The sequence below is a fragment of the Variovorax sp. dw_954 genome (assembly GCF_018449755.1).
Lineage (GTDB): Bacteria > Pseudomonadota > Gammaproteobacteria > Burkholderiales > Burkholderiaceae_C > Variovorax.
Window position 1 is genome coordinate 624,131 of sequence record NZ_JAAVVD010000001.1, and the last position, 55,703, is coordinate 679,833.

At 66.8% G+C, this 55,703-nt stretch carries 55 protein-coding genes (2 of these 55 running past the window's edge); 30 read left to right on the forward strand and 25 right to left on the reverse strand.

Translation table 11 applies throughout. The annotated features are described in order from the left end of the window. The 9 genes from aspS to HB681_RS02875 all read left to right on the forward strand — a co-directional run. A protein-coding gene (gene aspS, locus HB681_RS02835; RefSeq protein ID WP_213953223.1) for an aspartate--tRNA ligase crosses the window boundary here: on the forward strand, positions 1-1,516 show its 3' portion. 290 nt of this gene lie to the left of the window's left edge; the window shows 1,516 of its 1,806 coding nt (coding positions 291-1,806); the start codon falls outside the window, past its left edge; its stop codon occupies positions 1,514-1,516. 72 nt (positions 1,517-1,588) lie between these two features. Then, entirely contained in the window at positions 1,589-2,050 is a 462-nt protein-coding gene (gene nudB / locus HB681_RS02840; RefSeq protein WP_213953224.1) for a dihydroneopterin triphosphate diphosphatase, read from the forward strand. Then, positions 2,047-2,799, forward strand: a complete 753-nt coding sequence (locus HB681_RS02845) for an endonuclease/exonuclease/phosphatase family protein (RefSeq protein ID WP_213953225.1) — start codon at positions 2,047-2,049, stop codon at positions 2,797-2,799. The genes nudB and HB681_RS02845 overlap by 4 nt, the downstream gene beginning before the upstream one ends. Before the next feature lie 43 nt (positions 2,800-2,842). After that, complete coding sequence (folE, locus tag HB681_RS02850; protein ID WP_213953226.1) at positions 2,843-3,577, forward strand: GTP cyclohydrolase I; 735 nt, start codon at positions 2,843-2,845, stop codon at positions 3,575-3,577. Between the two features lie 58 nt (positions 3,578-3,635). Next, positions 3,636-4,058: a BLUF domain-containing protein gene (locus HB681_RS02855; protein ID WP_213953227.1), complete on the forward strand. Its 423-nt coding sequence runs from the start codon at positions 3,636-3,638 to the stop codon at positions 4,056-4,058. A gap of 7 nt (positions 4,059-4,065) precedes the next feature. Continuing rightward, positions 4,066-4,947: a DMT family transporter gene (locus HB681_RS02860; RefSeq protein ID WP_213953228.1), complete on the forward strand. Its 882-nt coding sequence runs from the start codon at positions 4,066-4,068 to the stop codon at positions 4,945-4,947. Between the two features lie 7 nt (positions 4,948-4,954). Continuing rightward, positions 4,955-5,773: a DUF429 domain-containing protein gene (locus HB681_RS02865; protein ID WP_213953229.1), complete on the forward strand. Its 819-nt coding sequence runs from the start codon at positions 4,955-4,957 to the stop codon at positions 5,771-5,773. Positions 5,774-5,888: 115 nt separating this feature from the next. Next, positions 5,889-6,086 (forward strand): CsbD family protein, encoded by a 198-nt coding sequence (locus HB681_RS02870; protein ID WP_213953230.1) that lies wholly within the window; start codon positions 5,889-5,891, stop codon positions 6,084-6,086. 81 nt (positions 6,087-6,167) lie between these two features. Next, positions 6,168-6,656 carry a BON domain-containing protein gene (locus tag HB681_RS02875; RefSeq protein ID WP_213953231.1) on the forward strand — a complete coding sequence of 163 codons (489 nt, stop codon included), beginning with the start codon at positions 6,168-6,170 and terminating at the stop codon, positions 6,654-6,656. Between the two features lie 63 nt (positions 6,657-6,719). Here HB681_RS02875 and HB681_RS02880 read toward each other — a convergent pair whose 3' ends face one another. The 6 genes from HB681_RS02880 to HB681_RS02905 form a co-directional block, all read right to left on the reverse strand. After that, entirely contained in the window at positions 6,720-7,265 is a 546-nt protein-coding gene (locus HB681_RS02880) for a ferritin-like domain-containing protein (RefSeq protein ID WP_213953232.1), read from the reverse strand. Continuing rightward, the gene (locus HB681_RS02885; RefSeq protein WP_213953233.1) at positions 7,262-7,717 is read right to left on the reverse strand and encodes a hypothetical protein; all 456 of its coding nucleotides are present in this window, start codon (positions 7,715-7,717) and stop codon (positions 7,262-7,264) included. Before HB681_RS02885 ends, HB681_RS02880 begins: the two co-directional genes overlap by 4 nt. Further along, entirely contained in the window at positions 7,707-8,090 is a 384-nt protein-coding gene (locus HB681_RS02890) for a phage holin family protein (RefSeq protein WP_213953234.1), read from the reverse strand. Before HB681_RS02890 ends, HB681_RS02885 begins: the two co-directional genes overlap by 11 nt. 67 nt (positions 8,091-8,157) lie before the next feature. Next, positions 8,158-8,529 (reverse strand): hypothetical protein, encoded by a 372-nt coding sequence (locus tag HB681_RS02895; RefSeq protein WP_213953235.1) that lies wholly within the window; start codon positions 8,527-8,529, stop codon positions 8,158-8,160. Positions 8,530-8,593: 64 nt separating this feature from the next. Next, a complete protein-coding gene (locus tag HB681_RS02900; RefSeq protein WP_213953236.1) occupies positions 8,594-8,758 on the reverse strand; it encodes a DUF1328 domain-containing protein in 165 nt (54 codons plus the stop codon). A gap of 156 nt (positions 8,759-8,914) precedes the next feature. Continuing rightward, on the reverse strand, positions 8,915-10,255 hold the full coding sequence (locus HB681_RS02905; protein ID WP_213953237.1) for a CHASE3 domain-containing protein: 1,341 nt from the start codon (positions 10,253-10,255) through the stop codon (positions 8,915-8,917). A gap of 113 nt (positions 10,256-10,368) precedes the next feature. Here HB681_RS02905 and HB681_RS02910 point away from each other — a divergent pair, with 113 nt between their 5' ends. After that, entirely contained in the window at positions 10,369-11,001 is a 633-nt protein-coding gene (locus tag HB681_RS02910; protein WP_019656595.1) for a response regulator transcription factor, read from the forward strand. 7 nt (positions 11,002-11,008) lie between these two features. On the opposite strand, the gene HB681_RS02915 is transcribed toward HB681_RS02910, so the two are convergent. Then, positions 11,009-11,407 carry a response regulator gene (locus tag HB681_RS02915; RefSeq protein ID WP_213953238.1) on the reverse strand — a complete coding sequence of 133 codons (399 nt, stop codon included), beginning with the start codon at positions 11,405-11,407 and terminating at the stop codon, positions 11,009-11,011. 163 nt (positions 11,408-11,570) lie between these two features. On the opposite strand from HB681_RS02915, the gene HB681_RS02920 reads away from it, so the two are divergent. Then, positions 11,571-13,610: an AsmA family protein gene (locus HB681_RS02920; RefSeq protein ID WP_213953239.1), complete on the forward strand. Its 2,040-nt coding sequence runs from the start codon at positions 11,571-11,573 to the stop codon at positions 13,608-13,610. Positions 13,611-13,617: 7 nt separating this feature from the next. Here HB681_RS02920 and moeB read toward each other — a convergent pair whose 3' ends face one another. The 3 genes from moeB to gpmA all read right to left on the reverse strand — a co-directional run bounded on the left by moeB (position 13,618) and on the right by gpmA (position 16,726). Next, on the reverse strand, positions 13,618-14,373 hold the full coding sequence (gene moeB, locus HB681_RS02925) for a molybdopterin-synthase adenylyltransferase MoeB (protein WP_213953240.1): 756 nt from the start codon (positions 14,371-14,373) through the stop codon (positions 13,618-13,620). 63 nt (positions 14,374-14,436) lie between these two features. Next, a complete protein-coding gene (locus HB681_RS02930; protein ID WP_213953241.1) occupies positions 14,437-15,879 on the reverse strand; it encodes a S41 family peptidase in 1,443 nt (480 codons plus the stop codon). Positions 15,880-15,982: 103 nt separating this feature from the next. After that, positions 15,983-16,726, reverse strand: a complete 744-nt coding sequence (gene gpmA, locus HB681_RS02935; RefSeq protein ID WP_213953242.1) for a 2,3-diphosphoglycerate-dependent phosphoglycerate mutase — start codon at positions 16,724-16,726, stop codon at positions 15,983-15,985. 93 nt (positions 16,727-16,819) lie between these two features. Between gpmA and HB681_RS02940 the strand changes: the two genes are divergently transcribed. The 5 genes from HB681_RS02940 (at position 16,820) to HB681_RS02960 (ending at position 19,929) form a co-directional block, all read left to right on the forward strand. After that, complete coding sequence (locus tag HB681_RS02940; protein ID WP_213953243.1) at positions 16,820-17,227, forward strand: rhodanese-like domain-containing protein; 408 nt, start codon at positions 16,820-16,822, stop codon at positions 17,225-17,227. Positions 17,228-17,235: 8 nt separating this feature from the next. Next, on the forward strand, positions 17,236-17,496 hold the full coding sequence (gene grxC / locus HB681_RS02945; protein ID WP_213953244.1) for a glutaredoxin 3: 261 nt from the start codon (positions 17,236-17,238) through the stop codon (positions 17,494-17,496). A gap of 113 nt (positions 17,497-17,609) precedes the next feature. Further along, positions 17,610-18,074, forward strand: coding sequence for a protein-export chaperone SecB (gene secB, locus HB681_RS02950; RefSeq protein WP_213953245.1), 465 nt, complete (start codon positions 17,610-17,612; stop codon positions 18,072-18,074). Positions 18,075-18,101: 27 nt separating this feature from the next. Then, entirely contained in the window at positions 18,102-19,103 is a 1,002-nt protein-coding gene (locus HB681_RS02955; RefSeq protein ID WP_213953246.1) for an NAD(P)H-dependent glycerol-3-phosphate dehydrogenase, read from the forward strand. A 160-nt stretch (positions 19,104-19,263) separates the two neighbouring features. Then, positions 19,264-19,929, forward strand: coding sequence for a hypothetical protein (locus HB681_RS02960; protein WP_213953247.1), 666 nt, complete (start codon positions 19,264-19,266; stop codon positions 19,927-19,929). Positions 19,930-19,985: 56 nt separating this feature from the next. Here the strand turns inward: HB681_RS02960 and HB681_RS02965 are convergent, their stop codons facing one another. After that, positions 19,986-20,831, reverse strand: coding sequence for a ScpA family protein (locus HB681_RS02965; protein ID WP_213953248.1), 846 nt, complete (start codon positions 20,829-20,831; stop codon positions 19,986-19,988). Between the two features lie 66 nt (positions 20,832-20,897). Then, complete coding sequence (locus HB681_RS02970) at positions 20,898-21,104, reverse strand: DUF3460 family protein (RefSeq protein WP_213953249.1); 207 nt, start codon at positions 21,102-21,104, stop codon at positions 20,898-20,900. 92 nt (positions 21,105-21,196) lie between these two features. On the opposite strand from HB681_RS02970, the gene HB681_RS02975 reads away from it, so the two are divergent. Next, positions 21,197-21,664, forward strand: a complete 468-nt coding sequence (locus tag HB681_RS02975) for an outer membrane protein assembly factor BamE (RefSeq protein WP_213953313.1) — start codon at positions 21,197-21,199, stop codon at positions 21,662-21,664. A 257-nt stretch (positions 21,665-21,921) separates the two neighbouring features. Here HB681_RS02975 and HB681_RS02980 read toward each other — a convergent pair whose 3' ends face one another. From HB681_RS02980 to metG, 3 genes are read right to left on the reverse strand one after another with little or no spacing between them, the layout of a single operon-like run. Then, positions 21,922-23,619 (reverse strand): SulP family inorganic anion transporter, encoded by a 1,698-nt coding sequence (locus HB681_RS02980; RefSeq protein ID WP_213953250.1) that lies wholly within the window; start codon positions 23,617-23,619, stop codon positions 21,922-21,924. A 36-nt stretch (positions 23,620-23,655) separates the two neighbouring features. Then, positions 23,656-23,871: a hypothetical protein gene (locus HB681_RS02985; RefSeq protein ID WP_213953251.1), complete on the reverse strand. Its 216-nt coding sequence runs from the start codon at positions 23,869-23,871 to the stop codon at positions 23,656-23,658. A 16-nt stretch (positions 23,872-23,887) separates the two neighbouring features. Further along, complete coding sequence (gene metG, locus HB681_RS02990; protein ID WP_213953252.1) at positions 23,888-26,026, reverse strand: methionine--tRNA ligase; 2,139 nt, start codon at positions 26,024-26,026, stop codon at positions 23,888-23,890. A 110-nt stretch (positions 26,027-26,136) separates the two neighbouring features. On the opposite strand from metG, the gene HB681_RS02995 reads away from it, so the two are divergent. From HB681_RS02995 to HB681_RS03010, 4 genes are all read left to right on the forward strand, one after another. Further along, the gene (locus HB681_RS02995; protein WP_213953253.1) at positions 26,137-26,673 is read left to right on the forward strand and encodes a DUF1697 domain-containing protein; all 537 of its coding nucleotides are present in this window, start codon (positions 26,137-26,139) and stop codon (positions 26,671-26,673) included. A gap of 86 nt (positions 26,674-26,759) precedes the next feature. Further along, positions 26,760-27,791: an isocitrate/isopropylmalate family dehydrogenase gene (locus HB681_RS03000; RefSeq protein WP_213953254.1), complete on the forward strand. Its 1,032-nt coding sequence runs from the start codon at positions 26,760-26,762 to the stop codon at positions 27,789-27,791. Positions 27,792-27,798: 7 nt separating this feature from the next. Next, positions 27,799-28,473 carry a YceH family protein gene (locus HB681_RS03005; protein WP_213953255.1) on the forward strand — a complete coding sequence of 225 codons (675 nt, stop codon included), beginning with the start codon at positions 27,799-27,801 and terminating at the stop codon, positions 28,471-28,473. Continuing rightward, positions 28,470-28,886, forward strand: coding sequence for a nuclear transport factor 2 family protein (locus HB681_RS03010; protein ID WP_218628093.1), 417 nt, complete (start codon positions 28,470-28,472; stop codon positions 28,884-28,886). The genes HB681_RS03005 and HB681_RS03010 overlap by 4 nt, the downstream gene beginning before the upstream one ends. 3 nt (positions 28,887-28,889) lie before the next feature. Here the strand turns inward: HB681_RS03010 and HB681_RS03015 are convergent, their stop codons facing one another. From HB681_RS03015 to HB681_RS03025, 3 genes are all read right to left on the reverse strand, one after another. After that, a complete protein-coding gene (locus HB681_RS03015; RefSeq protein ID WP_213953256.1) occupies positions 28,890-30,398 on the reverse strand; it encodes a PHB depolymerase family esterase in 1,509 nt (502 codons plus the stop codon). Positions 30,399-30,514: 116 nt separating this feature from the next. Further along, entirely contained in the window at positions 30,515-30,937 is a 423-nt protein-coding gene (locus HB681_RS03020; protein WP_213953257.1) for a VOC family protein, read from the reverse strand. A 23-nt stretch (positions 30,938-30,960) separates the two neighbouring features. Then, positions 30,961-31,371: a VOC family protein gene (locus tag HB681_RS03025; protein ID WP_213953258.1), complete on the reverse strand. Its 411-nt coding sequence runs from the start codon at positions 31,369-31,371 to the stop codon at positions 30,961-30,963. A gap of 90 nt (positions 31,372-31,461) precedes the next feature. On the opposite strand from HB681_RS03025, the gene HB681_RS03030 reads away from it, so the two are divergent. Beyond that, a complete protein-coding gene (locus HB681_RS03030; RefSeq protein WP_213953259.1) occupies positions 31,462-32,112 on the forward strand; it encodes a TetR/AcrR family transcriptional regulator in 651 nt (216 codons plus the stop codon). Positions 32,113-32,240: 128 nt separating this feature from the next. Next, a complete protein-coding gene (locus tag HB681_RS03035) occupies positions 32,241-32,747 on the forward strand; it encodes a hypothetical protein (protein ID WP_213953260.1) in 507 nt (168 codons plus the stop codon). A 162-nt stretch (positions 32,748-32,909) separates the two neighbouring features. Here the strand turns inward: HB681_RS03035 and HB681_RS03040 are convergent, their stop codons facing one another. The 4 genes from HB681_RS03040 to ppc all read right to left on the reverse strand — a co-directional run bounded on the left by HB681_RS03040 (position 32,910) and on the right by ppc (position 44,819). Then, complete coding sequence (locus HB681_RS03040; RefSeq protein WP_213953261.1) at positions 32,910-33,167, reverse strand: hypothetical protein; 258 nt, start codon at positions 33,165-33,167, stop codon at positions 32,910-32,912. Positions 33,168-33,328: 161 nt separating this feature from the next. Further along, a complete protein-coding gene (locus HB681_RS03045) occupies positions 33,329-41,518 on the reverse strand; it encodes a glucoamylase family protein (RefSeq protein WP_213953262.1) in 8,190 nt (2,729 codons plus the stop codon). 13 nt (positions 41,519-41,531) lie between these two features. Then, positions 41,532-41,774 (reverse strand): hypothetical protein, encoded by a 243-nt coding sequence (locus tag HB681_RS03050; protein WP_256734793.1) that lies wholly within the window; start codon positions 41,772-41,774, stop codon positions 41,532-41,534. Positions 41,775-41,942: 168 nt separating this feature from the next. Continuing rightward, positions 41,943-44,819, reverse strand: coding sequence for a phosphoenolpyruvate carboxylase (gene ppc, locus HB681_RS03055; RefSeq protein WP_213953263.1), 2,877 nt, complete (start codon positions 44,817-44,819; stop codon positions 41,943-41,945). Between the two features lie 82 nt (positions 44,820-44,901). On the opposite strand from ppc, the gene hemC reads away from it, so the two are divergent. The 7 genes from hemC (at position 44,902) to HB681_RS03090 (ending at position 53,026) form a co-directional block, all read left to right on the forward strand. Then, the gene (gene hemC, locus HB681_RS03060) at positions 44,902-45,765 is read left to right on the forward strand and encodes a hydroxymethylbilane synthase (protein ID WP_256354724.1); all 864 of its coding nucleotides are present in this window, start codon (positions 44,902-44,904) and stop codon (positions 45,763-45,765) included. Positions 45,766-45,776: 11 nt separating this feature from the next. After that, positions 45,777-46,541: a uroporphyrinogen-III synthase gene (locus HB681_RS03065; RefSeq protein ID WP_213953265.1), complete on the forward strand. Its 765-nt coding sequence runs from the start codon at positions 45,777-45,779 to the stop codon at positions 46,539-46,541. After that, on the forward strand, positions 46,538-47,617 hold the full coding sequence (locus tag HB681_RS03070) for a uroporphyrinogen-III C-methyltransferase (RefSeq protein ID WP_213953266.1): 1,080 nt from the start codon (positions 46,538-46,540) through the stop codon (positions 47,615-47,617). The genes HB681_RS03065 and HB681_RS03070 overlap by 4 nt, the downstream gene beginning before the upstream one ends. 9 nt (positions 47,618-47,626) lie before the next feature. Further along, on the forward strand, positions 47,627-48,910 hold the full coding sequence (locus HB681_RS03075; protein WP_213953267.1) for a heme biosynthesis HemY N-terminal domain-containing protein: 1,284 nt from the start codon (positions 47,627-47,629) through the stop codon (positions 48,908-48,910). 357 nt (positions 48,911-49,267) lie between these two features. Continuing rightward, a complete protein-coding gene (locus HB681_RS03080; protein ID WP_256354723.1) occupies positions 49,268-50,308 on the forward strand; it encodes a polysaccharide biosynthesis/export family protein in 1,041 nt (346 codons plus the stop codon). A gap of 13 nt (positions 50,309-50,321) precedes the next feature. Further along, positions 50,322-50,762, forward strand: coding sequence for a low molecular weight protein-tyrosine-phosphatase (locus HB681_RS03085; RefSeq protein ID WP_213953317.1), 441 nt, complete (start codon positions 50,322-50,324; stop codon positions 50,760-50,762). Then, on the forward strand, positions 50,759-53,026 hold the full coding sequence (locus HB681_RS03090; RefSeq protein ID WP_213953268.1) for a polysaccharide biosynthesis tyrosine autokinase: 2,268 nt from the start codon (positions 50,759-50,761) through the stop codon (positions 53,024-53,026). The genes HB681_RS03085 and HB681_RS03090 overlap by 4 nt, the downstream gene beginning before the upstream one ends. A gap of 223 nt (positions 53,027-53,249) precedes the next feature. Here the strand turns inward: HB681_RS03090 and HB681_RS03095 are convergent, their stop codons facing one another. The 3 genes in view from HB681_RS03095 to HB681_RS03105 are tightly spaced (each overlapping or abutting the next) and all read right to left on the reverse strand, a layout consistent with a single transcriptional unit that may run on beyond the window. Further along, positions 53,250-54,476 (reverse strand): glycosyltransferase WbuB, encoded by a 1,227-nt coding sequence (locus HB681_RS03095; RefSeq protein ID WP_213953269.1) that lies wholly within the window; start codon positions 54,474-54,476, stop codon positions 53,250-53,252. Next, positions 54,473-55,672 (reverse strand): glycosyltransferase, encoded by a 1,200-nt coding sequence (locus HB681_RS03100; protein WP_213953270.1) that lies wholly within the window; start codon positions 55,670-55,672, stop codon positions 54,473-54,475. Before HB681_RS03100 ends, HB681_RS03095 begins: the two co-directional genes overlap by 4 nt. Further along, positions 55,669-55,703: the 3' portion of a hypothetical protein gene (locus tag HB681_RS03105; protein ID WP_213953271.1), read on the reverse strand. Its footprint extends 1,297 nt past the window's final position; the window shows 35 of its 1,332 coding nt (coding positions 1,298-1,332); its start codon lies off the right edge, out of view — the gene reads right to left on this strand; the stop codon is at positions 55,669-55,671. The genes HB681_RS03100 and HB681_RS03105 overlap by 4 nt, the downstream gene beginning before the upstream one ends.

Genomic DNA, 55,703 nt, shown 5'->3' on the forward strand with positions numbered 1-55,703 from the left:
GTGCCACGAACTCAAGGTGCTGAACCCCTCGGTGACGCCGCCGTTCCTGCTGGACGACGACAGCCTCAGCGAAACCACGCGCCTCACGCACCGCGTGCTCGACCTGCGCCGCCCGGTGATGCAGCGCAACATGATGCTGCGCTACAAGGTCACGATGGAAACGCGCAAGTTCCTCGATGCCAACGGCTTCATCGACATCGAGACGCCGATGCTCGGCAAGTCCACGCCCGAAGGCGCGCGCGACTACCTGGTACCCAGCCGCGTGCATGACGGCAGCTTCTTTGCGCTGCCGCAGTCGCCGCAGCTCTTCAAGCAGCTGCTGATGGTGGCCGGCTACGACCGCTACTACCAGATCGTGAAGTGCTTCCGCGACGAAGACCTGCGCGCCGACCGCCAGCCCGAATTCACGCAGATCGACATCGAGACCTCGTTCCTCGCCGAGGAGGAGATTCGCGAGATGTTTGAAGGCATGGTCCGCACGATGTTCCGCAACGCGGCCGGCATCGACCTGCCGGTGTTCCCGACCATGTCGTATTCGGATGCGATGTTCAAGTACGGCTCGGACAAGCCCGACCTGCGCGTGAAGCTGGAGTTCACCGAACTCACCGAGATCATGAAGCGCGTCGAGTTCAAGGTGTTCTCGAACGCCGCCACGATGAAGGGCGGCCGCGTGGTCGCGCTGCGCGTGCCGGGCGGCGGCGCCGAGGGCGGCATGTCGCGCGGCGAGATCGATGCGTACCAGGAGTTCGTGAAGATCTACGGCGCCAAGGGCCTGGCCTACATCAAGGTCAACGACGCGGCAGCAGGCCGCGAAGGCCTGCAAAGCCCGATCGTGAAGAACCTGGACGATGCCGCGCTGGCCGAGATCATCGCGCGAACGGGCGCCCGCAACGGCGACATCCTGTTCTTCGGCGCCGACAAGGAGAAGGTCGTCAACGACGCGATCGGCGCGCTGCGCGTGAAGATCGGCCACAGCGCCTTCGGCAAGAAGGCCGGCCTGTTCGACGACCGCTGGGCACCGCTGTGGGTGGTGGACTTCCCGATGTTCGAGTTCGACGAGGAAGGCCAGCGCTGGTCTGCTGTGCACCATCCGTTCACGGCACCGAAGGACGGCCATGAAGACCTCATGGACACCGCCCCCGAGAAGTGCATCGCCAAGGCCTACGACATGGTACTCAACGGCATCGAGATGGGTGGCGGCTCGGTGCGTATCCACCGCGAGGAAGTGCAGAGCAAGGTGTTCCGCGCGCTGAAGATCAGCGCCGAGGACGCGCAGCTCAAGTTCGGCTTCCTGCTGGACGCGCTGCAATACGGTGCGCCGCCGCACGGCGGAATTGCCATCGGCCTCGATCGCCTGGTGATGCTGATGACCGGCGCCGAATCCATTCGCGACGTGATCGCCTTCCCCAAGACCCAGCGCGCGCAGGACCTGTTGACGCAGGCGCCGAGCCCGGTCGACGAGAAGCAGTTGCGCGAGTTGCACATCCGGCTGCGGAACGTGCAGCAGCCGGCTTAAGGCAGGCTGGCGGCAGAATAGGGGCGCCTCAGGGCGCCCTTTTTTCTTTGTCGGAAACCCGTCGTCCTGCCGATGCGCCCCTTCAAGATCCCCGAATCCGTCCTGGTCGTGATCCACACGCCGGCGCTCGACGTGCTGCTGATCCAGCGCGCGGACGCCGACGACTTCTGGCAGTCGGTCACCGGCAGCAAGGACACGGCGGACGAGGCGCTGGCGCTCACCGCCGCACGCGAGGTCGCCGAGGAGACCGGCATCGATTGCGGCAAGGGGAGCGCGCTCGGCCCGCGACTGGTCGACTGGCAATTGCGCAACATCTACGAGATCTACCCACGCTGGCGCGCCCGCTATGCCCCCGGGGTGACGCACAACACCGAACATCTCTTCGGCCTGTGCGTGCCGGAGCGCCTCGAGCCGCGGCTCAGTCCGCACGAGCACACTGCCTGGCGATGGCTGCCCTACCGCGAAGCCGCCGACGCCTGCTTTTCGCCGTCGAATGCAGAAGCCATCCTGTTGCTGCCACAATTTGCGGCATGAGCATCAACTTGCGGGTCGCGACCTACAACATCCACAAGGGGGTGCAAGGCATCGGACCCGCGCGGCGGCTGGAAATCCACAACCTGGGCCATGCCGTCGAGCAGCTCGATGCCGACATCATCTGCCTGCAGGAAGTGCGCAAGATGAACCACCAGGCGGCGGCGCGCTTCACCCGCTGGCCGGCCATGCCGCAAGCCGACTTCCTCGCGCCCGAAGGCTACACGGCGGTCTACGAGACCAATGCGATCACCCGGCATGGCGAGCATGGCAATGCATTGCTCACGCGCTGGCCGGTGCTGAGCCAGGCGCACCAGGACATTTCCGACCATCGCTTCGAGCAGCGCGGCTTGCTGCATGTGGTCATCGATGTCGAGGGCAGGCCAGTGCACGCCATCGTGGTGCACCTGGGCCTGATCAAGGGCAGCCGGGTGCGCCAGGTGGCGCAACTCAATGAATTCATCGCACGCGAGGTGCCGCGCGGCGAGCCGGTGATCGTCGCCGGCGACTTCAACGACTGGGGCGCGCGCATGCGTACGGCCATGAACGCGATGGGCATGCGCGATTCGCACGACCTGCGCGGGCCGCGCGTGCTCACGTATCCGTCGCGCCTGCCGGTGACGCAGCTGGACTTCATCTATGGTCGCCACCTGTCGCCGGTGGCTTGCCATGTGCCGCGCGGGCCGATCTGGGCGCGCATGTCGGACCACCTGCCGCTGGTCACCGACTTTTCGTTGTCATGGGCGAATTGATGGCATGCGCCGGCCATCCAAGCGGCGCGGTTAGGATGAGCAGATGCTGAAGAAAATCGACGCTGTAGAGCGCCCCGAAGGCGGGAAAGACGAGGACGAAGGGACGCCGGTCTCGGTCAAGATCCGCGAGCGGATCCTGGCGGCGCGCAAGCGCTTCCATGCCAACGACAACATCGCCGAGTTCATCGAGCCCGGCGATCTCGAGGCGCTGCTCGACGAGGTCGAGGTCAAGATGAAGACGGTGCTCGAGAGCCTGGTCATCGACATCGAGAACGACCACAACACCGACAACACCGCGCGCCGCGTGGCCAAGATGTACGTCAACGAGGTGTTCAGGGGCCGCTACGTGCCGCCGCCATCGCTGACCGAGTTTCCCAATGCCGAGCACCTGAACGAGCTGATGATCGTCGGCCCCATCACGGTGCGCAGCGCGTGCTCGCATCACTTCTGCCCGATCATCGGCAAGCTGTGGATCGGCGTGATGCCCAACGAGCACACCAACGTGATCGGCCTGTCCAAGTACGCGCGGCTTGCCGAATGGACCATGGGCCGGCCGCAGATCCAGGAAGAAGCCGTGGTGCAACTGGCCGACCTGATCCAGGAAAAGACCCAGCCCGACGGCCTGGCGCTGGTCATGGAGGCCGAGCACTTCTGCATGCAATGGCGTGGTGTGAAGGAGATGGACAGCAAGATGATCAACTCGGTCATGCGTGGCGTGTTCCTCAAGGACGCGTCGTTGCGGCGCGAATTCCTCTCGCTCCTTCCCCGGAAAGGATGACCATGACTCGCGCGCGCCACCCATTCATGTGCTCGTTGCCCCGGCGGGAGGCCTGACCATGCTTGTCCGTCTCCTCTATGCCAGCCGCGCCGCCGACAGCAGCGCACCCGCTGTCGACGCCATCCTCGCGCAATCGCGCGTGCACAACACCTCCTGCGGCATCACCGGCATCCTTTGCTATGGCGCCGGCACCTTCCTGCAGGCGATCGAGGGCGGTCGGATGCAGGTCAGCGAGCTTTACGGCCACATCCAGCGCGACCCGCGTCACAAGGACGTGATGCTCCTGGCCTTCGACGAAATCCAGGAGCGCCGCTTCGGGGGCTGGACCATGGGGCAGGTCCAGCTCAGCAAGGTGCACCAGGCCACCTTGCTGCGCTACTTCGAGAAACCCGAACTCGACCCCTATGCCGTCCCCGGCAGCGCCTCGATGGCGCTGCTCGAAGAACTGATGGCCACGGCTGCCATCGTCGGCAGGCCCTGAGTCTCCTTTGCCCCTCTCCGCGTTCGGCCTGATCCTCCTGGCCGGCGTGATCCACGCCAGCTGGAATATCGCGGCCAAGAAGGCCAACGGCGATGCGCGCTTTGCCTTGCAGAGCGGCGTGTTCCTGATGATCGTCTGGGCGCCACTGGGCATCGCGCTGGGTTGGAACGTCGTGCCCCTGTGGGGCTGGACCGAATGGGGCTTCATCGTCGCCAGCGGCGCCTTGCACGTGGTCTATTACGTCACCTTGCTGCGCGGCTACCGCAAGAGCGACCTGACGGTGGTGTACCCGCTGGCGCGCGGCTCGGGGCCACTGCTCTCGTCGCTGTTCGCGATCCTGTTCCTCGGCGAAAGCATCAGCCTCACCGGGCTGGCGGGCATCGTGGGCGTGGTGCTCGGCGTGTTCCTCGTCGCGGGCGGCCCCCAGCTCTGGCGCGCGACCCAGGATCCGGCGCGTCGCGCGCGGGTGCACAAGGGCTTGCGCTATGGCGTGCTGACCGGTGCATTCATCGCCGCGTACACCGTGACGGACAGCTACGCGGTCAAGGTGCTCGCGATGTCGCCGATCCTGGTCGACTATTTTGGCGGCTTCGTGCGCGTGGTGTTGCTGCTGCCGGCCGCGCTGCGCGATCGGGCGGAGGCGGCCCGGCTCTGGCGACTGCAATGGAAGTACGCCCTGCTGGTGGCGGTGATCAGCCCGGTGTCCTATGTGCTGGTGCTGTATGCGGTGCAGCAGGCGCCGATCTCCCATGTGGCGCCAGCGCGCGAGGTGTCGATGCTGTTCGCGGCGCTCATCGGCGGGCATCTGCTGCGCGAGGGCGATCGCTTGCTGCGGCTGGCCGGGGCGGCGTTCATTGCCGCCGGGGTGATCGCCCTGGCGCTCGGCTGAGGGTGCGATGGCATTGCTGCTGGGCTGCGACTTCTCGAGTGCGCCGACGAAGCGCAAGCCCATCGTCATCGCGCAGGGCGCGCTCGATGGCAGCGTCGTGCACCTTGCGCAACTGCACGCCTTCGACACGCTCGACGCATGGGGCGAATGGCTCGCACGGACGCCGGCATGGGTGGGGGGATTCGACGTTCCGTTCGGCCTGCCGCGCGAACTGGTCGTGCAACTGGGCTGGCCCCTGCAGTGGGCCGCATCGATGGCGCACTACGCGGGCATGAGCCGCGCCGCGATCCGCGCCGACTTCGCCGCCTTCTGCGCCGCCCGGCCCATCGGCGGCAAGTTCGCGCATCGGGCAACCGATGGTCCCGCAGGCTCCAGCCCGTCGATGAAATGGGTCAATCCGCCAGTGGCCTTCATGCTGCATGCGGGCATCCCGCGCTTGCTGGCGGCTGGAGCGTGCGTGCCGGCCCACGATGCTTCGATCGATGGCGGGGCTGCGCGTGTCGCGCTCGAAGCCTACCCGGGGCTGCTGGCGCGCGAACTCATCGGGCGGCGCAGCTACAAGGCCGACGACCGGGCCCGGCAGACGCCGGAACGCAGCGCCGCGCGGACGGACTTGCTCGATGCGCTCTGCACCGCCGGCAGCCGACGCCTGGGTCTCCGGTTGGCGCTGGATGCGTCCCAGCGGGCCGGGCTGCTCGCCGACGCGCAGGGTGACCGGCTCGACGCCGTGCTGTGCCTGATGCAGGCGGCCTGGGCGTCCACGCAGCCCGGATGGGGGCTGCCGCCAGGCGCCGATCCGCTGGAAGGCTGGATCGTCAGCGCCTGAACCGTCCTACAGCAGGACGGGCGATGTGCTCCCCCTGCGTATGTCCCAGAAGCCTAGATTGAACTCGTGGCCCATCCCGGGTCATGGATCATTTGAAACTTTGGAAGGAAACGCCATGAACAAGGACCAGGTTGCAGGACGCGTCGAGAACGCGAAGGGCAAGATCAAGGAAGCGACGGGCAAGGTGACCGGCAGCGAAAAGCTGAAGTCCGAAGGGGTCGCGGACCAGGCCGCCGGCAAGGTTCAGAGCAGCTACGGCGACGCCAGGGAAAAGGTGAAGGACGCCATCAAGACGGGCGCAGACAAGCTCTGACGCACCGCCGTCAGCCGCGCCGCAGCACAGATTGCAACGCGGCCGGCCGGCATTGACAGTGGAATTTCCGGAGGAATCACCATGAACGTTTTGCACCAGAAATCAACACGGCCGCGCGCCGTGTTGGCCTTTCTCGTCGCCGGGTGCGCGCTCGCCCTGGGCGGGTGCGACAAGCAAGCGCCGAAGACAAGCTTGGGCGAAAAGGTCGACTCGGCCGTGACCACCACCAAGGAGGCAGCGGCTGACGCCAAGGCGAAGACCGAGGCGGGAGCGGCTTCGGCGGGCTCCAGCATGAAGCAGGGCGCGGCCGAGGCGACGCAAGCCGTCAAGGACGCGGGCTCGAGCGTTGCCGCCAAGGTGGATGACGCGACCATCACGGCCTCCGTCTCCGCGGGCCTGGCCAAGGACCCAGACCTGAGCGCTGTCAAGATCAACGTCGACACCAAGGGTGGCGCGGTCACGCTCAACGGTCCCGCGCCGACCGCCGCTGCCAAGGCGCGCGCCGAGGACATTGCCAAGGGCGTTGAAGGCGTGAGTTCGGTTGACAACAAGCTTGAAGTGAAGATGTGAGCGTTGTTCTTGCCTCATGAAAAAGCCCGGTCGATGCCGGGCTTTTTCATGCGCCATGGGAGCTTATTGCAGCCAGTCCTTCAACTCGTCCGCGTGCTCTTCCTCCTGCGTGAGGATCTCTTCGAGCATGCGCCGGGTGGTCGGATCCTTGTCACCGATCAGCGTGATCATCTGGCGATAGGCTTCGATCGCGATGCGCTCGGCGACCAGGTTCGCCCGGATCATCGACTGCAGGTCCTTGGAATCGTCGTACTGGGCGTGGCTGCGCGACTTCAAGGAATCGGGGCTGAAATCCGGATCGCCTCCCAACTGAACGATGCGTTCCGCGATCTTGTCGGCATGCGCCGATTCCTCGTTGGCGTGGACCAGGAACTCATCGGCAATCGACAAGGAATCCACGCCGACGGCGGTGAAATAGTGCCGCTTGTAGCGCAGCACGCAGACCAGTTCCGTGGCCAGGGCGCCGTTCAGCAGCTTGACGATGTCGTCGCGCCAGGGTCCGTAGCTCGGGGTCAGGACACCGTCGTCCAGGCTGCGTGACGCGGCTTTCAGTGCCGACTCGTCCAGCACCAGGTGTTCGGTGGGGGCTTCCAGGGTAGCTGTAGTCATTGTTCGTCCTTTCGTGGAGTGGACGAGTTTTTCTGCATCAGCGTGGTCACCATGTCAGCAATATCAGATGACTTCAGTAGGGCAGTAACCACGGCCGTGACCGACAGCAGCCGCCAGGGCTTGGCCAGCACGATCAGCGCGCCGCTCGTCGCTGCAATCGCCACGAGCTTGCCAGGCTGCTCCTTCGCATACCGGTCCAGGAAGGGGCGGGCGAGTTGGGTCGCCGCATTGGCCGGATGGCGACGCCACCAGCGCTCGACCACCTTGCGCCCGACCTTGGCCCAGGCAAAGTGCTCCAGGAAACCGGCGCTGCTACCGGTCGTGGCACTTTCGTACGCGCTGGCGCGCAAGGGCAGTTCCTGCGGCGCGCCACCGTTCATTTCCCGTACCAGCGCACGCCGGGATACGGCAAGGCGCTGTTGCGCCGTCAGGGCGTTGTGGTCAATGGTCATGGCGCTCTCCGGCGAGGTGCAAGGCGCGCACGTCGGCATCGAGTTGCGCGCGTACTTCCTCGAAGGCCCTGGAAGAGGGCGAGGCGCGGCCGGCATACAGCCCGGCCATCACCGCGATCGCCACCGCAACCCCTGGCACCACCGCAAGCACCCAATGGAAGCTGCCGTGCAGCACCCCGAGCATCACGGCGGTGCCAATCAGCCCGAGCGCCAGCATGGCGCTGACGGCGGCCAGCACGCCCGCCACCAGGCGGCCGACCAGCACACGACCCGCCGCGGCGCCTTCCTCGCGCACCAGCGCGGCGTAGTTCGCCAGGTGGTTCGCAATGAGTTCGGGGTGCCCGAGCACCGTGGAGAAAATCGGATGGAGCATGGTGCTTCGGGGGTTGCTGCAAAGGCCTGGCGTTGGCGGACTACCTCAATCTCGATGGATGGATCGATCAGTCGTCGCGGCGGCGGCTGGCCAGCACGATCAGCGCGGTGACGGCAGCACCGGCGGCGGCCGCCAGCAGCACCGAGCGAACCGGCTGGTCCGCGATGTACCGGCCGGTCACATCGGCGGCCTGGTCCAATTGGCGCTGCGCGCGAGCGCTCGTCTTGGACGCTGATTCCAGTCCGCGCTGCACTGCCTGCTGCACACGGTTGGCGAGTTGCTCGACCGCCGGCTCCACCGAGCCGCGCAGGTCGCGCACCTTCTCGCCGGCCGCGTTGACGGCGTTCTGCGCGTAGGCGCGGGTGGTTTCCACTGCGTCGTTCGCCGTCTGGCGGGCGTCGTCGGCGAGTTGCGAGGGAGTCTTGGCAGTTGCGTTCATGACGGTTTCCTGTTCCGGGAGAGTGATAGTTTTTCGAGAAGCAAGGCTTTGAATCGTAGCGGTGCTAGCCCCTGCGTATCAAGCCAGCGATCATGCTCGCAAGCGCCAGCACGATGAAGACGACGAAAAGGATTTTCGCGATACCCACGGCGCTGGCGGCAATTCCGCCAAAGCCGAACAACGCGGCGACCAGGGCGATCACCAGAAATACGACGGCATAGTGCAACATGCTGAACTCCTGACCGGGGCATTGCCCTCGAAGTTGGGATAAGACGTTCAAAGGCTTGAACGGGCGAGCCACGAGCGTAGGTTGCCGCCATCCCCCGACCTGTCAGCAGCCGCGGGCGGGGAGCGTAGGAGAGCTGCCACCACAGTGTGGCCCCGCTCATGGCCGTGGCGCGGGCAGCATCGCGCTCAGTCGCGTGCCCTTGCCGACCGTGGATGCCACCGTGAGTTTTCCGTCGGCCGCCTGCACCCGGTGCCGCATGCCGGCCAGCCCGTGCGTCGCCGGCCGGATGCTGTTCACGTCGAAGCCCGTGCCGTTGTCGCCGACCTCCACGATCACGTGGTTGTCGTAGTTCTTGAGCACGATGGTCGCCTCGGTGGCCTGCGCGTACTTGCCGATGTTGGTCAGGCACTCCTGCACCATGCGATAGATGGTGAGCTGCCGCGATTCGTCCAGCGTCACCGGCTCCAGCGCCATCTCGACCGCAATGCCGGACTGGTCTGCAAACTCGCGCCCCAGGATCTCGAGCGAGGCCACCAGCCCGAGATTGGAAAGAGAGGAGGGGCGCAGGTCCTCGATGATGCGCCGCTTCAGCGCGATGCCGCTGTTGAGCAGTTCGGTCAGGTGCTGCAGGCGCTGCGACGCGTCCGGCGAGTCGGCCAGTCGCGACTTGAGGCGCGCCACGTCCAGCTTCGCCGCGGTCAGCAGCGAGCCGAGCTCGTCGTGCAGCTCGCGCGCGAGGAAGCCGCGCTCCGTCTCGCGCACGTTCTGGAGATGGGTGGCCAGCTCGGCCAGCGTCGCGGTGCGCTCGCTCACCTCGGCCTCCAGCGCGTTGCGTTCATGCTGCAGGGCTTCCTGCTGCCGCTCGCCGGCCAGGCGCAGCGCATGGGTCTGCCGCAGGTAGAGCCAGAACGCGAACAGCCCCGCCAGGGCCACCAGCGCGATGCCCAGCCGTGCCAGCCGGAGCGACTTGCTGATCTGCACCTGGCCCACCATCAGGGAGCGGTTGCTCATGGCGATGAGTTCGTTGGCCTCGGCGCGGATCGCGTTCATTTCCTCGCGCCCGACGTCAGTGGTCAGGACGAACTTCCACGCGTCCTCGCTGCCCCGCTCGCGCAGGCGGATGCTCACGTCCATTTCGGCCAGCTTGCGCGCGACGTGCTCGGCCAGGCGTTCGGTGCGTGCGAGTTCGTCCGGTCGCGTGGCATAGAGCGCGCGCAGGCTGGCCAGGTTGCCGCCGATCTGCGTGACGGCCGTGTCATAGGGCTCGCGGTAGCGCACCTCGCCCGTCAGCAGGTAGCCGCGCTGGCCGGTTTCGGCGTCGAGGACGTCCTGCAGCAACTCGTTGAGCGCCACCCGCGCCCGCTGCGCCTCGCCGATGTCCTCCAGCGCGTGGCTCGATTCCCGGAAGCCGGCCTCGTTGATGCCGATCAGCACCAGCGCGGCCAGCGTTGCCAGCGTCAGGCTGAGGGCGATCCGTGGAAACGCTAGCCAGCGCATGGGGTCGGGGTCTCCGCGAAACGTGCCCGGTTCAAATTCGGGAATAATCGACGCCGACCGGGGAGCGGCGAATGGCGGCGTGCAAGACCGCCAGAGAACCTCGAAAGTAAATGATGATCAAGATTGGCATCGTGGATGACCACGCCATCGTGCGCTCCGGCCTGCGGCAGTTCTTCTCGGAGCACGTGGACCTGCGGGTGGCGGGCGAGGCGGCCAGCGGCCGCGAGGCGATCGAACTGGTGCGCACCACCGAACTCGACGTGCTGGTGATGGACCTTTCCATGCCCGGCCAGAGTGGCATCGACGCGCTCGCCATGATCCGCGCCAAGGCGCCCGACGTCGGCATCCTGATCCTCAGCGGCTACCCCGAGGAGCACTACGCGATGAACCTGATCCGCCAGGGCGCGAGCGGCTACCTCAACAAGGAATGCGATCCGATCGAGATCGTCAACGCCATCCGCACCATCGCGCTGGGCCGCCGCTACATCACCCCGGCCGTGGCCGAACTGCTCGCCCGCCAGCTCGATCGCAAGGACGACGCAGCCCCCCACGAGCAATTGTCCGAGCGCGAGTTCCAGGTCTTCCTGAAGCTGGCCAAGGGCGAGACGGCCGGCGACATCGCCAAGACGCTGTCGCTCTCCGTCAAGACTGTCAGCACCTACCGCACCCGGCTGATGGAGAAGATGAACCTGTCGTCCAACAGCGACCTCACGTACTACGCGCTGAAGAACAAGCTGATCGATTGAGTTCAGATCAACCCCCGGGGGTGTTGATCCGCGCGGCTTGCGCAATGCAATAGTCGACCAGGGCATCGATTTCATTGGATTTGTCGAAAACGGCGTCCACGCCAAGATCGGCGCAGCGCCTGCGTACTTCGGCAGTGGCGTAGTTGCTCAACACCACCACCTGCTGCCAGGCTTGGCGCACCAGGATTTCCTGCAACACCCCGAGGCCGCTGCCCTGCTTCAGGAAGAGATCGACGATGGCAAGGTGCCATCCGTCGCGGTTCTCGCGCAGCCAGGCGCGCGCCTCGTTCTCGGTCGCGGCATATCCCACGGCTGATACCGCGGCCAGTTCCTCAAGCGTGCCCGCCAAATTCTCACGAATCGTCTGGTTGTCTTCGACGATGAAAGTCTTCAATGTGTGGGCCATGCGGCGTTGCCTATCCCCGCTTGCGGACCTTCACATCATGCAAGTTGGCGGCAACCTGGGCTGTAGGACCATTCCGACCATCGCGCGACCGTAGGCATCGCCCCACACCCTCTGCCGCCGCGAACCGACCCCCTGCGGCGCTCGCATCGATCAAGGTGCGCGGATGGTCGCCATCCAACCGTCCCCGCCGCCGTCCCGGTCATCGCCCTGGCTGCGCATGGCCGTTGCGTTCGCGGTGCTGCTGGGGGTGCTCATGCTGGTGCTGCTGTTCTTCCCGTGGGATGTCTTGCGAGTGCCGCTCAACCGCTACGTCAGCGAGAAGACCGGGCGGCAGTTCGAGGTCACGCGCCACCTGGACGTCCACCCCGGCTGGCGCGGGGCCACCATCGTGTTCGACGGCGTCGACTTCGCCAACCCGACGTGGGCGCGCGAGCCCTACCTTGTGCGCGCGAAGCGGGCGGAGTTCGAGATCCGGCTCTGGCCCCTGCTCTCGGGCCGGGTCGTCATACCGCGGCTGGCCCTGGTCTCTCCCGTCATGGGCCTGCAGATGGAGGAAGACGGCCGGCGCACCTGGGCGCTCGGCAAGGACACCGGCGACACCTCCACCGTGCCGACCATCGGACTGCTCCAGGTCGATGGTGGCGGCGTCAATTTCCTGGCCGAGCACCTGGGCGTCGACATCCACGCCGACTTCAGCTACGACACCAGCCGCGGCGAGTTGCCGCTCGACTTCCGGGTCAAGGGCAAGTACAAGCGCCAGCCGTTGATGGCAGAGGGTCGCACCGGCAACGTCCTGCAGCTCACCGCCACCGGCCAGCCGCCGTTCCCGCTCGAAATCAAGGCTGCCGCCGGCAAGACCCAGCTGTCTGCACAGGGCACCGTGGCGGCATTGACCGACCTCGACGGCATCGACGCCCGCTTCCAGCTCAAGGGCCAGACACTGGGCGAACTCTTTCCGCTGCTGGGCATCGCGCTGCCGCAGACCTCTCCCTACGCGCTCGCCGGCGAACTGCGCAAGCAAGGCAAGCTGTGGGAGGTGAAGGGCATGAAAGGCCGGCTCGGGTTGTCGGACATCGCCGGCGACATGCGTTTCGACCAGGCGCCGAAGACGCCGCAACTCGACGGCACGCTGCACTCCAGGGTGATGGACATGGACGACCTGGGCCCGCTGATCGGCCTGCCGCCGACGGAGCGTTCCGCCAAGGCCATCGAAGGCGTCGAGGCGCCGCCCAGCATCGCCCAGGTCAAGCGCGCACGCCGCGATCCCGGCCGCAAGGTACTCCCCACCGCCACGCTCGACTTCGAGCGCCTGCGCGCCATGAATGCCGACGTGCAGTACATCGCCGACAAGATCCGCAACGTGCGCGAGGTGCCGCTCGATCGCGGCAGCGTGCATGTGAAGCTGCTGGGCAGCGTGCTGACGCTGGACCCGCTCGACCTTGGCGTGGCCAATGGCAAGGTGGCCGGCGCCATCCGCATCGATGCCCGGCAGGACCCGGCGGACATCCGCGCGTCGCTCGATGTCCACGGCATGCAGATCAACCGGCTGATTCCGAAAGTGGACACGCTGAAGACCAGCTTCGGCAAGCTCGACGGGCGCATCAACCTGTCGGGTCGCGGCAAGTCGGTCGCGAGCTGGCTTGCTGGCGCATCGGGTGACGTGGCCGCGATCACCGGCCGCGGCGAGTTCAGCAACCTGCTGCTCGAATTCGCGGGGCTCGATGGCGGGGAGGTGATCAAGTTCATCCTGCGCGGGGACCGGACGGTCACGCTGCGCTGCGCCGCTCTGGCTTTCGATGTGAACAAGGGCGTCGCGCAGGGACGCGGCCTGGTGTTCGACACCACGGACACCGTGTTCCACGTCACCGGACAGGCCAACCTCGCTGACGAGACGATGCATTTCGTGATCGACCAGAAGCCGAAGGACATGAGCATCCTTTCGGTGCGCACGCCGCTCATCGTGGGCGGCACCTTCGGCTCGCCGACCATCGGCGTCGAACCCGGCCCGCTCGCCGCACGCGGGCTGACGGCGTTGGCACTGGGCGCGATCACGCCGATGCTGGCGCTGGCCGCCACATTCGAATCGGGGCCGGGCGTGGATGCGGATTGCAAGGGCGTCCTGGCCGAGGCGGGCAAGCCGGGGACTGCAGAGGCTGCCAAGGGCGCCGCCAAAGCCACCGGGGCCCGGCAGCCGCAGAACTGAAGGCCTGTCAGGCCGACCGCTGCGCGCAGACGCTGCAATGCGGATCGCGCGCCGTCCGCAGCGTATCGAACTGCGTGGTTCGGCCGTCGAACATCAGCAGCCGGCCGGTCAGCGATCCGCCGATGCCGGCCAGCAACTTGAGCGCTTCATGCGCCTGCAGCGTACCGATGGTGCCGACCACCGGAGCGAACACGCCGAGCACCGCGCAACGTGTCTCCTCGAACTCGGCGTCCGGCGGAAACAGGCAGGCGTAGCAGGGCGAGGCTGGATCGCGCACGTCGTACACGCTCAGTTGCCCGTCGAACCTGATGGCCGCGCCCGCCACCAGCGGCCTGGCCTGCGCCACGCAGGCGCGGTTGACGGCCTGGCGTGTCGCAAAGTTGTCGCTGCAGTCGAGCACCACGTCGGCGTCGGCCACGAGCCGGGACAGTGCATCGGCATCGGCGCGTTGGACCAGGGCTTCCACCACGATCGTCGGATTGATCGCCAGCATGGCCGCGGCCGCCGACGCCACCTTGGCCTGGCCCTCGCGCGCCGTGGTGTGCGCGATCTGGCGCTGCAGGTTGGTCAGGTCGACCGTGTCGTCATCGACCAGCGTGATCTTGCCGACGCCCGCGGCCGCCAGGTACAGCGCGGCCGGCGAGCCCAGCCCGCCCGCGCCGATGACCAGCGCGTGCGCGGCCGAGACCCGCGCCTGGCCGCCGATTCCGAACTCTTCCAGCAGGATGTGGCGCGAATAGCGCAGCAGGTCGTGGTCTTCCATGCGCCGGGAAGAAGCTGTCCCCCGAAAGAACATCGGCCTCCGAGGAGGCCGACGGCGGGGAGATCAGTTCTCTTTCTTCTCTTCCTTGTTTTCGACGATGGTCTGCGTCTTGCTGACCACCACGGCCTGGCCCTTGAGCTGGTTCAGGGCCTGCATCAACGGGAAGTCCTTGTCGGAGCCGAATTCGGGCACCTTGCGGTCCTGCGGCGGCTTCTTGGCTTCTTCCTCGAGGCGCTTGCGGGCTTCGTCGCGGGCCTTTTCGCGCTCGGGGCTCTTGTCTTCCGGGCCCTGGCCGCTGTTCAGGTGCTTGTCGAGATCGGCCTCGCGCATGCGCAGCGCGGCAAAGGGGCTGCCTTCGGCGCTTTCGTCGACCAGCACGTTCGGCACGATGCCCTTGGCCTGGATCGAGGTGCCGCTCGGCGTGTAGTAGCGCGCGGTGGTGATCTTCAGGCCGGTGTCGGGGCCGAGCGGTCGCACTGTCTGCACCGAGCCCTTGCCGAAGGTCTGGCTGCCCATCACGATGCCGCGCTTGTGGTCCTGCAGTGCGCCGGCCACGATCTCGCTGGCCGAGGCCGAGCCTTCGTTCACCAGCACCACCAGCGGCACGTTCTTCAAGGCGCTCGGCAGGCTGCGCAGCGGGTCGCTGCCGGCACGGCGCTGGTAGAACTCGGGCGCGGCCTTGTAGATGGACTTGCTTTCGGCCAACTGCCCGTCGGTCGAAACTACCGTCACGTTCTGCGGCAGGAAGGCGGCCGAGATGGCCACGGCCGCGTCGAGCAGGCCGCCCGGGTCGTTGCGCAGGTCGAGCACCATGCCCTTCATGTTCGGGTCCTGCTTGTAGAGCTCTTCCACCTTCTTGACGAAGTCGTCGACGGTGCGCTCCTGGAACTGCGACAGCCGGATCCAGGCGTAACCCGGCTCGATCATCTTGCCGCGCACGGATTGCGTGCGGATTTCCTCACGCGTGATCGTGACCGGGAAGGTGCGGTTCTCGTCCTTGCGGTAGATGGTGAGCAGCACCTTGGTGCCGGCCTCGCCACGCATGCGCTTGACGGCCTCGTTGAGGCTCAGGCCGCGCACCGCGGTGTCGTCGATCTTGGTGATCAGGTCGTTGGGCTTGAGGCCGGCGCGGAACGCGGGCGAGCCCTCGATGGGCGAGACCACCTTGATCAGCCCGTCTTCCTGCGAAATCTCGATGCCGACGCCCACGAAGCGGCCGCTCGTGCCTTCCTTGAATTCCTTGAAGGACTTCTTGTCGAAATACTGGGAGTGCGGATCGAGCCCGGCCACCATGCCGGAGATGGCGTCGGAGATCAGCTTTTTCTCGTCGACCGGCTCGACATAGTCAGTCTTGACCATGCCGAACACAGCAGCGAGTTGCTGGAGTTCTTCCAGCGGCAAGGGGGCCAGCGAACCGCGCGCGACGGTTTGCAGTGAAACGGTGGTGAGAACGCCGGCGACGACGCCTGCTGCAACCCAACCGGTGGTCTTGAGTTTTTGGCCCATGTGGAGCTTCCTGAGAGTGTCGGCGTTGAGGCCCGAATCAATATACACACCTTCGAACAACATTGCCGCGCGGGGTTCCGCGCAACTGTGAACGGATGTGGCTTTATGCCTTGCCTTGGGACGCGACCGCCGCGGCGGCCTTGGCGGCGGCCTCGGCATCGCCCAGGTAGTAGCTGCGCAGCGGCTTCAGTTCCTCGTCGAGCTCGTAGACCAGGGGAATGCCGTTCGGGATGTTGAGGCCCACGATGTCGCTGTCGGAGATGCCGTCGAGGTACTTGACCAGCGCCCGGATCGAGTTGCCGTGCGCCGCCACCACGATGCGGCGACCGCTGCGGATGGCCGGCGCCATCGATTCGTTCCAGAAGGGCAAAACGCGCGCCACGGTATCTTTGAGGCATTCGGTCAGCGGCACCTGATCCGCCGCCAGCTTGGCATAGCGGACGTCGCCGCGTTCGCTGCGCGGATCGTCGGCGGCGAGCGGCGGCGGCGGGGTGTCATAGCTGCGGCGCCAGACCAGCACCTGCGCGTCACCGTACTTCTTGGCAGTTTCCGCCTTGTTCAGGCCCTGCAGGCCGCCGTAGTGGCGCTCGTTCAGGCGCCAGGAATGCACGACCGGCAGCCAGGTGCGATCGAGTTCGTCGAGGGTGTGCCAGAGCGTGCGGGTGGCGCGCTTGAGCACGCTCGTGTAGGCCACGTCGAACTCATACCCTTCTGCCTTGAGCAGCCGGCCGGCCTGCTTGGCCTGCTCGACGCCGGTTTCGGTCAGGTCGACGTCGGTCCAGCCGGTGAAACGATTTTCGAGATTCCAGGTCGATTCGCCATGGCGAATCAGTACCAGCTTGTGCATGTGAGAGGGCCTTTGGCGTAGGGGTGCGGGGTGGGCGTAACCCGCCATTCTAAAATCTCAGGCTTTGCCAAATCCAATCTCCCAAGGAACATCGTGAAATTCATCGTCGACAACTGGATGCTGCTGCTGATCATGCTCAGCTCGGGCGGCATGCTGGCCTGGCCCCTGCTGCGTGGCGCCAACACCGGCACGCTGACGGCGCAGGGGGCGGTGCAACTGATCAATCGCTCGCGGGCCCAGGTGGTGGACGTGCGCGAGCCGGAAGAGTTCGCGGCCGGCCACGTCACCGGCTCGAAGAACGTGCCACTCAAGCTGCTCGAGGAAAAACTCGCCGCCACCGTCAAGAACAAGACCGTGCCATTGATCCTGGTCTGCGCCACCGGCGCTCGCGCCAATCGCGCCGTGGCCACCGCCAAGAAACTCGGCTACGAACAGGCCCAAGCCATGGCCGGCGGACTCAAGGGCTGGAAAGACGCTAATCTGCCCATCGAAAAGGCCTGACCCTGCACATGCAACCCGTCAAGATGTACACCACCGCCGTTTGCCCCTACTGCATTCGCGCGAAGCAGATCCTCAAGTCGAAGGGCGTGGCCCAGATCGAGGAAATCCGGATCGACATGGACCCCGACGCACGCGCGACCATGATGGAAGTCACACGGCGTCGCACGGTGCCACAGATCTTTATCGGCGACACCCATGTCGGCGGTTGCGACGACCTCATCGCGCTGGACGGTCGTGGTGGACTAGTACCACTTTTGCAATCTTCCTGACCGTTCGTCGAACCGGATCGCCCCGGGCGGCAGGCCATAATCGATGGCTCCAACAAGCAAGCCCGCAGGGGGACCTCCGCGGCCTGCACTCCTTTGAATATCGAAAGCTCAGCATGGCAGACAACACCCAAGACCCCGTATTCCAGATCCAGCGCGTCTACTTGAAGGACCTGTCGCTGGAACAACCCAATTCGCCCGCCATCCTGCTTGAAGCCGAGCAACCGACCGTGGACATCCAGCTCGGCGTCGACGCCCAGCCCGTGGCCGACGGCATCTATGAAGTGACCGTGTCCGCCACCGTGCAGACGAAGGTCAAGGACAAGACCGTGTTCCTCGTCGAAGCCAAGCAAGCCGGCATCTTCGAACTGCGCAACCTGCCGCAAGACCAGATGGGCCCGATCCTCGGCATCGCCTGCCCGCAGATCGTCTACCCGTACCTGCGCGGCAACGTGGCCGACGTGATCCAGCGCGGCGGCTTCCCGCCGGTGCATCTGGCTGAAATCAACTTCCAGGCGATGTACGAGCAGCAGCAGGCACAGGCTGCTTCGACCCAGCCGGCGCCTGCGGTCACGCAGTAACGCCAAAAGACCGGGCCCCGTCGCCGCATGAAGATTTGCGTCCTCGGCGCAGGGGCTTGGGGCACTGCGCTCGCAGTGAACGCCGGTGCGCGCCACGGGGTCACGCTCTGGGGTCGTGACGCGGCGCAAGTCGGCCACATGAATGCCGCGCGTGAAAACGCGCGCTACCTGCCCGGGGCGTCCTTTCCGGAGATGCTCTCGGTGCAATCCGGCGAGGCCCCGCAGGCCTATGCGGACGCGGATCTCGTCATCATTGCCACCCCCATGGCCGCCCTGCGCGGCCAATTGCATTTGTTGCGCGCGCTCAAGGTGCCGGTGGCCTGGCTGTCCAAGGGGGTGGAGCCTGTGGTCGGCACGGACCAGCCCTTTGGCCTGCTCGCCCATGAAATCCGGGCGCAAGTGGCGCCCGGCCTGATGGCAGGCGTTCTCAGTGGCCCGAGCTTCGCGCAGGAGGTGGCCCAAGGTCGCCCCACCGCGCTGGTGGCCGCGAGCGCGCACGCGCAGGTGCGAGATCTCCTGGTCGAGGCCTTTCACGGGCCGGCGCTGCGGGTCTACGGCAACGACGACATCGTTGGCGTGGAAGTCGGCGGCGCCGTCAAGAACGTATTGGCCATTGCCACCGGCTTGTGCGACGGGCTGGCGCTGGGACTCAACGCCCGCGCCGCGCTCATCACGCGCGGCCTGGCGGAGATGACGCGCTTCGGCCTGGCGCTGGGCGCGCGGGCGGAGACCTTCATGGGCCTGTCGGGTCTTGGAGACCTGGTACTCACCGCCACCGGCGACCTGTCGCGCAACCGCAAGGTCGGGCTGCTGCTGGCGCAGGGCCGCACGCTGGCCCAGGCCGTCGATTCGCTGGGCCATGTGGCCGAGGGCGTGTATTGCGCGCGCACCGTCGTCCAGCGGGCGCGCTTGCTTGGAATCGAGATGCCGATCGCCGAAGGCGTGGTCGCGCTGCTGGATGGCGCGGTCAGCCCCGTGCAGGCGCTTGCGAACCTGATGGGACGCGAACCCTCGGCCGATCCGGGTTAGGCGACGCTGACCCTCGCCGAGGCGCACCGCCTGATGGCAGATCTGGCCCGGATCTCCTTGAATTTATTTCGCTGAAGTCAGGTGATGGTCGGGTGAAGGCTGATTGAAGCGCTCACCGGCTTCGGTTAGCGTGGGCGCCTCAATTCACAAGGAGACTCCAATGGCTCGTCGGCACACAGGTTCACTCGTACTTTCTCTGGCTGCGGTTGCGGCGATCGCGGGTTGTGGCTCCGGGGGACTGGTTCCCGGGACGGGCCCCAAGCCCATGAGCTTTTTCGTGACCAGCGCCAATCCCGGGCAGGGTGCCAATTTCGGCGGCCTTTCAGGTGCCGACAACTATTGCCAGAGCCTGGCCGCGAAGGTCGGGGCGGGCGGGCGCACATGGCGTGCCTACCTCAGCACCACCGGCAGTCCCGGCGTCAACGCGCGCGATCGCATCGGCAAGGGCCCCTGGTACAACGCCAAGGGCGTGCTGGTGGCGTCCAGCGTCGACGAACTGCACGGCGTCAACATGTTGAACAAGGTGTCGGTACTGACGGAAAGCGGGCAGACGATCATGGGGCGTGGCGATGCCACCAACATGCATGACATCCTGACCGGCTCGTCGCCCGACGGTCGCGCCGTGCCCGGGGACAAGGACACCACCTGCGGCAACTGGACCAAGAGCGGTGACGGCTCGGCCATCGTCGGGCACCATGACCGCACGGGGCTGGACGAATCGGCACCGGCCAAGTCTTGGAACTCGTCGCACGCGACGCAGGGTTGCGGCATGGAAGCGCTCAAGAAGACGGGTGGCGCGGGCTTGTTGTACTGCTTCGCGCAGTAGAGCTCGCGAGTCGGGTCGCCGGCCGGGCCTGGGGCTTCGGCCGCCGGTCGACGCGCTCAGGTCGGCGAGTAGGCCAGCCGCACGTAGATCGGGGCGAAGGCCTCGGCCTGCGTGATCTCGATCAGCGTTTCCTTGCCCAGTTCGAGCATGGCGATGAAGGTCACGATCAGCACCGGCACGCCGCGGTCCACGTCGAACAGGTTCTCGAACTCGATGAACTGGCGGCCCTGCAGCTTGCGCAGCACGATGCTCATGTGCTCGCGCACGCTGAGTTCCTCGCGCGAGATCTTGTGGTGCTGCACCAGCTTGGCGCGCTTGAGGATGTCGGCCCAGGCGTCGCGCAGGTCGACCACGTTCACATCGGGAAAGCGCGGCTTGAGCGACTGCTCGATGTAGACCTGCCCCTTCCAGAAGTCGCGGCCATGCTGCGGCAGGGCACTGATGGCGGCGGCCTGCATCTTGGTCTGCTCGTATTCGAGCAGCCGCCGCACCAGTTCGGCGCGCGGGTCTTCCGCCTCTTCGCCCTCGGCCGTCTTGCGTGGCGGCAACAGCATGCGCGACTTGATCTCGATCAGCATGGCGGCCATGAGCAGGTACTCGGCCGCCAGTTCGAGGTTGGTGCGACGCACCTCCTCGACATAGGTCAGGTACTGGCGCGTGAGGCCAGCCATCGGGATGTCGAGGATGTTGAAGTTCTGCTTGCGAATCAGGTAGAGCAGCAGGTCGAGCGGACCTTCGAAGGCTTCGAGGAAGACCTGCAGCGCTTCGGGGGGGATGTAAAGGTCGTTCGGCAGGGCGAACAGCGGCTCGCCATAGAGGCGCGCGAGCGCGACCTGGTCCACGACCTCAGGCATGGGCGACAGGACCGTGGCGCCGTCGTCGTCGGCGAGTGTGCGGATCATGGCTCAGATGCAAGATGGAGAGCGCCGCACACGGGGCTGGCGGTTGCCACGGGCCGAAAGCGGCACTTACTTGACTTGCGTCTGGTAGACGTAGGGTTGCTGCGGCACATCGCCTTCGGCGTACTCGTCCTGCAGGCTGCGGTCGACGTGCTTGTCCCACAAGAGGGCGCGTCCGGCGCGCTGCTCGGCCTCGAGGTTGGGCTTTTGCCGCTTCAACTCGTCGATGAAGTTGGTGACGTCGGAGCGGTAGTGGGGGCGATTGAAGATGGACATAGACTGGGCCTTTGGACGCGAATTTTACCGGGGACGGGATGGCACAGGTGACACAACGCATATTCGGGGCCGGGCGGACGCGCTGGATCGCGATGGCACTGGGCGCGTTGCTCGCGCTGGCGGCTTGCGACAACAAGAACATCAGCGAACTGGAGGAGGGCGTCGCCGCCGAATCCGACGTGCGTGCCAGGTTCGGGCCGCCGGAGAACATCTGGGACGGTCCGGCCGGCGGGCGCGTCTTCGAATACAACCGCCAGCCCGCGGGCCAGAAGAACTACATGATCACCATCGGCCCGGACGGCAAGATGAGTGCGTTGCGCCAGGTGCTGACGCCCGAGAACTTTGCAAAGGTTCAGCCGGGCATGTCGATGGAGAACCTGCGCAGGATGCTCGGCAAGCCGGCCAAGGTGACGCCTTATCCGCTGAAGAATGAATACGAATGGGAATGGCGCTGGATGCAGCCGCCGAATTCGCCGATGGTGTTCACGGCGGTGCTCAACGGCGACCAGCGCGTGGTGCGCAGCGGGTCTTCGGCGGATCGAGGGGCGGAGGCGCCATAGCCTTGGGTTGGCGGGTCAGGAATGCGGAATCGGACAGCCGTACGCAGAGGACGCGAAGGTTACGCGAAGGACGCGAAAGGAATACCAAAGAAATTTTTGAAGTGGGTCGTTGGCCATCGCCGATCGCCGCCCCGGTGGCGCCCGCTTCGCTATTTGTCTCCTTTCGCGTCCTTCGCGGAACCTTTGCGTGCAGTCGGATTTCGGCAGCGTTCGTTCACCCCTTCAGCGTCGCGTGCTTCGCGTCCGTCAGTCCGGATTCAGCGGGCTTCATCCATGCCAGCCGCCCGCAATGGCTCCGCCCTCGCCGCCGCCAGTTCCGCGGCGAAGCCCGAGCGCTCGATCTCCTCGCGCGGTTGCGGCTGCAGCGATTCGAGGCGCAGCAAGCCGTCGCGCGAGAGCACGGCCTTGTGCAGTTGGCGCAGCGCATCGAGGCCGGTGGCGTCGAGTGAAATGAGGTGCATCGCGTCCAGCACCACCGTCATGCCGCGGGGCGCGCGCTCCACTGCGCCGATGGTTTCGTCGAGACGGGCCGCGGCGCCGAAGAACAGCGCACCGTAGAGCCTGTAGGTGATGACGGGGGGTTGCATCGACACCAGCTCCACCGTGAACAGCGCGTTCATGCGCCGGATGAACAGCGCGCAGGCCAGCACCACGCCGGCCTGCACCGCCACCGTGAGGTCGAACACGACCGTCAGGAAGAAGGTGCCGAGCATCAGCAGGCGGTAGTGCCGGCTGAAGTGGCGCAGGCGGTAGGGCGTGAACTCGCGCCATTCGCCCATGTTCCAGGCCACGAAGAGCAGGATGCCGGCCAGCACCGACAGCGGGACGTGCACGGCCAGTGGCGCCAGCAGGAGCACCACGGCCAGCAGCGTCAGCGCATGCACGATGCCCGCGACGGGTGAGCTGCCGCCGGAGCGCACGTTGGTCACCGTGCGCGCAATGGTGCCGGTGGCCGGCATCCCGCCAAAGAAGGGCGCAACGATGTTGGCAATGCCTTGCGCCATCAGCTCCTGGTTGGGGTCGTGGCGCGGCTGCCCACTGATCTGGTCGGCCACGCGCGCACACAGCAGCGATTCGATGGCGCCGAGCAAGGCGATGGTCACGGTCGGCGTGACGAGTTGCTTGACAGTCTCCCAACTGAAGGCGGGCAGCTCGAAGGCCGGCAAGCCTTGCGGGATGCCGCCGAAGCGCGTGCCGATGGTTTCGACAGGGAATTCGAAGAACCACGACACCAGGCTCAGCGTGACGAGCGCGACGATCGGCCCCGGCATGCGCGCGCCCAATTGAACGGCGCGCGCTTCGAGCACGCGCCCGAACACCCTGTGCACCCTCTGGCCGAGCTTCGACTCGCCGCGCAACAGCAGCGGCCAGACGAACAGGCCGGCGAGACACACCACGCCGAGCCCGAAGGCGTGGAGGTTGACGGTGTGGGCATGCGCGGCCAGGGTCTTGAGCTGCGAGAACATGTCGGCCGGCATCTTGTCGATGCGCAAGCCGAACCAGTCGCGCAACTGCGAGATCAGGATCAGCATGGCGATGCCGTTGGTGAAGCCGACCACGATCGACACCGGCACATAGCGCACGAGTGTGCCGAGCTTGAACAGCCCGAGCAGGAAGAGCAGCACGCCCGCGCAGGCGGTCGCGATCAGCAGGTTGGCCAGGCCGTAGCGCTCCAGGATGCCGTAGACAATGACGATGAACGCGCCTGCGGGCCCGCCGATCTGCACGGCCGAGCCACCCAGCAGCGAGATCAGGAAGCCCGCGATGATGGCGGTCCAGAGGCCGGCTTCGGGCTTGAGCCCGGAAGCGATGGCGAAGGCCATGGCGAGCGGCAAGGCGACGATGCCGACCGTCGCGCCGGCACCGACGTCCTTGAAGAAGCGCGCCCGGTCGTAGCTCGCCAGTGTGTCGATCAACCGGGGGCGGAAGCGGGCGAATCGGGGGCGGGAGGACATGCGCCTATTGTGTGCGCGGCCTCCCGGATCACGTGACTACTTGCTGTCCGGCAACACGGCATCGGCCGCGGCGCCGATGACCTTGCCGCCGATCTTGGCGGTGCCGATGGCGGCATCCGCCGCGAGGCCGACCGCGCCGGCGCCCACGCTCACAGCGGTGCTGGCAACGGAGACCACGGCGCAGCCGCCCAGCAGGCTGAGGAGCGCCGCCAACATGGCAGCAATGACCAGGCGATGCGATGGATGCGTCATGGCCGGATTCTGAACCTCAACGCACCCGCATGCCAGGCGTCGCGCCCGGCCACGGTTCGAGCACATGGATGCCGGGGTTGGCTTTCTCGTCGGCGTGGCTGGCGGCCAGGACCATGCCTTCGCTGATGCCGAACTTCATCTTGCGCGGCGCGAGGTTGGCGACCAGCACGGTGAGCTTGCCCACCAGTTGCTCGGGCTGGTAGGCCGAGGCGATGCCGCTGAACACGTTGCGGGTCTGCGGCTCGCCCGCGTCCAGCGTCAGGCGCAGCAGCTTGGTCGAGCCCTCGACTTTCTCGCAGGCCAGGATCTTCGCGATGCGCAGGTCGATCCTGGCGAAGTCGTCGATGGTGATGGTCGGGGCGAGTGCTTCGCCGCCGGGGGCGTCCGGGTCGCTGGCGGGTGCCGCAGCGGCGGACTTGGCTGCGGCCTTCGCCGGTGCGGCAGCGGGTGCTGCAACCGCGGGCTCGTCGGACTCGAACAGCTTGTCGAGCAAGGCGGGATCGACGCGCTGCATCAGGTGCTTGTAGTCGTTGATCGCATGGCCTGCGCCGAGCGCCATCGCGGCGTCGGGCCATTGCAGCGCCTCGATCTTGAGGAAGGTTTCGACGCTGCTCGCCAGCGCCGGCAGCACCGGCTTGAGGTACAGCGCGAGCAGGCGGAAGGCCTCGATGCAGACCGTGCAGACATCGTGCAGCCGCGCCTCCATGTCGGGCTTCCTGGCCAGTTCCCAGGGCTTGTTGGCATCGACGTATTCATTCACGCGATCGGCCAGCGCCATCGTGTCGCGCAGCGCGCGGGCGTAGTCGCGGCCGTCGTACAAGGTGCGGATGCTGTCGGCCTCGGCGCGCAGCGTGGCCAGCAGCGCTTCGCCGTCGCCCGTCACCGCGCCCAGCTTGCCGCCGAAGCGCTTGCCGATGAAGCCGGCGCTGCGGCTCGCGATGTTGATGAACTTGCCGACCAGGTCGCTGTTGACGCGCGCCACGAAATCATCGGGGTTGAAGTCGATGTCCTCGTTGCGGCCGCTGAGCTTGGCCGCGATGTAGTAGCGCAGGTGCTCGGGGTTCAGGCCGACCGAGAGGTAGCGCAGCGGATCGATGCCGGTGCCGCGGCTCTTGCTCATCTTCTCGCCGCTCACGGTGAGGTGGCCGTGCACGAAGATGTGGTCGGGTGCCTTGCGGCCGCTGAAGTGCAGCATCGCGGGCCAGAACAGCGTGTGGAAGGTGATGATGTCCTTGCCGATGAAGTGCACCTGCTCCAGTTCCGGGTCGGCCATGTATTCGGTGTAGCTGATGCCGTCGCCACCGGATTCGATGCAGCGCGCGTCGAGCAGGTTCTTCAGCGACGCGAGATAGCCGACCGGCGCGTCGAGCCAGACGTAGAAGTACTTGCCCGGCGCGTCGGGGATCTCGATGCCGAAGTAGGGCGCATCGCGGCTTATGTCCCAGTCGCCGAGGCCGCCCTTGCCTTCGTCGTCCTTGTAGAGCCATTCGCGGATCTTGTTCTGCACCTCGGGCTGGACGTGGCCGGGCGCAGCGGTCCATTCCTTCAGGTAGGCCTCGCAGCGCGGGTCGGACAGCTTGAAGAAGAAATGCTCGGAGCTGCGCAGCTCGGGCTTGGCGCCGGACAGCGCCGAGTACGGCTCGATGAGGTCGGTGGGCGAATACACGGCGCCGCAGACTTCGCAGTTGTCGCCGTACTGGTCCTTGGCATGGCAGTTGGGACACTCGCCCTTGATGAAGCGGTCGGCCAGGAACATGCCCTTCTCGGGGTCGTAGAACTGCTCGACGCTCTTGCTGGTGATGAGGCCGGACTTGTCGCGCAGGTCGCGGTAGATCTGCTGGGCGAGCTCGTGGTTCTCCGGTGCGTCGGTCGAGTGCCAGTTGTCGAAGGCGATGTGGAAGCCGTCGAGATACTGCTTGCGGCCCGCCGCGATGGTGGCCACGAACTGCTGCGGCGAGACGCCGGCCTTGTCGGCGGCGATGGTGATGGCCGCGCCATGCGCGTCGTCGGCGCAGACGAAGTTGACCTCGGCACCGTTCATTCGCTGGAACCGCACCCAGATGTCGGCCTGGATGTACTCCATCATGTGGCCGATGTGGAACTTGCCGTTGGCATAGGGCAGGGCGGTGGTGACGAAGAGCTTGCGCGGGGACATGGAGGGCGCTTTCCAGGGGAGGGGAACAGAAGACGGGGTGGTGCGGTCGCGGGCACGCTGGCCGGGCCGGACCCGCATTTTAGGTGGGCCAGCCTTACGATGCTCCGGCCATGCACCATGCGGCCTTTTTTCGCAACTTGAACCTCGGGCGGCCGAACAGCCCGACGCGGGCGCAGTTCGAACAGGCGTTCATCGATGCAGGGGCAGCGGCGGCGCAGTCGTTCCTGACCAACGGGACGATCGCGTTCGATGCGGGCGCGCGGCCAGTCGACGCGTTGCTGGACCAGGCCGCCCAATCGTTGACGGCTTGCTGCGGGCTGTGCGAGCCGGTGTTTGTGCGCGAACTGGCGTCGCTGGCGGCACTGGCCGATGCGGCCCCATTCGAAGGGGTCGACCGCGCATCGGTCTATGAGTTCTGCATCACCTTCCTGCACGCAGATGCGGTCGTGCCTCGAAACCTGCCCGTGATCTCGCCACGCGGCGATGTGCAGATCGTCCATGTGACCGACAGCGAGGTGTTGAGCGTCGTGCACAAGTTCGGCCAGAGCCCCGGCAGCCCGAATGCGTATCTGGAGAAGACACTCGGCCTGCCCGCCACCACACGCGCATGGAATACCGTGCTGCGCCTGCTCACCAGGCACGGTTGAAGCGACGACTCCCGGCGTATGCTTTCGGACCCCGGGCGGCCTCTGGCTCGCCTCGACCCCATTCCCCGATTCACGGAAACGCACCGATGACCACTCCCATCCCCGCAACCCTCATCCCCGGCGACGGCATTGGCCCCGAGATCGTGGACGCCACGCTCGCCGCACTCGACGCATTGAAGGCGCCCTTCGAATGGGACCGTCAGATCGCCGGACTCGGCGGCGTGCAGGCGTCCGGCGACCCACTACCGAAGGCCACGCTCGACAGCATCCGCCGCACGCGCCTCGCATTGAAGGGGCCGCTCGAGACACCGTCGGGCGGCGGCTATCGCTCGTCGAACGTGCGCCTGCGCGAGGAGTTCGAGCTGTATGCCAATCTGCGGCCGGCCCGCACCATCGTGCCCGGCGGGCGCTACGACAAGATCGACCTGGTGGTGGTGCGCGAGAACCTCGAAGGCCTCTACATCGGCCATGAACACTATGTGCCGATCGATGGCGACCCGCATGCGGTGGCCATGGCGACCGGCATCAACACGCGCCAAGGCAGCCGCCGCCTGCTCGAATACGCCTTCGAGACGGCCGTTGCGACGGGCCGCAAGAAGGTCACGATCGTGCACAAGGCCAACATCATGAAGGCGCTGACCGGCATCTTCCTGGAGACCGGCCTGGACCTCTACGAGAAGAAGTACAAGGGCCAGTTCGAGCTCGACACGGTGATCATCGACGCCTGCGCGATGAAGCTGGTGCTCAACCCCTGGCAGTTCGACATGCTGGTGACGACCAACCTGTTCGGCGACATCCTGTCGGACCTGGTGGCGGGACTCGTCGGCGGACTGGGCATGGCGCCGGGCGCGAACATCGGCACGAATGCGGCGATCTTCGAAGCGGTGCACGGCTCGGCGCCGGACATCGCGGGCAAGGGCATCGCGAACCCGACCGCGCTGTTGCTGGCGGCTGCATTGATGCTCGACCACTGCAAGTTGCCGGAGCTTGCAACGCGGCTGCGCAAGGCGATCGACGAGACGCTCAACATCGACAAGGTGCGCACCGGCGACCTCGGCGGCAGCGCCGGCACGGCCGAATTCACGAAGGCGCTGGTGAGCCGCATCGCGGGAGGTTGAGGACGCCATGTCGACAACCCTGCCTGTCCTGTCGCTGATCGAAACCCGCGTGCTCGGCGTGCTGGCCGAGAAACAGCGCACCGTACCCGACAGCTATCCGCTGACGGTCAACGCGGTCGTCTCCGGCTGCAACCAGAAGACCAGCCGCAACCCGGTGCTGGAGGTGACCGACACGCAGGCGCAGGCCGCGCTCGACAGCCTCAAGGGCTACAGCCTGGTCTCGGAATCGAGCGGTGGCCGCGCCTTCCGCTACGCGCACAATGCCGACCGCGTGCTGCGGGTGCCGTCGCAGTCGATTGCGCTGCTGACCGTGCTGATGCTGCGCGGCCCGCAGACGCCGGGCGAGTTGCGCATCGCCTGCGACCGGATGCACAACTTCGCCGACATCTCTTCGGTGGAGGGCTTCCTCGAAGAACTGGCGGAGCGACCGGCCGGTGCGCTGGTGGTCAAGCTGGCGCGGCTGCCCGGCGCGCGCGAGAACCGCTGGGCGCATCTGCTGAGCGGGCCGCCCGTGGAAGATGCGGCGGGTCCGGAGCCTGCGGGCGCGGAGGCTTCGCTCGGCGAGGTGGCGGCGCTCAAGGCCAACGTGGCCCGGCTGGAATCGGAAGTGGCCAGCCTCAAGGCGCTGGTGGCACGCGTATGCGCTGAACTTGGAATCGAAGAAACACCGTCAACATCATGAACAACACAAGCGGTATCGGCAGCGAAGTGCTCGCCACCTGGCATCAACTGGTGCGCGAGCGAGATTCGAAGGGGCTGGAGGCCTTGCTGGCGAACGATGCGGTCTTTCATTCGCCGGTGGTCCATACGCCGCAGGTCGGCAAGGCGGTGACGCTGCAGTACCTCACGGCCGCCTTCCGGGTGTTCTTCAACCCGAGCTTCCGCTACCTGCGCGAGACGGTGGCGGCCGACCATGCGGTGCTGGAGTTCCAGGTCGAGATGGATGGCATCAGCGTGAACGGGGTCGACATGATCACCTGGAACGACGTGGGCCAGATCGTCGAGTTCAAGGTCATGTTGCGCCCGCTCAAGGCCATCAACCTGATCCACCAGAAGATGGGCGCGATGCTGCAGGCAGGGCACCAGCAGCAATAGCGATTACGGGCAGCTACCGAGCACGTAGTAGCCGGGGCCGGTCTGCTTCAGCGTGGTCGTGGCGAAGATGTTCCACAGGCCCATGAACTGGTTCGAGCCATTGGCAAAGGCAAGCCACATGCTGACGTAGGCGCGCCCGGCGCTGACGTGCGCGTAGTTCGACGCGGTGAAGCAGGCGGCGGCGCCGCCCGTCGTGGTGCCCGTGGCCGGCGTCGAGGCGGCGCCTTCGACCCCCGAGGCATCGACGGCTGCCACGGTCCATGAATAGGACGTGCCCGCAGCCAGGCCAGTGTCGGTGAAGCTGGTGGCGGCAACGGGCGCGGCGTTCGACTTGCTGCCATTGCGGTAGACGTTGTAGCCCGTGGCTTCGGCCACCGCGGTCCAGCCGATGGTCATGCTGCTGGATGTCGCCGCGGACAGCGTGACACCCGTGGGCGCGGGCAATGCGCCGCCGCCCCCACCGCCGCCGCTTCCACTACCTCCGGAAGCGATCTGGTCGACCATGGCCTTGATGGCCGCCTGCTGGCTGCCGGCGCGCTGGGCGAAGTTGCTGCCGTACCAGCCGATCCAGTCCCAGCAACCGTTGCCGTTGGGCAGCGTGCCGCTGGCCGATGTCGGGTGGCTCGTGTTGTCGACGCGGGTCTGCGGGAAGAGCACGACGATGCGGTTGGTGTCGGCCCAGCGGGTGTAGCCGGTGTTCTTGATGAACTTGTCGCCGATGGTGGCGTAGTTCTGCTGGCAGCCGTGCAGCGCCACGTGCAGCCGGCAGGTCGCGGCGCCGCTCGCGCATTCCGAAGGGACGTAGATCCATCCGGTATGCGCCATGCCGGCATTGCCGGTGAATGCGGTCTGGTCGAACTCGACGTAGTTGGCGGCGGCTGGCGCATTGTTGCGGGCGTTGAGCGTGCCGTAGAAGCGGGTCAGCGCGGCCTTGGCGCCGTCGTAGCCGCAGTTGCTGATGTAGGGAGAGGCGGCGGAGTTGCAGCTGTTGTTGCCGGCGCCGTCGAAATCGGTCGGAAAGGTGTGGGCCGTGCTGGCGCGCTTGACATAGTCGAGGTTGGCGGCGGCCACGCCGTTGGCCGTGTACTGCGTCTGCACCGCGTTCATCGGATTGGGGCCGACGGTGGTGTCGCTGTTGCCGACGAAGAGGTAGACCTTCTGCTGCGCGACGTTCGCCTTGCTGTCGATCGCGGTGTCGCTCCAGTTGTTGAGGTCGGACTGCATCGTGTTCAGCATCTGGCTGCTGATCGTCGCGTTGTACATGCAGGCCGTGTAGTAGCTGTGGCCGGCGCACATGTAGGGGCCGCCTGCGAAGACGCCGACGCCGCGGAAGGTGGCCGAGTAGGCGTAGCCGAGCTGGTTGGCCATGAAGCCGCCGGAGGACAGGCCCGACACGGTGGTCTGGGCCGGGTCGATCTTGAGGCGCGGCAAGGGAGACGCGGCATGCGCCGCCAGCCCTTGAAACCACAGGGCCGCGAAGACGGCGGCCAGAACGACGAATCGCTTGCGCATCAAGTTGTCTCCTTGGGCGGCACGCTGGTCAGCGGGCGTGCAGTGTAGCCACTTGCGGGCCTGTCCAAGGGGTTGTGCCGGGGCGAACCCGGCAGCGTCGCAGCGCCTTCGAAGGTTCAGTCGTGCTGCGTGATCACCATCCACGGCATGCCGAAGCGATCCTCGACCATGCCGAAGGACGACGCGAAGAAGGTCTTGCCCAGCGGCATCCGGACCGAGCCGCCCTTGGCCAGCGCGTCGAAGATGCGCTGGGTCTCGGCATCGTCCCTGGTGCTGATCGACTGGCAGAAGCCCTTGAACTCCGGCTTGCCTGTCGCGTAGCCGTCGGAGGCCATCAGCAGCGATTCGCCGAGGGTGAACTCGGCATGCATGATCTTGTTGTCGTTGCCCGGCGCGCTGCCGGGCCCGCCCGGTTGCGGCGGCTCGGGGTTGTCCTTGAAGCGCATCACCATGCCGACCTTTGCGCCGAGGGCGGAGCGGTAGAACTCGAGCGCTTCTTCGCAGCGCCCGTCGAAGAAGAGATAGGGTTGGACTTTCATGACGGGTTCTCCTTGCGTTGAGGTCAGGGGTTGGCGGGCATGGCGCTCATGTCCATCCATGCGAGTTCCCAGAGATGGCCGTCCAGGTCCTGGAAGCCATGCTGGTACATGAAGCCGTGGTCGTTGGCCTTGTTGGGCGTGGCGCCCCCGGCGGCCACGGCCTTGGCGACCATGTCGTCCACCTCCCCGCGGCTCTCGCATGACAGGCAGACCAGCACCTCGGTGCTCTTGTGCGCGTCGCTGATCGGCTTGGGCGTGAAGGTCTTGAAGAAGGGCTCGACCAGCAGCATCACGAAAGCCTCTTCGCTGACGATCATGCAGGTCGCGTTCTTGTCGGTGAACTGGGGGTTGAACTTGAAGCCCAGCGCGGTGAAGAAGGCCACCGACTTGTCGAGGTCCTTGACGGGGAGGTTGACGAAGATCTTGGTGCTCAATGCAGTTCCTTTCAGGTGGAAAAGGGTGGTTTGTGTACGTCGTCCACAAAAGATAGCAGACATAATGGACAGCGTCCACATTGGAAACAAATGCGCACAGAGCCCACTCCGCCACCGGTCCGCGACAGCTATCGGCATGGGGACTTGCGGCGCGCCTTGCTGGAGGCGGGTATCGAGCTCGCGCGAGGCGGCGGGCCCGAGGCCGTGGTGCTGCGCGAGGCGACGCGTCGTGCCGGCGTCGTGCCCAACGCGGCCTATCGCCACTTTGCGAGCCGGCTCGAGTTGCTGCGGGAGGTGCGCGCCGCGGCGCTGTCAGCAGTGGCTGCTGCGATGGAGAAGGAGCTTGCCGCCGTCCCCGCCAAGGGCAGGGCTACGGACCTGGCACGCGCCGGTTTGCGTGCCGTCGGCACAGGCTACCTGCGCTTCGCGCGCGTCCAGACGGGGTTGTTTCGTACCGCCTTCTTCGGCCAGCCCGAACTGCTGGAGCCTCTGAACGCCGGACCGGGCGCGGTGGGGCCCGGCGGCCTCAACCCGTTCCAATTGCTGGGCGCGGCACTGGACCGCATGGTCGCGGCGGGTGCGATGCCTGCTGCGCGCCGGCAGGGCGCCGAGTTCCTGGCGTGGGCCGGCGTCCATGGGCTGGCCCTGCTGATGATCGAAGGCCCGTTGCGCGGCGTGCCGGAGAAGCATGCGGAGGCGCTGGGGCAGCAATTGCTGGACATGATCGAGAAGGGTCTCTAGGCTGGATTTCCTGGCGATCCATCGTGGGCCATGATTAACCGAAATGCCCACGAAGGCTGCCGAGTCCACTACGACAATCAGACTGCAGAAGCGTCGGCATGTGCCATGCACCCTTGCACAACGAACCGATGACCGACAAGAGCAAATTCACCTCCGAACACAACGCGGCATATCTTCAACAGGATGTGCTTGCACCGGGCCAACGCTGGTACGCCTTCGACGTACTGATGCCGCTGGCCCGAAAAGGTCATGCGACCAAGTTTGTGATGACCTTGTGGAACTACCACCAGACCAAGACGGCACCTGTCGTGCGCGAATGCGCCATCAGGAAGGATCGCGCAAGCGGATCGTATTGGTACAGGGTCGCCAAAGAAAAGCCAGGCGTGAACAACAACAACCGCAAGAGCCTGTGGAGTGCCATCGACATTGCCAACAATGACGGCTTGCCGATGTTCGGCATCCTCAAGGACGTGCAGACCAAGCGTTGCTCGCTCACAGACATTTATCCCATCGCAGACGTTGTTTACGAGCAGGACGGGAGCGCGCTGTGGCTCTTGCTCGACGGCGAGGTTGGCTGCGAAGTGGAGGTCGCCGACCTTCATCACGTCACGGCGGCGTCGCGTGCACAGGCCTAGCTGTCGAGTCCCACGAGGTTGCTCATGGCCGGGATGCGGCTCCGAGCCCCAGGCATTCAACTGCGCCGGCCTTTCCATGCAACCGCCGAGGCGGGCGTCACTACCTCAAGCCTTGCAAAGTAAAAACGTGACGCCGCCCGCCAGATTCCAATCGTGCCGCGGCTACTTCGTTCCGGGCTTGCCGGTGTACGGATTGAAGTTTCCGCGAGTCGAGTAGTTGTCGCTCCTGGTGCTGTTCGGATTGGTGGCGTGCGAGGGGGCGACGTAGGTTCCGTTCGATTTCGAGTAGCCACTGACGGAGTGGCTTGAACTGTTGACCCCCGTCCCCGAGCTGTAACCAGAGTGGCCGCCGCCGCCTCTCGCAAATGCACCGCTCACAAGCAGGCAAGCGCAGGCGGCAATGGCAATGTTCTTGATCATGGTGTTCTCCTCCGCCCAATATTGGGCAGGGCCAGTGTCAGATCGTCAACGAACTGTTGCCGTAGGGGTTAGCGAGAACCCATCTCTCCTAGCGAAGAGGGATGCGGCGTCCAGATTTCCGTGATCGATGTCCTGCCGCACGGCCTCCTGGAGCGAGCACATCAGGCAACCCGCAGCACGCCATCCAGCGGCAGCGCGTGCCAGTCGATCCACTCGCCGACCCGGACTGAATGCGTGTCCGCGTCGCCCCCGTCGACTTCTCCCCGGCGCACCCGCAGCGTACGCCCATCGAGCCGCAGCGTGATCTCGAACCCGGGCCAGTGCGCCGGCACGCGTGGCGTCATGCGCAATGTCGGGCCACGCAGTTCGAGCCCCAGCAGCGTCTCGACCGCCGCGCGATGCATCCAGGCCGCGGAGCCGGTGTACCAGCTCCAGCCGCCGCGCCCGACATAGGGTGGGGCGCCATAGGTATCCCCGGCCATCACATACGGCTCGATCTCATAGACCGGACCGCGCTGCGGATGCCGTGCCCGGTGCGCGGGGCTCAGGCCCTCGAAGCTGCGCCACGCAGCCTCATGGTCGCCCTGCAGCGCCTGCGCCATCAAGGCCCACACGGCGCCGTGCGAATACTGCCCGCCGTTCTCGCGCACGCCCGGTGGATAGGCCTGGATGTAGCCGGGGCTGTTGGCCGAGTGTTCGAACGGTGGCGTCAACAGGCGCAGCAGCCCGGCCTGCTCGTCGCCAAGTTGCTGCCTCAGCGCCGCCATGGCCTTGTCGGTGAAGGCAGGGGTCGACGCGCCCGACAACACCGACCACGCCTGCGCGATCAGGTCGATGCGGCATTCGGTGTTGGCCGACGAGCCGAGCGGCGCGCCATTGTCGAAGAAGGCGCGCCGGAACCATGCGCCATCCCAGCCCGCATCGTGCAGCGCGCCGATCCAGCCATCGCGCGCAGCCCGCCACCTGGACGCCCGCTCGTGTTCCCCGCGCGCATCCGCCAGCGGCGCATAGCGCTCGACCACCGCGCACAGGAACCAGGCCAGCCACACCGATTCGCCCTTGCCTTCGCTGCCCACGCGGTTCATGCCGTCGTTCCAGTCGCCGGTGCCCATCAGCGGCAGGCCGTGCGCGCCTTTCGTGAGGCTGTGGTCGATGGCGCGTGCGCCGTGCTCGTAGACCGTGGCCACCTGGTCGCTGGTCTGCGGCACGTAGTACGCGTCTTCGGCACCCGGTGGAATCTGCGGGCCCTCGATGAAGGACACCGGCTGGTCGAGCAGGCTGGCATCGGCCGTGACCTCGACATAGTGCGCGCATGCAAAGGGCAGCCACAGCAGGTCGTCGGAAAAATGCGTTCGCACGCCGGCGCCGCCCGGCATGTGCCACCAGTGCTGCACGTCGCCCTCGGGCCACTGGCGTGCGGCGTTGACGAAGATCTGGTTGCGCAGGCGCGCGGGGTCGATGGCGGCGAAGGCCATCGCGTCCTGCAGTTGATCGCGAAAGCCGAAGGCGCCGCCGGCCTGGTAGAAGCCGGCGCGCGACCACAGCCGGCAGGCGAGCGTCTGGTAGAGCAGCCAGCGGTTGACCAGCACATCGAACAGCGGATCGGGAGTGCGCACCTGCACGCGGCCCAGCAGTTCGTCCCAGAAGCCTCGCGCCTGCGCCAGGGCCGCAGGCACGTCGCGTTGCTGCCATCGGGTGGCCAGCTGTGCCGCGGCCGCCGCATCGGCTGCGTAGCCCAGCGCGAAGGCAAAGCGCATCGTCTGTCCCGGCGCGAGCGTGAAGTCGCCAGCGATGGCCGCGCAGGCATCGAGCCCGCTGCCTGCGCGTCGCCCCAATGCGCTGGGGATCTCGACGCCGCCACGGCGGAAGAACTCGTTGCGGTCGCAAGTCCAGTGCGTCGCCGCCTGCAGCCCCGCAAGCATCAGGAATGCCGTGCCGCCGCCCATGCCGGTGCTCGATTCGCGTTGCTGGCCGAACACGGCGGGCAGGTCGTCGGGCTTCCAGCAATGCACCGTGCGCCGCGCGCCGCGCGCCGGGCCCAATTGCCATTCGGCCATCGCCAGCGCCCGCAGGTTGCGCGGCGTGGCGCCTTCGTGCCGGACCTCCACCTGCACCAGCTTCACGCTGTCGTCGCGGTCGGCGAAGAAGGTGGTCGCCAACACCAGCCCACCGTGCGTGCACTCGAACACGGTGTAGCCCTGTCCGTGCCGCACGCGATGCACCGCGTCGCTGCCCGGGCCGCGACCCGCGGGGGTGAGCGGCAGCAATTCGCGCGAGTCGAGGTCCTGCAACAGGTAGTGCTCGAACGCGGGGTCCTGCACCGGATCGTTCGACCAGGGCGTGAGCTGTTGCATCTGGCTGTTGACGGCCCAGGTGTAGCCTGCGCCCGCCTCCGAGATCTGGAAGCCGAACCCGGCATTGGCGATCACGTTGATCCAGGGCCGTTCGGGCCGGTGCGTCGCGTCGACATCGAAGCGGAATTCGCCGCTGGCCGCGTCGAAGTCGCCGACGACCGCGTGAGCGGCCCTGTCCGACGTGGCCGCGCTTCTAAGCGGCGCCAGCAGCGGCACGCTGGTTGTCGTAGAGGCCTGGCCCGGCGATGGCGTGATTGGTGCGGGCTCGCGCAACGCGGCCACCTGTAGTTCCAGGGGCCGCCCATCGGCCGTGAACACCGCCCGCGCCAGGCTCGACAACGCCGCTTTCTCCGCGGGCGTCACCTCCTCGTCGCGCAACAGGTAGAAGCCGGCGGAGTCGTTGCGCGGAAAGCTGTTCTGCGTCTGGTGGCTGATGCGATCGCGCAGGGCCTCGATCTCGCGCTGCAGCGGCATCTGGTACGAAGCGGCCTCCGCATTGAGCACGACCAGGTCGCAGGCCACCCCGCCAAAGCCCCACCAGGGCTGGGCGCGCAGCAGCGTGTTGATGAGGCCCATGCCGGTGCCGGAATGAATGTGCACCAGCACGATCGGCTTGTCGCCCGAGATGCCGAAGCGCCACAGCAGCCGCAGGTCGATGAGGCCGCGATCGCTCATCACCCGCGGCGTGGTGTAGGTCAGGATGGTGGTCAGGTCCTGCAGCGCGAGGTTTTGCGCCGGCCCGATGTCGAGGTCGCGCAGACGCACCTGCGCCAGCGTCGCGGCCATGCGGCTGGCGCGCTCGACGAGCGTGAATTGCAGGTAGCGGTCGATCACGGGGATGAGCGCGTCGGTGCTGTCGGCCGCTGCCGTCGCGAAGGTCACGCGCGCCGTGGCGCCGGGCCGGATCGACAGGCGCACCCGCAGGCAGGCGATCGGGTCGAGTCCGTTGATCGGTGCGCCGTCGGGCGTCATCGGCTGCGGGTCCAGCGCGGGCATCGACAGCCGGCCGTTGCGCCCGATGAAGGCGCGCCGGTCCGCCATGCATTCCACCGAGAGCATGTGCGCATCGACCGCCGCGACGAAATGCGCCGCGGCCACCACCGGATCGCCCTGCAGCCGCGGCTTGCGCGTCATGAGCAGCGCCCGCCAGGTCGGCTCCCAGCGCGTCTCGACGAAGAGGTTGGCGAAGGCGGGATGGGCCTCGTCGGCCTTGGGCAGCGACAGCACGGGTTCGAAGCAGGAGATCAGCTCCAGCTCGCGCGTCTGGTCGCTGGTGTTGTGCAGCGTCACGGTACGCAGCTCGGTGTCGTCCTCGGGGCTGATCAGGACGGTGGTGCGCGCCTGCAGGCCGGGGCCCTTCGCGTCGAACTGCACTTGGTCGGCGAGGAAGCGGGTGCGGTAGCGCCAATCCGGGTCCGGCGCGGGCAGGGCCGTGAGCGATGAGAGGCTGCTGTCGCTGTCGCGGACGTAGAAGAAGGTGCCATACCCATCGCGCAGCGGATCGTCGCGCCAGCGGCTGACGTTGAAGGCCTGCCATCGGCTGACGCCGGCGCCGTTGGCCCGCAACGCGACCGTGTAGCGGCCGTTGGAGAGCAGGTGCGTGGGCTGGAAGCCGGGCACCATCGGATCGACGGTGCGTGGCTGGAACACCGGCGCGGCATCGCCGTTCGCGGGTTCGGGCGGCGTGCGCGGGTCGGCGCTGCCGATGACCTGGCGCGGCGTGCGCTCCTGCAGCAGGGCCGCATAGGCCTCGGCCAGCGCCGTGCCGCCAAACCAGCGGCGCGGCGCCTCGCCGCACAGCAGGTTGCACAGCGCCACCAGCGACATGCCCTGGTGGTGCGCCATGAAGTTGCGCACCACGCTGAAGGCCTGGCCCTCGGCCTGGCGCGAGACGGTGAAGTCGACCGCATCGCAGAAGCCGAGCTCGCCGCGCGCGCCGAGCGACTCCAGCCGTCTCAGGTTGAGCACCGCCTCATGCGGCGCCAGTTGCGCGGCCATCAGGCTGGCATAGGGCGCCACGACCCGGTCGGTGAGCGGCGTGCGACGCAAGGCCAGCCGGGGCACGCCGAAGGGCGAGTACTGGTAGGCGAGCGAATGGTCCCGCGCGAAGTACGCGGACTCCGAGACACCCCACGGCAACTGCTGCGCCACGCCGAAGGCCTGCTGCTCGCGAATGGCGGCGATGCTGGCCACCTGCAGCAAGCCGTCGTCCGGCTCCGGCATCACCAGGCCGGGCATGAGGTACTCGAACATCGAGCCCGACCACGACTTCAGCCCGGGCCGCACGCCGACGGTGACGTACGGCCGGCCGAGCGCGCTCCAGTTGCGGCGCGGCACATCGCCCTTGGCAATCGCGATGAAGCTCAACAGCCGCGACTCGGAAGCCAGCAGGTCGTAGTAGCTCGCATCGAGCACGTGCTCGTCCGCGCGCAGGCCGATGTGGAAGAGGTGGCGCTTGGCGTCGTAGAGGCCGCTGAAGTCCATCGCGCCGGCGAGCGTGTCGCAGCGCCGCGCCAGCGACTCGAGTGCGTCCAGGGCGGCGCCGCCGTCGCGCGCACGCACCCGGCAGGCCTGCGCCACGGCCATCAGGTGGCCCGCCAGGTTGCCGCTGTCCACGCTCGACACATAGGCCGGCCGCAGCACCTCCAGCGAGCGCGTCTCGTACCAGTTGAAGAGGTGGCCGTCATGCTTGGGCAAGCGCTCCACGCTGTCGAGTGTCGCGCCGATGCGCGCGGCCAGCGCGGCGTTGTCGATCCAGCCGAACTCGCGTGCGCAGCAGGTGGCGAGCAGGTACATGCCGATGTTGGTCGGCGAGGTGCGGTGCGCGACAGTGAATTCCGGCTCGAGCTGCAGGTTGTCGGGCGGCAGGTGGTTGTCCTCGGCGCCGACCACCTTCTCGAAGAATCGCCAGGTGTCGCGCGCGACGGTGGCGAGGTAGTCGCGCTCGTCGGCGGGCAACTGCGCTTGCGGCCCTGCCTGCGACGGCGGGCGGCTGCTCCACCAGGCCACCAGCGGCGCGCAGGCCCACACGGCGAACAGCAGCGCGCCCAGCCACGGGTGCGGGCTGCCCAGCGCCAGCGCGGCCAATGCCACGCAGGCGGCGCTCGGCCAGGCGCCGGCGCGCAGGAAGGCCCCGGGCGAGTGGCCCGCCTGCGCCTCCGCCTGTTCCGCCGTGGTCCATTCGAGCAGGTGGCGACGGCTCACCAGCAGGCGCCAGGCGGCGCGCAGGGTCGCGTTCATCAGCAGCCAGGCTTGCGCCCACAGCTGGCTGAACTGCCAGGCCGCGCCTGCCAGCGCCCGCAGCAAGTCGCCCGATCCGACATCGAAGAAGTGGCGCAGTTCGATGCGCCGCCGTGTTGGCACCAGCCCCGCCAGCGCGCCCAGCAGCGGCCCCAGCACCAGCGCGGCCGCCACGGCCGCAAGCGCCAGCGCGACCGGCACCGCGTCGGTGAAGAGGCTCAGGCCCAGCAACGCCGCCGATGCCGGCAGCACCATCGCGCGGCGCAGGTTGTCGGTCATCTTCCAGAGGCCGAGCGCATCGATGCCGAAGCGCTGCGCGCGCCCCATCAACGGCAACAGTTGCCAGTCGCCGCGCGTCCAGCGATGCACGCGCGAGGCGGCCACGCCGGCATGCTGCGGATGGTCCTCCAGCAACACCACGTCGCTCAGCAAGGCGCAGCGCGCGACAGTGCCTTCGAGCAGGTCATGGCTGAGCACCGCGCCTTCGGGCATGCGGCCGTCGAGCACGGCATGCACCGCCTGCACGTTGAGCAGGCCCTTGCCGGTGAACGAGCCGTTGCCGAACAGGTCCTGGTAGATGTCCGACGCGCCGCTGCTGTAGGGGTCGATGCCGCAGGCGCCGGCAAACAGCCAGTGAAACAGCGTGCGCCTGGATCGCGTCGGAAACGGCGTCACGATGCGCGGTTGCAGGATGCCGTAGCCCGCCACCACGCGGCGCGTGTCGGCATCGATCTGCGGTGCGTTCAGTGGATGCGCGGCGACGGCGACCAATTCGCGCAGCGTGCCGGGCGGCAGCGTGGTGTCGGCGTCGAGCGTGACCACGTAGGGAATGCGCGCCGCCAGCAAGCTGCCCGACCCATCGGGCAGGAAGCCGCTCGCGTCGCCGGTGGCCAGCAGCCGCAGCACCATCTCCAGCTTGCCGCGCTTGCGTTCCCAGCCCATCCAGCGTTGCTCCGTCTGGCTCCAGGTGCGGGGCCGGTGCAGCAACAGGAAGCGGGCCAGTTTCTCGGGCTTGCGCGGATAGCGCGCGTTGAGCGCGTCGATGCGGCGGCGCGCGTCGTGCAGCAGCACGGCGTCCTCGGGCAGGCTCTCCCGGTCCGCATCGGCCCAGTCGCCGAGCAATGCGAACTGGGCTTCGTCTTCCCGGTTCGCCAGCCAATGCAGTTCGAGCTGGCGGACCAGCCGGGCGTTGCCCTCGACCGAGCTCAGCATTGCCGGAATGACCACCAGCACCCGGTGGCCCGCCGGTATGCCGCTGGAGAAATCCAGCCGCGGCAGGGGCTCGATGCGCGCCGACTCGGCCGCGATGCGGTGCACCAGCGAGACCACGCCTTCCGACAGTGGCAGCGCCATCAGCAACAGGCAGAGCCCGGTCAGCCATCCGCCGCTGCCGACCACCGGCCAATCGATGCGATCCAGGTGATGGGCCGCCGCGACCAGCAGCAAGGCCGTGCAGCCGAGGATCGCCACCAGGTACAGCGGCAGGCGCCACGACTGGAACGGCGCTTGCCAGTCGGCCGGCTCGGAGGAGGGCTGCGCATCCCGGTTGCGCAGCGCGTCCAGCAAGGCGTCGCGCCCCGGGCCGAGCAGGTGGAAGCCCGCGGTGCGCTCGGCCCGTGCGTAGAGGTCGAGGGCCGGTTCATCGACGGTGCTGCCCGCGTACTCCATGCGTGCACGCCGCACGACGACTTGCGCGACCCGGAGTTCCGAACGTCCGCTCTGGCGCGCCAGCTGCTCCATCGCATGGGTGATCTGCTGGCGCGTGAGTTCGCTCTCTCGCGCGAAGCTCGGCAACTCGCGCAGGATGCGCAGCGAGTGGCTCAGGGGTTCGATCAGGTCCGACCAGACAAGTTGGCCGATCACGCGCAGCGTCGTGATGATGTTGCCCACCGTGATGTTGGCGGCCACCGCAGCGGTTTGCGCGTCGTTGATCAGTGCCGGGCCGTTCGGGCAATGCGCCTCGGTCCAGCGCACCAGCGCGGGCGCCTTGTCGCCGCGTTCGACGGGCAGCCGTTGCCACAGCTGTAGCAGGTAGCTGTCGTTGAGTTCATGGCGCCGCGCCAGTTCGCCCAGCGCGTCGAGTTCCGCTGTCGTCAGCGTGTCCGCCGCGTCCCAGACCGCATGCGCCACCTCGCGCGCCACCTTGTCGCGCGCAATGCGTTCGGCCACCCGGCGCAGATTCTCCAGCAGCACCACGCGCAGCGTGGTCGGCAATGCCCAGAGTTCGCCGAGCGTGAGTTCGTCCACCTCCTGGTAGGCATTGATGAAGGCGGCGAACAGGTCCGCGTTGAGCACGCTGTCGGTGTGGGCCACGTAGGCCCAGGCGATGCCATAGACGCGCGGCAACCCGGCCAGCGGTGGCGCGGCAAGCTTGGGCAGGTGCGCGTAATAACGGCGCGGCACGCCTTCGCGAATCTGCTGCAACTGGTCTTCGATCAGGTGGAAGTTGTCCAGCAGCCATTCGGCCGCGGGCGACACATAGCGCCCGCTGCGCGAGGTCAGCGCGATGTAGTCGAAGGCCTCCCGCAGCGACGCAAGGTTCTCGTCGACGCGCGGAAAGAAGGGCGGGTTGCGCGAGGGAATCGACGGGTCCGACACAACTTGCGCGCGCGCCAGGCTGCGCCCATGCGCCTCGAAGCGCTGGATACCGAACAACTCCGCGCGGATCGCGGGTTCGATGCGCTCGCGCGGCGTTCGCAGGAACTCGCGCGCTTCGTCGCTGAGCTTGGGCAGCCGTTGCAGGATGTCCGCGGTCACGCCCGTTGCGCGATCAGGCGAGCGCCAGCACCGCGATCACCAGGCCGAAGCCGATGCATGCCACCGTGACGATGCGGCTGGCGGCCGCGGACTGGCCCGCCTGGAGCGCCGACCGGAGGCCGAACATCGGACCTCGGGACCGGGCGCAGTGCTGCATATGGGCCGCGAGCGCGACCAGATCCCCATGGACCAGGTCCGCGGAAACAGAAGACAGGGCCCCGACAGATGCGGGGCCCAGAAGGGTCGAGAAAGACATGGCAGCGCTTCCCGTGGCGTGTCCTTGATGGAGAGGCAACATGCCTTCCATTTGGACCTTGTGGTCAGGCTACGCAGGAGCAGCGGGCGGTCGCGCAGGGATGCGCGGAAAGAGGTGTAGGAGGCCGCGCCGAACACGGCCCCGTCGCTGCAGGTTAACCGGTATTGCTTATCCGGTGTTTCGCAGGCCTGCCGCAACCCCATTGATCGAAATGTGAATGCCGCGCTGCAAGCGCTCGCCGCCTTCGCCGGCACGGTAGCGCCGCATCAGCTCCACCTGCAGGTGATGCAGCGGATCGATGTACGGGAAACGATGGCGCACGGAGCGCTGCATGTCGGCATTGCCTTCCAGCCGCTGCTTGGCCCCGGTGATGAGCGTCAGCGCCTCGGAGGTGCGATGCCATTCGCTCTCGATCATCGAGAACACCTTCTGGCGCAGCTTGCGGTCGGCCACCAGTTCGGCATAGCGCGAGGCCAGCGCCAGGTCGCTCTTGGCCAGCACCATGTCCATGTTCGACAGCAGCGTGCGGAAGAAGGGCCACTGCGCATACATGCGCTGCAGCAGCGCCTGGCGTTCCTTGCGCACCGCCGCGTTCCTGGCCGAACCGACGAAGTGCTCGATCGCCGAGCCGAAGCCGTACCAGCCCGGCAGCGTGAGACGGCACTGCCCCCAACTGAAACTCCAGGGCACGGCGCGCAGGTCCTCGATCTTGTGGCTCGGGTTGCGCGAGGCCGGCCGCGAGCCGATGTTGAGTTCGGCGATCTCGCGCAGCGGCGTGGCCGCGAAGAAATAGTCGCCGAAGTTCGGGGTCTCGTACACCAGCTTGCGATAGGCCGCCATGCTGGACGCCGACAGCGCATTGGCCGCCTCGATGAACGACGCAGGCGCCGCCTTGGCCGGCGGCAGCAGCGTGGCTTCGAGCGTGGCCGCGACCAGCGTTTCCAGGTTGCGACGGCCGATCTCGCGATTGGCGTACTTGGAGCCGATCACCTCGCCTTGCTCGGTGAGGCGGATCTGGCCGCGCACCGTGCCGGGCGGTTGGGCCAGGATGGCCTGGTAGCTCGGGCCGCCGCCGCGCCCGACGGTGCCGCCGCGGCCATGGAACATGCGCAGGCGGATGCCCAGGTCCAGTTCGTCGAACAGCGCCACCAGCGCAGTGCCGGTGCGGTACAGCTCCCAGTTGCTGGTGAAGATGCCGCCGTCCTTGTTGCTGTCGCTGTAGCCGAGCATCACGTCCTGCTCCGCGCCGGAGCGTTGCACCAGCGCGGCGATGCCGGGCAGCGCGTAGTAGGCCCGCACGATCGGCGCCGCATTGCGCAGGTCCTCGATCGTCTCGAACAGCGGAACCACGATCAGGTCGACCACCGCATCCACGCTCAGCGTTCCGCGCAGCAGGCCGACTTCCTTCTGCAGCACCAGTGCTTCCAGCAGGTCGCTCACCGTTTCGGTGTGGCTGATGATGTAGTGGCGGATGGCCGCGTTGCCGTAGGTCGCGCGCATGGTGCGGCCGGCCGCGAAGATCGCCAGTTCCTTGGTCGTCAGCGGCTCGTATGCGGCATCGGGCACGCGCAGGGGCCGGGCGTCGTCGAGCAGCTTCAGCAGCACCGCCTGCTTGGCCTGCTCATCGAGCGACGAATAGTCCGACTCGATGCGCGCGACCTTGAGCAGGTCGGCCACCACCGCCTCGTGCTTGTCCGAGCTCTGGCGCAGGTCCACCGTTGCCAGGTGGAAGCCGAACACCTCCACCGCGCGGATCAGCGGGCCCAGGCGCTGCTCGATCAGCACCGCGCCGTGCTTCTCGCGCAGCGAGTCGGCGACCGTGCGCAGGTCGGCCAGGAATTCCTCGGCGTTGGGATAGGGGTTCTGCGGCGGCACCGCGTGGCGCGCCGCGTCGCCGCCGGTCAGCTTCTTCAGGGTGGCGGCCAGGCGCGAATACACACCGGTCAGCGCGCGGCGGTAGGGCTCGTCGACGCGGTGCTCGTTGGAATCGGGCGAGCGCTCGGCCAACGCATTCATCTCAACCGAAATATCCACCAGCGTGGCCGACAGCGACAACTCGCCGCCGAGGTAATGCACCTCGGTCAGGTAGTGGCGCAGGGCCAGTTCGCACTGGCGCTTGAGCGCGTACTCCAGCGTCTGCGCCGTCACGTTCGGATTGCCGTCGCGGTCGCCGCCGATCCACTGCCCCATGCGCAGGAAGGGCGCGATGCCTTCCTTGCCGAGCGACCTCTCCAATTCGGCATACACCTTCGGTATCTCGCGCAGGAAGGTCGCTTCGTAATAGCTCAGCGCGTTCTCGATCTCGTCGGCCACGGTGAGCTTGGAAAAGCGCAGCAGCCGGGTCTGCCAGATCTGCGTCACGCGGGTGCGGATCTGGTGTTCGTTCTCGGCCAGTTCGATCGGCGTGAGTGCGTCCTTGCGGCCCGCAAAGATCTGCTGCCGCTGCAGGATCTCGTCGCGCACGGTGATCAACTGGGCGATGCCGCGCTCCGCGTCCAGGATGCTCTTGCGCTGCACTTCGGTCGGGTGCGCGGTGAGCACCGGCGACACGTAGCTGTGGGCCAGGCTCTCGACCACCGCGGATGGCGTGATGCCCGCCTTGCGCACGCGTGCCAGCGCCGTCTCCAGGCTGCCTTCGACGCTCTCGCCGGCCCGGTCGATCTCGGTGCGGCGGCGGATCTGGTGGCGGTCTTCCGCCAGGTTGGCCAGGTGGCTGAAGTAGGTGAAGGCGCGGATCACGCGCACCGTCTCGGCAGCGCTCAGCCCCTTGAGCAGGTTCTTGAGTGCGCGCTCGGCGCTGTGGTCCGCGTCGCGCCGGAAGGCGACTGACATGGTCCGGATCTTCTCCACCAGGTCATAGGTCGCCTCGCCCTCCTGCTCGCGGATCACGTCGCCGAGAATGCGGCCGAGCAGCCGGATGTCGTCGATCAGTGGCTGGTCATCGTTCTGGCGACGCTTGGGCGCGGACGACTTTTTCTCGGCGGATTTCACTCGACTTATCTCCTCGGGATGGCGACTCGGAATGGCGTTGCTGCAGTGCAACATGCTAGCATTCCCGCCGCCTTTTTGATGATCGGAACCAGCTTTGACCCATATCGTGATCGCCACGCGCGAAAGCCGGCTGGCCATGTGGCAGGCGCAACACGTGCAGTCGCTGTTGCAAGAACGGGGCCACGTGGTCGAGTTGCTGGGCATGACCACCCGCGGGGACCAGATCCTGGATCGCTCCCTGAGCAAGGTCGGCGGCAAGGGCCTGTTCGTGAAGGAACTCGAACTCGCGCTGGAAGAAGGCCGCGCCGACATCGCCGTCCACTCGCTCAAGGACGTGCCCATGGAACTGCCCGACGGCTTCACGCTCACCTGCGTGCTGGAGCGCGAAGACCCGCGCGATGCGCTCGTCTCGCCCCGCCATGCCTCACTGGACGAACTGCCCGAGGGCGCCGTGGTCGGCACCTCCAGCCTGCGCCGCGTGGTGCTGCTGCAGGAGCTGCGCCCCGACCTGCGCATCGAGCCCCTGCGCGGCAACCTCGACACGCGGCTGCGCAAGCTCGATGAAGGCCAGTACGACGCGATCGTGCTGGCGGCCGCGGGCCTCAAGCGCCTCGGCCTTGAAAGCCGCATCCGAACCACCTTCGATCCCGACGTGATGCTGCCCGCCGCCGGACAGGGTGCGCTCGGAATCGAAGTGCGCGCCGACCGGGCCGACCTGATCGAATGCCTGGCCCCGCTCGCGCACCTCGCCGACACCTGCGCCACCGCAGCGGAACGCGCCGTGAGCCGCGCCATGGGCGGCAGTTGCTCGATGCCGCTGGCGGCCCATGCGCGCTGGCAGGCCGATGGCAAGCTGCGCATCGATGCTGCCTGGGGAGATTCCGGCGGCGTCGCCGAACTGCTGCGTGTGCAGCGCGAGGCGGACGTGAGCACCACCGCGCAAGCCGAGGCGCTCGGCCGTCAGGCCGCCGAGGCATTGCGCCAGGCCGGCGCCCGCTGAGCGCATCGCGCATGCCCGCGCGCCGCGTCATCGTGACCCGCCCGGCGCGAGAGGCGCAGCGCTGGGTCGACGCACTGCGCGCGGCCGGACTGGATGCCGTGGCGCTGCCCCTGATCGTCATCGGCGCCCTGCCGCAGGCGGCGCCAGCGATGGCACTCGGTCATCACGACGCGCTGATGTTCGTCAGCGCCGCCGCCGTCGAGCATTTCTTCGCAACCCACGCCGACGACGTCGATCCGGCGACGACTCCCCGCTGCTGGGCCACCGGCCCCGGCACCACGCGCGCCTTGCTGGAAGTCGGCGTCCCCGCCGCCGCCATCGATGCGCCCGCCGAAGACACCGCCCAATTCGATTCCGAAGCGCTTTGGATATGTGTGCAAGCGCAAGTCCACCCCGGCGCGCGGGTGCTGATCGTACGCGGCGGCGATGCGGCCGGCCATGCCACGGGCCGCGACTGGCTCGCACGCCAGGTCGAGGCAGCCGGCGGCATGGTCGAGACGCTGGTCGCATACCGACGCCTGCCGCCCAGCTTCGGCGCCGACGATGTCCGGATCGCGATGGAGGGCGTGCAAGGCGAGGCCACCTGGCTCTTCAGCAGTTCCGAAGCCATTGCCAACCTGTGCCATGCGCTGCCCGGCGCGACATGGCATGCGGCCCGCGCGGTCGCCACCCACGCGCGCATCGCGCAGGCGGCGGAAGCTGCCGGCTTCGGCCTCGTGCGTACTTCGGCGCCCACCGTGGCCGCCTTGGTCGCATCGATAGAATTCGCCGGATGAGCGCCACCGCCTTGCCTGATGAACCGACGTCCGAGGGCGCTGCCCCGGCGGTCGCGCCGGTGACGCGGTCCGTGTCGCCGGCCGAGGCCGCGCGATTGCTGTCGCGCATCGGCCTGGGTCTTCTTGCACTGGTCGCCGTCGTGGCTCTGGTCATGGCGTTCACGCTGGGGCAGAAGCTCGACAGCATGCAGGAGCAACTGGCGCGCCAGAGCGGCGACTCCCTGGCCCAGGCCACCGAGGCCCGCGCCCTCGCGCGCCAGGCGCAGGAAACGGTCCGCGACACCGCTGCGCGGCTCGCGCTCGCGGAAACGCGCCTCGCCGAAGTCGCATTGCAGCGCTCGCAACTCGAGGAGCTGATGCAGAGCCTGTCCCGCTCGCGCGATGAAAACCTGGTCGTCGACATCGATTCCGCGATCCGCCTTGCGCTGCAGCAGGCCGAGGTCACGGGCAACGTGGAGCCCCTGCTGGCCGCACTCAAGGCGGGCGACCAGCGCATCGCGCGCGCCGCGCAACCTCGCCTCGCGCCCTTGCAGCGCGCCATGCAGCGCGACGCCGACCGCATCCGGACCATCGCCAGCGGCGACAACGGCGAGGGCCTGCAAAAGCTCGACGAACTGATGCGCCTCGTCGACGACCTGCCCACCCTCAATGCGGTCGCCGTGCGCGGCCTCAACGAGAACACCGCATTGGCCGGTGTCATCCCGGCCGATGCGCCGTGGTGGCAACGCGCGCTGCTGATGGTGCGCCAGGAGGCGCAGTCCCTGCTGCGCGTCAGCCGCATCGATCGGCCCGAGGCTGCGCTCGTCGCACCTGAGCAAACCTTTTTCCTGCGCGAGAACCTCAAGCTCAAGTTGCTGAGCGTTCGGCTGGCGTTGCTGGGGCGCCAGGTGGACACGACCCGCACCGAGCTGGCCGCGGTTTCAGCCACCCTCAACAGGTACTTCGATCCCACCTCCCGCCGCACCCAGGCCGCTGCCACGCTGGTTCAGCAGTTGCAGGCGCAAGTGAAGGCGACCACGCCGCCGCGCGTGGACGACACGCTGGCCGCGCTGGCGACCGCGGCGGCGGGGCGCTAGGGTCATCCGATGCGCGCCGCTCTCTGGCTCCTGGGGCTGTTTGCCATTGCGGCGGCGACCGCGCTTTTTGCCGGCAACAACCAGGGCACGGTCACGGTCTACTGGCCGCCATGGCGGGTCGACCTGTCCCTGAACCTCGTGTTGATGCTTCTCGCCGGCGCCTTCATGCTGCTGCACGTGGCCTTGCGTGCGCTGGCGGCACTCTTCCAGCTCCCGGTCCAGGCGCGCCAATGGCGGTTGCAGCAGAAGGAGCGGGCATTGCACGCGGCGCTGCTCGATTCGATTTCCCAGCTGCTGGCCGGGCGGTTCTCCCGTTCGCGCAAGGCGGCCCTGGCCGCGCTGGCGCAGGAACGCACGCTGGATGCGCTCGATGCCCAGCTGCCGCAGGCCCAGCAGATCAAGGTGCTCTCGCACCTGCTGGCCGCCGAAAGCGCCCAGTCGCTGCAGGATCGCCCCGCGCGCGACGCGCACTTGCATCTGGCCCTCACCGAGAGCTCGGAGCGCGGAACCCCGGCCGCGCTGGAAACTCGCGAAGGCGTTCAATTGCGCGCCGCCCGGTGGGCGCTGGAGGATCGCGACGCGCCCGGCGCGCTGGCGCGACTCGAGGAATTGCCCGTGGGCGCCCAGCGCCGCACCTTCGCACTGCGGCTGCGCCTGAAGGCCGCCCGCCTGGATCACCGCACCCTCGAAGCGCTGGAAACCGCGCGCCTGCTGGCCAAGCATCGTGCCTTTTCGACCGCGGCGGCCCAGAGCATCGTGCGCGGACTCGCCAGCGAACTCATCTCCGACGCCCACGATCCCGCGCAATTGATGAGCGCCTGGGCCGAACTCGAGCAGGGCGAGCGCGAGATGGCCGAAGTGGCCATCCATGCCGCGCAGCGCATGGTGCTGCTGCAAGGCGACCTGGAACTCGCGCGGGCCTGGCTGATGCCGGCCTGGGAGCGCATGGTGGCGCTGCCGGATGGTCTGGGCGACGCACTGCGCGTGAAGCTCGTCCGTGCGCTCGAAGCGGGCCTCGATTCGGTCGATGCCGACTGGCTCTCGCGCATCGAAGTGGCGCAGCGCAACAATCCGCGCGACCCCAATCTGCAATACATCGCTGGCATGGCCTGCATGCGACGCCAGCTCTGGGGCAAGGCCCAGCAACTGCTGACCCAGGCCGCCCTCGGTTTGCAGGATGCGGATTTGCACCGCCGCGCCTGGCAAGTGCTGGCGCGTCTGGCCGAGGCGCGCGACGACGTCGAACAAGCTTCGGTGGCCTGGAAGCAGGCCGCGCAGGTCGATTACCCCTAAAGACTTCAGGGGTAATAGCTGTCAGGGGTGTCGGTTCGCTCTGATTGACAGTTGTATAGGAAGCAGTTCACAGTTGTTCGAACATGTGTCGCTTGTAACCGGGACTTTTCCGCTTTCTCGCCTCTGCCAGAAGCCGTATACCGAACAAACCGTTGTGAATTCCGTTGTGACTGCGGTACATTGGGTAACTGTTAGCAAAAGTATTCATTTGCGTTACGCCGTTGGAGCCTGGTTTTGAAACGTATCCTCTTAAATGCAGTTCTGCTCGCCTCCGTAGGTGCGCTGCTGGCTGGCTGCACGATCGCACCGAGTTTCGATTCGATGCGATACGGCGAGAACCGCCCGGTCAATACGGAAATGAAACTGGGTTCAGGCCCGGACGGCGATCAGCCGCCTGACGGCTTTCTCACCGAGATCACGCCCGACCTGATCCGTGTCCAGAACAAGGCCCGTGTCACCGCGGTGCCTGCGGATGTCCAGGCTCTGATCGGCGGCGAGGCCGAGCCTTATCGCATCGGCCCGGGCGACGTCATCGGCATCACGGTTTTCGATCATCCCGAACTGGTCTTCAGCGGCCAACCCGCCCTGGTCGGCGGCGGCCAGGATGCGGCGAGCATCGCGCCTTCGCCCGGTTTCATCGTCAACGATGCAGGCAATCTCAGCTTTCCATACGCGGGCATGCTGAAGGCGTCCGGCATGACGGTTGCGGAACTCGAAAGCACGTTGACGCAACGCCTGGCCAGGGTCTTCAAGACGCCTCAGGTGAGCGTTCGCGTCGCGTCTTTCCGCAGCAAGCGGGCCTATATCGAAGGCGAAGTGAAGAACACGGGCTTGCTGGTGTTCACGGACATTGCAATGACCTTGCCCGAGGCCATCAACCGGGCGGGTGGCCTAGCCACGACCGGCGACCGCTCCAACGTGATATTGACGCGCAACGGCCGCAGCACCCGCATCGACATGAACATCCTGACGGACGCCGGCGTGGACCCGTCGCGCATCCTGCTTCGCAACGGCGACATGATCACGGTGCGTGCCCGCGAGGAAAGCAAGGTCACGGTGATGGGCGAAGTGACGACGCAGGGTGGCGTACTCATGCGCAATGGTCGCCTGACGCTGAACGATGCGCTCACGGAAAGCGGCGGCCTCAACCTCGGCACGGCGGCTCCGCGGCAGATCTATGTGATCCGCGGCTTGCCTGATGGCGGCCAGACGGTGTTCCATCTCGATGCCCAGACCGCGTCGGCGATCCAGATGGCGGATGGTTTCTCACTCAAGGCCAAGGACGTCGTCTTCGTCGATCCAGTGCCGCTGGTCGTGTTCAGCCGTGTTGCCAACCTGGTCCTCGTCTCGGCGAACACGGCAACGGCGATTCGCGCCCTGCCGAAGACGGGGCAGTGAGCGATCCATGGCCATACGACACGTACTCACGTTGTGCATAGGGAACATTTGCCGCAGTCCCATGGCGGAAGCACTTCTTGCGCAAGCCCTGCCCGACTGCGAGGTTTCCTCTGCCGGCCTCAGCGCCATGGTCGGCCGTCCGGCCGATCCGATCGCTCGCGATCTGATGAACGATCGCGGAATCAGCATCGAGAAACATCGCGCCCGGCAGGTCAGTCTCGACCTGTGCCAGCGCGCCGACTTGATCCTGGTGATGGACGTCGAACAGCGTCGCGATATCGAGCGGCGCTATCCCTTTGTCAGTGGCAAGGTGTTCCGATTGTGCGAGCAGGAAAAGCGAGACGTTCCTGATCCTTACCAAGCGGGACGCGCCGCGTTCCAGACGTCTCTTGCGTTGATTGAAGATGGTGCAACGCAGTGGGCCAACCGAATTTCCAGAGTGTCGAGCCGATGAATTCCACAGTTTCGCAATCTCCACATGCGCAGGCCATCATGGCCGCGCCAGTAGCCGCTGAGGACGACCAGCTCGACTTCGGGCACTACTTCGAGGCGCTGGTCGCACAGAAGTGGCTGATCGCCGCGATCACGGTGCTGGTGCTTGCGCTCGGCGTGGCCTATGCGGTGTTGCAGCGGCCGATCTATGAGTCCAACCTGCTGATCCAGGTCGAGGACAACGAAGGCGGTGCCGCCAAATCATTCCTGGCGGAAGCGAGCAGCGCATTCAACGTGAAGACGCCGTCCACGGCCGAGATGGAAATCATCCGCTCGCGCACCGTGATTTCCCAGGCCATCGACGCCACCAAGCTCGATGTCGTCGCTTCTCCGCGATACGTCCCCTTTATTGGCGGCTGGATGGCAAGGCGCGCAACAGGCTTGTCCGACCCCGGGTTCCTGGGGTCCGGCGGCTATGTCTCGGGCACCGAACAGATTGCAGTCGACAAGTTCAGCGTTCCCACCAAGCTGGAGGCGAGCGGCTTCCTCATCGTCGCCAAGGGCGGTGGTCAATACGCCCTGCAACACCCCGCATTGCCGCAGCCGGCCATCGGCACGGTGGGGCAACCGTTGAGGGCCGAGACCCAGTTCGGCCCCATCGAGCTGCTCGTCAGCACGCTCGCCGGCAAGCCCGGCGCCGAGTTCAATCTGTCCAAGCGCTCGAAGCTGGCGACCGTCGAAGGCCTTCAGGGCGCGCTGACGCTGACCGAGCGGGGCAAGCAGTCCGGCATCATCAATGTGCAGCTGCAGGATCCCAATCCGTATCAGCTGGCCCGTGTGCTCAACGCCATCGGCGCGCAGTATGTGCGTCAGAACGTGGAACGCAAGGCGGCCGAAGCGCAGAAGACGCTGGCTTTCCTGGATGTCCAGTTGCCGTTGTTCAAGCGCCAGCTCGAACAGTCGGAAGAGACATACAACCGCTACCGCAACCAGAAGGGCACCGTCGCGTTCACCGAGGAAGCGACCTTGATCCTCGGCACGGCGGTCGATCGCCAGACGAAGCTGCTCGAAGCGCAGCAACGCCGACGTGAACTCGAGGCCCGCTTCACGGCCAACCATCCCAGCGTGCAGACCCTTGACGCGCAGATCGCCGCCTTGCAGCGCGACATCGGCGAGGTGCAGTCGCGGATCAAGGGATTGCCTGCGCTGCAACAGGAAGCGGTACGGATGGAGCGTGACGTCAAGGTCAACACAGAGCTCTATCAATCGTTGCTCAACAACGCGATGCAGTTGCGCCTCGTCAAGGAAGGCAAGGTCGGCAATGTCCGCGTGCTCGATGAAGCAAGCCTCGCCGAGATCCCGGTCAAGCCGCAGCGCCAGACTATCGTTGCCATTTCATTGCTGCTGGGCCTGTTCCTCGGCGTCGTGGCCGCACTGATCCGCAACGCGTTGATCGAGCAGCGCATCAAGGACCCGCATGAGGTCGAGTCGCAAACCGCGCTGCCGGTGTTCTCGACGATTCCAGTGAGCCCCGCGCAAGCCGCGATCAGCCAGCGCCGCTTGACCGGCGCGACGGGTGTGCGTCTGCTGGCCATCGAGCATGCCGACGATCTTGCGATCGAAAGCCTGCGCAGCCTGCGTACCGCGATGCAGTTCGCGATGCTCGAAGCGCAGAACAACCGCGTCATGATCACGGGTGCAACGCCGGGCGTCGGCAAGAGCTTCGTCACTTCGAACTTCGCCGCGCTCATGGCAGCCGCCGGAAAGCGCACCCTCCTCATCGACGCCGATCTGCGCCGCGGCCACTTGCACCAGTACCTCGGCCTGCAACGCCATGGCGGCCTGTCGGAATTGATCGCTGGCAGCTTGACGGTGCAGCAGACGGTTCACCGCCAGGTGGTGCCGAATCTCGACTTCCTGGCGACCGGACAGTTGCCGCCCAATCCGGCGGAACTGCTGACCTCGGAGTCCTTCACGACGACCCTTGACCGCTTGTCGGAGCAGTACGACATGGTGGTGATCGACACGCCGCCAGTGCTGGTCGCCTCCGACACCGCCGCCATTGCAACGCACGCGGGCACGGTGCTGCTGGTGGCACGCGCCAACCTGTCGAGCATGGGCGAACTGCGCGAAAGCACCCGGCGCCTGGCGCTGGGCGGCAAGGCGGCGACGGGTGTGCTGCTGAATGCGATGGACGCCAAGCGCCGTGCGTACGGTGGCTACAAGTACGGTCGCTATCGCTACACCAACTACAACTACGAAAGCATCCTTCCGGACGAGCAGTGATGTGAGACGGGGGCGGCCGTAAGCTGAAGGGATTCAGCGCCGCCGCAACCGGAAGCCCGGAGCGCAATTTTCCGGATTGACAAAGAAGGGCTCCGAAAGGAGCCCTTCTTGCTTTGGATGAGGATCGTGGTGGCCCGTCGGCCGACGGCGCGGTCGACATGGCTTTGCCATCGCGACTTGTCCCAAGGAGGAGCGCGCCAGGCGCGGTCCGGGCCGTGTCCGCTCAGGACGGCGTCAGGCAGTCCCGCACGTCGCTTTCGAACTGCTTGAGCACGGCGTCCTGTGCGATGTAGCGCTCCGCGAAGGCGCGGGCGCTGGCGCCGAATTCGGCGCGCTGGCCTGGATTGCCAGCGAGCAATGCGATGGCGTCGGCCAGCGCCTCCGGCTTCTCCGGCTCGACCACCAGGCCGCAATTGCGCACGACGCGGCCCAGCTCGGTTTCAGCATGCGCCGTCGCCACGACGGGCCGGCCGCTGCTGAGCATGCCGGTGAGCTTGGAGGGCATGACCAGATCGGCCGCATCCGCGCGTTGGGGCAACAGGTGAATGTCGGCAAGCCCCAGCAAGTCGCCCAGGCGTTCGACCGGCTGCAAATCCATGAAGCGCACATTGGGCAAGCCCTTGCAACGCTCTTCGAGTACGGCCCGGCCGGGGCCGAAACCGCAGAACACGAATTGGATCGCTGTGTTGTCCTGCAGCATCAGCGCCACGTCGGCGAGGATCTCGAGGCCTTGCTTTCCGCCCATGTTGCCCGAATAGAGCGCCACCACGGCATCGTCCGCAATGCCAAGTTGGCGGCGGTAAGGGCTGGCGCTGCGCAGCGGTCGGATCGAGGAAACGTCCGCCCAATTGGGCAGGGACACCAATCGTTTCGCGTCCACGCCCTTGCTCGCGGCCCGTTCCAGCATGCGCTGGGAGATGGTGGACACGCGATCGAAGCGCCGCAACAGCCAGCGCTCGACGCCGGTCACCCAGGCGCGCAGGCGTTCGCCGCGCAAGAGTCCCAGGTCGAACGCGGCATCGATCTCGAAGTCCTGGATGTGCAGCCACGCACGCGCCCCGCGCAAGCGGGCGAACGCCAATGCGGCCGGCGCGCAAACCAAGGGCGGCTCGGTCATCCATACGACGTCGGGACGCCAGCGCCATTGTGCGAACACGCTGGGGAGGCTTGCCAGCGCAAAGCTGCTCAGATGCAGCAGGCGCGTCATCCCTGAGACCTTGGCGGGCACCCAGACCGGGGTGCGGAACACTGTGACGCCTCTCCAGCTTTCGCGTCGGAAACGCGTTGCGCTGTAGCCTTGCCAGACGGCCCAGTCGGGATAGTAGGGCGGCGCCGTGACGACGCGTACCTCGTGACCGGCGGCGGCAAGCCAGGCCGCCATTTCGCCGGTGTACTTGCCGATGCCCGTTAGTTCAGGTGCGAAATTGATGCCGTAGAGAAGAATTTTCAAGCGTGTCGGGTCTGATTGACGCCGCTCCCGGTCGCGGGCGCAGTCGCGCCTGAACCGATGATGCGCACGAGATTGGCAGCCACCGTTTCGATGCGAAAGCGTTGCTCGAAGCAACGACGCGCGTGGGTGCGCATCTGTTCGATTTCGGCGGGAGAGGTCGCGAGCCACCGTGCCAGAAGGCGTTCGGTGCCGTCCGCGGTATCGGGCTCGACTTTGCCGGCGCCATCGGCGACGATCTCCCGCCAGATGTTGACCTTGTCCGAGATGAATGCCGGCCGACCGCAGGCCAACGCTTCCGCCACGGCGACGCCGAAGTTCTCCTGATGCGATGGCAGGGTGAACATCTCACTCGCGTAAAAGGCGCCCCACTTGAGGTCACCCGACAGCATGCCGGTCCAGGTCACGCGGTCGGAAATGCCCAATTCGGCAACCCGTCGACCCAGTTGTTCGGCCCAGCCACCCTGGTCGGGCCCGGCCATGACGAGGTGGGCGTCAGGCGATCCGGCACAGGACATTGCAAAGGCCTCGATCAGCATGTCGCAGCCCTTCTTTTCGTGGATGCGGCCCAGGAACAGGGCGAGACGCTTTCCGCGCAGTTGGGGCCAGGCGGTCAGGAATGCCTCTGACAGCCGCGACTGATCATTGGCAGGGGGCTCGGAAGTGCCGAAGGAGCTGATGGCTTCGTTGCACTTGTAGAGCCAGAACGACTCGCGTGCCAGCAGTCGCTCGTCATCGCAAGTGAACAGGACGGCCTTGGCATCGCGCAGCACACGGTACTCGCCCCAAGGCCAGTACAGCCACTTCTTCAGATGCTTGAGCGGATAGCGCCGCTTGAACCATGGGTCCAGCATGCCGTGGGTGAAAACGTAGTAGCCGGGGGCGGTGTCGCGCAACGCGCGCCAGGCGGCCAAGCCGATGTATTGCCACAGTCCGTTGATGATCACCGCATCGTAGTTGCCGGCGTTTTGCCGCAACCAGGGCGCCAGCGCCTCGCAGTAGCCGTACGTTCCTCGTACCGGTCCGAGGGCATGGATGCGGCCTGGATGGTTCAGCGCGGGCTCGAAGTCGGGGGCATCGAGGCACAGGATCTCACCCTGGTGCCCCAAGGCTTGCAGCGCGCCATGGATGCGCAGCAACCCTTCGATCGGTCCGCCACCACGCGGGTCGATCGATGCAATCACATGAAGAAATCTCAACGAATCCTCCGGCTCGCAGTGATGCGAGATG

What these genes read in the sequence shown, in the direction of transcription:
- HB681_RS02980 (WP_213953250.1), bottom strand. Translation starts at nt 23,619, where the DNA reads ATGTCCTCCCGCCCCCGATTCGCCCGCTTCCGCCCCCGGTTGATCGAC.
- HB681_RS02885 (WP_213953233.1), bottom strand. Translation starts at nt 7,717, where the DNA reads ATGACCATTGACCACAACGCCCTGACGGCGCAACAGCGCCTTGCCGTA.
- HB681_RS03050 (WP_256734793.1), bottom strand. Translation starts at nt 41,774, where the DNA reads ATGTCTTTCTCGACCCTTCTGGGCCCCGCATCTGTCGGGGCCCTGTCT.
- HB681_RS02930 (WP_213953241.1), bottom strand. Translation starts at nt 15,879, where the DNA reads ATGGGCCAAAAACTCAAGACCACCGGTTGGGTTGCAGCAGGCGTCGTC.
- HB681_RS02995 (WP_213953253.1), top strand. Translation starts at nt 26,137, where the DNA reads ATGCACCATGCGGCCTTTTTTCGCAACTTGAACCTCGGGCGGCCGAAC.
- HB681_RS03020 (WP_213953257.1), bottom strand. Translation starts at nt 30,937, where the DNA reads ATGAAAGTCCAACCCTATCTCTTCTTCGACGGGCGCTGCGAAGAAGCG.
- HB681_RS02960 (WP_213953247.1), top strand. Translation starts at nt 19,264, where the DNA reads ATGGCTCGTCGGCACACAGGTTCACTCGTACTTTCTCTGGCTGCGGTT.
- ppc (WP_213953263.1), bottom strand. Translation starts at nt 44,819, where the DNA reads ATGTTGCACTGCAGCAACGCCATTCCGAGTCGCCATCCCGAGGAGATA.
- HB681_RS02880 (WP_213953232.1), bottom strand. Translation starts at nt 7,265, where the DNA reads ATGACTACAGCTACCCTGGAAGCCCCCACCGAACACCTGGTGCTGGAC.
- HB681_RS03070 (WP_213953266.1), top strand. Translation starts at nt 46,538, where the DNA reads ATGAGCGCCACCGCCTTGCCTGATGAACCGACGTCCGAGGGCGCTGCC.
- metG (WP_213953252.1), bottom strand. Translation starts at nt 26,026, where the DNA reads ATGTCCCCGCGCAAGCTCTTCGTCACCACCGCCCTGCCCTATGCCAAC.
- HB681_RS02910 (WP_019656595.1), top strand. Translation starts at nt 10,369, where the DNA reads ATGATCAAGATTGGCATCGTGGATGACCACGCCATCGTGCGCTCCGGC.
- HB681_RS02875 (WP_213953231.1), top strand. Translation starts at nt 6,168, where the DNA reads ATGAACGTTTTGCACCAGAAATCAACACGGCCGCGCGCCGTGTTGGCC.
- folE (WP_213953226.1), top strand. Translation starts at nt 2,843, where the DNA reads ATGCTGAAGAAAATCGACGCTGTAGAGCGCCCCGAAGGCGGGAAAGAC.
- HB681_RS02890 (WP_213953234.1), bottom strand. Translation starts at nt 8,090, where the DNA reads ATGCTCCATCCGATTTTCTCCACGGTGCTCGGGCACCCCGAACTCATT.
- HB681_RS02970 (WP_213953249.1), bottom strand. Translation starts at nt 21,104, where the DNA reads ATGTCCATCTTCAATCGCCCCCACTACCGCTCCGACGTCACCAACTTC.
- gpmA (WP_213953242.1), bottom strand. Translation starts at nt 16,726, where the DNA reads ATGCACAAGCTGGTACTGATTCGCCATGGCGAATCGACCTGGAATCTC.
- HB681_RS02915 (WP_213953238.1), bottom strand. Translation starts at nt 11,407, where the DNA reads ATGGCCCACACATTGAAGACTTTCATCGTCGAAGACAACCAGACGATT.
- hemC (WP_256354724.1), top strand. Translation starts at nt 44,902, where the DNA reads ATGTGGCAGGCGCAACACGTGCAGTCGCTGTTGCAAGAACGGGGCCAC.
- HB681_RS03005 (WP_213953255.1), top strand. Translation starts at nt 27,799, where the DNA reads ATGTCGACAACCCTGCCTGTCCTGTCGCTGATCGAAACCCGCGTGCTC.
- HB681_RS03040 (WP_213953261.1), bottom strand. Translation starts at nt 33,167, where the DNA reads ATGATCAAGAACATTGCCATTGCCGCCTGCGCTTGCCTGCTTGTGAGC.
- HB681_RS02905 (WP_213953237.1), bottom strand. Translation starts at nt 10,255, where the DNA reads ATGCGCTGGCTAGCGTTTCCACGGATCGCCCTCAGCCTGACGCTGGCA.
- HB681_RS02955 (WP_213953246.1), top strand. Translation starts at nt 18,102, where the DNA reads ATGAAGATTTGCGTCCTCGGCGCAGGGGCTTGGGGCACTGCGCTCGCA.
- grxC (WP_213953244.1), top strand. Translation starts at nt 17,236, where the DNA reads ATGCAACCCGTCAAGATGTACACCACCGCCGTTTGCCCCTACTGCATT.
- HB681_RS02870 (WP_213953230.1), top strand. Translation starts at nt 5,889, where the DNA reads ATGAACAAGGACCAGGTTGCAGGACGCGTCGAGAACGCGAAGGGCAAG.
- HB681_RS02895 (WP_213953235.1), bottom strand. Translation starts at nt 8,529, where the DNA reads ATGAACGCAACTGCCAAGACTCCCTCGCAACTCGCCGACGACGCCCGC.
- HB681_RS03035 (WP_213953260.1), top strand. Translation starts at nt 32,241, where the DNA reads ATGACCGACAAGAGCAAATTCACCTCCGAACACAACGCGGCATATCTT.
- HB681_RS03080 (WP_256354723.1), top strand. Translation starts at nt 49,268, where the DNA reads ATGAAACTGGGTTCAGGCCCGGACGGCGATCAGCCGCCTGACGGCTTT.
- HB681_RS02965 (WP_213953248.1), bottom strand. Translation starts at nt 20,831, where the DNA reads ATGATCCGCACACTCGCCGACGACGACGGCGCCACGGTCCTGTCGCCC.
- HB681_RS02845 (WP_213953225.1), top strand. Translation starts at nt 2,047, where the DNA reads ATGAGCATCAACTTGCGGGTCGCGACCTACAACATCCACAAGGGGGTG.
- moeB (WP_213953240.1), bottom strand. Translation starts at nt 14,373, where the DNA reads ATGGAAGACCACGACCTGCTGCGCTATTCGCGCCACATCCTGCTGGAA.
- HB681_RS02900 (WP_213953236.1), bottom strand. Translation starts at nt 8,758, where the DNA reads ATGTTGCACTATGCCGTCGTATTTCTGGTGATCGCCCTGGTCGCCGCG.
- HB681_RS03075 (WP_213953267.1), top strand. Translation starts at nt 47,627, where the DNA reads ATGCGCGCCGCTCTCTGGCTCCTGGGGCTGTTTGCCATTGCGGCGGCG.
- HB681_RS02985 (WP_213953251.1), bottom strand. Translation starts at nt 23,871, where the DNA reads ATGACGCATCCATCGCATCGCCTGGTCATTGCTGCCATGTTGGCGGCG.
- HB681_RS03030 (WP_213953259.1), top strand. Translation starts at nt 31,462, where the DNA reads ATGCGCACAGAGCCCACTCCGCCACCGGTCCGCGACAGCTATCGGCAT.
- HB681_RS03065 (WP_213953265.1), top strand. Translation starts at nt 45,777, where the DNA reads ATGCCCGCGCGCCGCGTCATCGTGACCCGCCCGGCGCGAGAGGCGCAG.
- HB681_RS02920 (WP_213953239.1), top strand. Translation starts at nt 11,571, where the DNA reads ATGGTCGCCATCCAACCGTCCCCGCCGCCGTCCCGGTCATCGCCCTGG.
- HB681_RS02865 (WP_213953229.1), top strand. Translation starts at nt 4,955, where the DNA reads ATGGCATTGCTGCTGGGCTGCGACTTCTCGAGTGCGCCGACGAAGCGC.
- HB681_RS03090 (WP_213953268.1), top strand. Translation starts at nt 50,759, where the DNA reads ATGAATTCCACAGTTTCGCAATCTCCACATGCGCAGGCCATCATGGCC.
- HB681_RS03010 (WP_218628093.1), top strand. Translation starts at nt 28,470, where the DNA reads ATGAACAACACAAGCGGTATCGGCAGCGAAGTGCTCGCCACCTGGCAT.
- HB681_RS03000 (WP_213953254.1), top strand. Translation starts at nt 26,760, where the DNA reads ATGACCACTCCCATCCCCGCAACCCTCATCCCCGGCGACGGCATTGGC.
- secB (WP_213953245.1), top strand. Translation starts at nt 17,610, where the DNA reads ATGGCAGACAACACCCAAGACCCCGTATTCCAGATCCAGCGCGTCTAC.
- HB681_RS03015 (WP_213953256.1), bottom strand. Translation starts at nt 30,398, where the DNA reads ATGCGCAAGCGATTCGTCGTTCTGGCCGCCGTCTTCGCGGCCCTGTGG.
- HB681_RS02855 (WP_213953227.1), top strand. Translation starts at nt 3,636, where the DNA reads ATGCTTGTCCGTCTCCTCTATGCCAGCCGCGCCGCCGACAGCAGCGCA.
- HB681_RS02975 (WP_213953313.1), top strand. Translation starts at nt 21,197, where the DNA reads ATGGCACTGGGCGCGTTGCTCGCGCTGGCGGCTTGCGACAACAAGAAC.
- nudB (WP_213953224.1), top strand. Translation starts at nt 1,589, where the DNA reads ATGCGCCCCTTCAAGATCCCCGAATCCGTCCTGGTCGTGATCCACACG.